This window comes from Chimaeribacter arupi (assembly GCF_002858805.1).
GTDB lineage: Bacteria > Pseudomonadota > Gammaproteobacteria > Enterobacterales > Enterobacteriaceae > Chimaeribacter > Chimaeribacter arupi.
In genome coordinates this window covers 288,358-345,886 of the sequence record NZ_PJZI01000001.1, presented here as the reverse complement: position 1 = coordinate 345,886, position 57,529 = coordinate 288,358, and the positions used below count along the sequence as shown (strand labels likewise).

The window sequence follows — 57,529 nt, the reverse complement described above, 5'->3', positions numbered from 1 at the left end:
AAGTTTTCATCTTCTTTTGCGCAGCAAACAATTTAGCAGATTGATTTTTATAAGGTTTAAAAATCAATCTGCTGTCAGAGCAACGCGCAGCATGGATTTGTCCGGGTCTGCAAAACTATTTTGTGTGATCTTGTGCACACTTATATGAATGGTAGTGGAATAATCAGACAGTTATTATCTTGTCATTTTGGGGATAGTTTCCTTAGGAAAATAGCCCTACAGAATTAAATTTAAATAATTGTTCACCTTTTCGCTACTTATCGATTGAATTCGCTTGAGTGAACCGTATAATTTGCTCGGTTTTTGCTGCTTGACTCGGTCGTACAAAGGCAGTTTTATACGACACTCAGCATACCTCCACTGAGTTACGGAGAGAACAAACGTCATGTCTGCATCCCTTTACAGCGGGAAGGTTGCCGGAAAACTGCTGTCAGTGCAGTTATTGACCTTTGTTCTGCTCAGTGCCGTCTTTGGGCTAAAAGGCCTGGAATGGAGTGTTTCTGCTTTAGCCGGCGGGTTTGCCGCCTGGTTACCGAATGCACTGTTTATGCTGTTTGCGTGGCGTCACCAGGCAAATACGCCGCTCTCTGGCCGAGTCGCCTGGTCGTTCGCCATCGGAGAAGCGTTGAAGGTTGTCATCACCATTGCGTTGGTGATAATCGCCCTGGGCGTGCTCAAGGCGGTGTTTATCCCGCTCGGCATAACCTATCTATCGGTGTTGCTCACGCAGATACTGGCACCAGCCGTGATTAACAGTTACCGCGCATAGCGGTTTTTGTATCTAACTACAAAAGGGTAAGAGGCATCATGTCTGCATCTGGAGAAATCTCTACTCCTCAAGAGTATATCGGTCACCACCTGACTCAGCTGCAGGTGGGGACGGGATTCTGGTCGATAAACATCGATTCGATGTTTTTCTCCGTGGTCCTCGGTCTGCTCTTTCTGGTTATTTTCCGTAAAGTAGCAAAAAACGCCACCAGTGGCGTTCCTGGCAAACTGCAAACAGCCGTTGAGCTGGTTGTCGGGTTTGTCGACAGCAGTGTGCGTGATATGTATCACGGCAAGAGCAAGGTGATTGCACCGCTCGCGCTCACCGTTTTCGTCTGGGTTTTCCTGATGAACATGATGGACCTGCTGCCTATCGACCTGCTGCCTTATCTCGGTGAACATGTCCTCGGGCTTCCTGCCCTGCGTGTGGTGCCTACCGCCGATGTGAACATCACATTGTCGATGGCATTGGGCGTATTCATTCTGATTCTGTTCTACAGCATCAAAATGAAAGGGGTTGGCGGCTTCGTTAAAGAATTGACGATGCAGCCGTTCAACCATCCGGTATTCATTCCAATCAACCTGATCTTGGAAGGTGTCAGCCTGCTGTCCAAACCTGTTTCTCTGGGTCTGCGACTGTTCGGCAACATGTATGCGGGTGAGTTGATCTTCATCCTGATTGCCGGTTTGCTGCCGTGGTGGTCACAGTGGGTTCTGAGTGTGCCGTGGGCCATTTTCCACATCCTGATCATTACGCTGCAAGCCTTTATTTTCATGGTTCTGACGATTGTTTATCTGTCGATGGCATCTGAAGAACACTGATTTTCTTTCAACACTACTGCGTTTAACTGAAACAAACTGGAGACTGTCATGGAAAACCTGAGTATGGATCTGCTGTACATGGCTGCCGCTGTGATGATGGGCCTGGCGGCAATCGGTGCTGCGATCGGTATCGGCATCCTGGGTGGTAAATTCTTGGAAGGCGCTGCACGTCAGCCTGACCTGATTCCTCTGCTGCGTACACAATTCTTCATCGTTATGGGCCTGGTTGACGCCATCCCGATGATCGCTGTTGGTCTGGGTCTGTACGTGATGTTTGCGGTCGCCTAGTAGAGATTTTTCTCTACCGTAGACCACATCAAACTATTAACTTTGAAAGAGGCATTGTGCTGTGAATCTTAACGCAACAATCCTCGGCCAGGCCATCGCGTTCGTCCTGTTTGTCTGGTTCTGCATGAAGTATGTATGGCCGCCAATTATGGCAGCCATCGAGAAGCGTCAGAAAGAAATTGCTGACGGTCTCGCTTCAGCAGAACGTGCCAAAAAAGATCTGGACCTCGCGCAAGCCGATGCGACCGACCAGCTGAAAAAAGCCAAGGCCGAAGCCCAGGTAATCATTGAGCAAGCTAACAAGCGTGGCTCTCAGATTGTCGAGGACGCAAAAGCCGAAGCAGAGCAGGAACGTAACAAAATCGTGGCGCAAGCACAGGCTGAGATCGAAGCCGAACGTAAACGCGCTCGTGAAGAGTTGCGTAAGCAAGTCGCTGTACTGGCAATTGCTGGCGCCGAGAAGATCATTGAACGTTCCGTGGATGAAGCTGCTAACAGCGACATCGTTGATAAACTGGTCGCTGAACTGTAAGGAGGGAGGGGCTGATGTCTGAATTTGTCACGGTAGCTCGCCCCTACGCCAAAGCAGCATTTGACTTTGCCGTTGAGCACCAATGCATCGACCGCTGGCAGCAAATGCTGGCGTTTACCGCTGAAGTGACGCGCAACGAACAGATTAAAGCCTTGCTTTCCGGTGCTGTGGCACCGGAAACCATGTCTGCAACGTTCATTGCCGTATGTGGTGATCAACTCGACCAAGCCGGCCAGAACCTGATTAAGGTGATGGCTGAGAACAACCGTTTATCCGTCCTTCCTGAAGTGTTAGAGCAGTTCATTGCACTGCGCGCCTCCCTCGAGGCCACGGTCGAAGTCGAAGTGATTTCCGCCACCACACTGAATGATGCCCAGCTGGTAAAAATTACCGCTGCGATGGAAAAACGTCTGTCACGCAAAGTTAAGCTGAATTGCAAAATTGATAAGTCTGTCATGGCCGGCGTCGTAATCCGCGCGGGCGATATGGTGATTGACGGCAGCGTACGCGGTCGTTTGGATCGCCTGGCAGACGTCTTGCAGTCTTAAGGGGACTGGAGCATGCAACTGAATTCCACCGAAATCAGCGAACTGATCAAGCAGCGCATTGCTCAGTTCAATGTAGTGAGCGAAGCTCACAATGAAGGTACTATCGTTTCCGTCAGTGACGGGATCATTCGCGTACACGGCCTGGCCGATGTAATGCAGGGTGAGATGATCGCCCTGCCCGGCAACCGTTACGCTATCGCACTTAACCTGGAACGCGACTCTGTCGGTGCTGTAGTGATGGGTCCGTATGCGGACCTGGCTGAAGGCATGAAGGTGAAATGCACCGGCCGTATCCTGGAAGTGCCGGTCGGCCGTGGCCTGCTGGGCCGCGTGGTGAACACCCTGGGTGCACCTATCGATGGCAAAGGGCCGGTCGACAACGACGGCTTCTCCCCGGTTGAAGCTATCGCACCGGGCGTTATCGCCCGTCAATCCGTTGATCAGCCGGTTCAGACCGGTTACAAATCTGTGGATGCGATGATTCCAATCGGCCGTGGCCAGCGTGAGCTGATCATCGGCGACCGTCAGACCGGTAAAACCGCGCTGGCGATCGATGCGATCATCAACCAACGCGACTCCGGCATCAAATGTATCTACGTGGCTATCGGCCAGAAAGCGTCCACCGTGTCTAACGTGGTACGTAAACTGGAAGAGCACGGCGCACTGGCCAACACCATCGTGGTTGTGGCAACGGCGTCTGAATCCGCTGCACTGCAATACCTGGCACCGTATGCCGGTTGCGCCATGGGCGAATACTTCCGTGACCGCGGTGAAGATGCGCTGATCGTATACGATGACCTGTCCAAACAGGCTGTTGCTTACCGTCAGATCTCCCTGCTGCTGCGTCGTCCGCCGGGCCGTGAAGCCTATCCGGGCGACGTGTTCTACCTCCACTCCCGTTTGCTGGAGCGTGCTGCGCGTGTTAACGCCGAGTACGTTGAAGCATTCACCAAGGGTGAAGTGAAAGGTAAAACCGGCTCCCTGACTGCGCTGCCGCTGATTGAAACGCAGGCGGGTGACGTTTCCGCGTTCGTTCCGACCAACGTAATCTCGATTACCGACGGTCAGATCTTCCTGGAATCCAACCTGTTCAACTCCGGTATCCGTCCTGCGGTTAACCCAGGGATCTCCGTATCCCGTGTGGGTGGTGCAGCACAGACCAAGATCATGAAAAAACTGTCCGGTGGTATCCGTACCGCACTGGCACAGTACCGTGAACTGGCAGCGTTCTCTCAGTTCGCTTCCGATCTGGATGACGCGACGCGTAAACAGCTGAGCCACGGTCAGAAAGTGACCGAGCTGCTGAAACAGAAACAATACGCGCCGATGTCCGTTGCTCAACAGGCCCTGGTGCTGTTTGCTGCGGAGCGTGGTTATCTGGAAGACGTCGAAGTGTCCAAAGTGGTGAGCTTCGAAGCTGCCCTGATGGCCTTCGCCGATCGCGAACACGGTGATCTGCTGAACCAAATCAACCAAACTGGCGGTTACAACGATGAGATTGAAGGCAAGCTGAAAGGCCTGCTGGATACCTTCAAAGCAACCCAGTCCTGGTAACGCTGAACGGTCCTGCTGTTTGAAAGAACAGCAGGCCGTCTGGCAATGAGGAGAAGCAGAGATGGCCGGCGCAAAAGAGATACGTGGTAAGATCGCAAGCGTGCAAAACACGCAGAAGATCACAAAAGCGATGGAGATGGTCGCCGCCTCCAAAATGCGTAAATCGCAGGAGCGCATGGCAGCCAGCCGTCCTTATGCAGAAACCATGCGCAATGTGATTGGTCACCTTGCGTTAGGTAATCTGGAATACAAACACCCCTACCTGGACGACCGCGATGTGAAGCGCGTTGGGTATCTGGTGGTGTCTACTGACCGTGGTCTGTGTGGCGGTTTGAACATTAACCTGTTCAAGAAACTGCTGGCAGACATGAAAGGCTGGTCCGATAAAGGCGTTCAGGCCGATCTGGCTGTGATTGGTTCGAAAGCAGCTTCTTTCTTTGGCGCCGTAGGCGGCAACGTGGTTGCCCAGGTCACCGGCATGGGAGATAAACCTTCCCTGTCTGATCTGATTGGCCCGGTGAAAGTAATGCTGCAAGCCTACGACGAAGGTCGTCTGGACAAGCTTTACATCGTCAGTAACAAGTTTATCAATACGATGTCCCAGGTTCCGCAGGTTCTTCAACTGCTGCCGCTTCCGCCTGCGGAAGATGGCGTTCTGGAGAAGAAATCCTGGGATTACCTGTATGAACCCGATCCGAAGTCGCTGCTGGATACCCTGCTGCGTCGCTATGTGGAATCACAGGTTTATCAGGGCGTCGTGGAAAACCTGGCCAGCGAGCAGGCCGCACGAATGGTCGCGATGAAAGCCGCAACCGATAACGGCGGTAGCCTGATCAAAGAGCTTCAGTTGGTATACAACAAAGCCCGTCAGGCCAGCATCACTCAAGAACTTACCGAGATCGTCTCGGGGGCCGCTGCGGTTTAAGCTAGGTTTACGAATTACGTAGAGGATTCAAGATGGCTACTGGAAAGATTATCCAGGTAATCGGCGCCGTAGTGGACGTCGAGTTCCCTCAGGATGCCGTACCAAACGTGTACGAAGCACTTGAGGTTGACAACGGCGCGTCCAAACTGGTGCTGGAAGTTCAGCAACAGCTGGGTGGCGGTGTTGTCCGTTGTATCGCAATGGGCACCTCCGACGGCCTGCGTCGTGGGTTGAATGTTATCAACCTGCAACACCCGATCGAAGTGCCGGTGGGTAAAGCAACTCTGGGCCGTATCATGAACGTATTGGGTGAACCAATCGACATGAAAGGCGACATTGGTGAAGAAGAGCGTTGGGCGATCCACCGCGCGGCACCAAGCTACGAAGAGCTGTCCAGCTCCCAGGAACTGCTGGAAACCGGCATCAAGGTTATCGACCTGATGTGTCCGTTCGCTAAGGGCGGTAAAGTCGGTCTGTTCGGTGGTGCGGGTGTAGGTAAAACCGTAAACATGATGGAGCTGATCCGTAACATCGCGATCGAGCACTCCGGTTACTCCGTGTTTGCAGGCGTGGGCGAGCGTACCCGTGAAGGTAACGACTTCTACCACGAAATGACCGACTCCAACGTTATCGACAAAGTATCCCTGGTGTATGGCCAGATGAACGAGCCGCCGGGTAACCGTCTGCGCGTTGCACTGACCGGCCTGACCATGGCTGAGAAATTCCGTGACGAAGGTCGTGACGTTCTGCTGTTCGTTGACAACATCTACCGTTACACCCTGGCCGGTACTGAAGTATCCGCACTGCTCGGCCGTATGCCGTCCGCAGTAGGTTACCAGCCGACCCTGGCGGAAGAGATGGGCGTTCTGCAGGAACGTATCACCTCAACCAAGACCGGTTCTATCACCTCCGTACAGGCCGTTTACGTCCCTGCGGATGACTTGACTGACCCGTCTCCGGCGACCACCTTCGCCCACCTGGATGCTACCGTGGTACTGAGCCGTCAAATCGCTTCTCTGGGTATCTACCCGGCGGTTGACCCGCTCGACTCCACCAGCCGTCAGCTGGACCCGCTGGTTGTTGGTCAGGAACACTATGATGTGGCACGTGGCGTGCAGTCTCTGCTGCAACGTTACCAGGAGCTGAAAGACATCATCGCGATTCTGGGTATGGACGAGCTGTCTGAAGAAGACAAGCTGGTGGTTGCCCGTTCCCGTAAGATTCAGCGCTTCCTGTCCCAGCCGTTCTTCGTGGCAGAAGTATTCACCGGTGCACCGGGCAAATACGTCTCCCTGAAAGACACCATCAGCGGCTTCAAAGGCATTATGGACGGTGATTACGACCACCTGCCGGAGCAGGCGTTCTACATGGTTGGCTCCATTGATGAAGCAGTGGAAAAAGCCAAGAAACTGTAACGCTTTGAGAGGAGGGTGACATGGCTGCAATGACTTACCATCTGGATGTCGTCAGTGCTGAAAAACAGATGTTTTCCGGTCTGGTGCAGAAAATCCAGGTGACGGGTAGCGAAGGTGAGCTGGGTATTTTCCCTGGCCATGCGCCGCTGCTCACTGCCATTAAGCCTGGCATGGTGCGTATTGTTAAACAGCACGGTGAAGAAGAGTATATCTACCTCTCCGGCGGCATCCTTGAGGTGCAGCCGAGTGCGGTAACCGTTCTGGCTGACACCGCCATTCGTGGGCAGGATCTTGACGAAGCTCGCGCGCTGGAAGCTAAGCGCAAGGCGGAAGAACATATCCATAGCTCTCACGGTGACGTCGACTATGCTCAGGCGTCGGCTGAACTGGCCAAAGCGATCGCGAAACTGCGCGTCATCGAGTTGACCAGAAAAGCGATGTAATCGCGTGTTCTCCGCGAGAGCGGAGAAACCGTTATTGCGTCAATAAGAAAGCGGCCTGCGGGTCGCTTTTTTTTTACCTTTAAAAAAGCCGGGCGTTCTTTTCTTCCCTGGCGAAAAATTCCCCAGATCCCCTAAAAAACCCCCTGCTTTTCCGGCGCGTGACGCCAAAATTCGCTATGGTGAGCAGTAAGCCGGTAAGCCTTGTCTGGTGCGGCTTACGCAGCATTTTCACTGAAAAATATGTAGTATTTGGTTCAGCGAACAGGTTTACTTTTCACTTCTTAATAAGGCTATCAGATTGCTTATGTCGAACAGCTCATTGAGCGTTGTGATCCTTGCTGCCGGCAAGGGAACGCGCATGTATTCCGATCTTCCGAAAGTCCTGCACCCTCTGGCCGGCAAGCCTATGGTTCAACATGTTATCGATGCCGCGACACAGCTGGGCGCCGCGCAGGTGCATCTGGTTTATGGTCATGGCGGTGACTTGCTGAAAGAGCGCCTGTCGCATACCCCGTTGAACTGGGTATTACAGGCAGAGCAGCTCGGCACCGGCCACGCCATGCAGCAGGCTGCCCCGCACTTTGCCGATGACGAAGATATCCTGATGCTGTACGGCGATGTGCCGCTGATCTCAGTGACCACGCTGCAACACCTGCTCCAGGCCAAACCGGCGGGCGGCATCGGCCTGCTTACGGTAAACCTTGATGATCCGACCGGCTATGGCCGCATCGTGCGTGAACATGGCCAGGTGGCCGGGATTGTTGAGCAGAAAGATGCCACACCGGAACAGCAGGCAATCACGGAAGTGAATACCGGCATTCTGGTGGCCAACGGGGGCGATCTCAAACGCTGGCTGGGCCGCCTGTCGAACAACAACGCCCAGGGCGAATACTACATCACTGACATCATCGCGATGGCGCACGCAGAAGGCCATACCATCGCCGCCGTTCACCCTGAGCGGTTAAGTGAAGTGGAAGGCGTAAACAACCGCCTGCAACTTTCCCGCCTGGAGCGTATTTATCAGGCCGAGCAGGCAGAAAAGCTGTTGCTGGCCGGGGTGATGCTGCTCGACCCGGCGCGTTTTGACCTGCGCGGCACGCTGGAGCACGGCCGTGATGTGGTGATCGACGCGAATGTGATTATTGAAGGCCGGGTCAAACTTGGTAACCGGGTGAAGATTGCAGCCGGTTGCGTGCTGAAGAACTGCGAAATCGGCGATGACAGTGACATCAGCCCCTACACGGTGATTGAAGATGCGACGTTGGCCACCGGCTGCACGGTGGGGCCTTTTGCCCGGTTGCGCCCAGGCAGCGAGCTGGCAGACAGCGTGCATGTCGGCAACTTTGTGGAAGTGAAAAAAGCCCGCCTGGGCAAAGGCACCAAAGCCGGCCACCTCTCCTATTTAGGCGACGCGGAGATTGGCAGCAACGTTAATATCGGCGCGGGCACCATCACCTGCAACTATGACGGCGCAAACAAGCATAAAACGGTGATTGGGAATGACGTGTTTGTCGGCTCTGACACCCAGCTGGTGGCGCCGGTCAGCGTCGGTAACCAGGTCACTATCGCTGCCGGTACCACCGTCACGCGTGATGTGCCGGACAACGGCCTGCTCATCAGCCGGGTGCCGCAACAGCACAAACCGGACTGGCAGCGCCCGGTGAAAAAACGTTGATGAAAAAGCGCGGATAAAAAGCGCGCAGCCGCCTGAGTTGGGGGCGTGGCCCCCGACTCTGTTTTGCCCTGTGTTCTGCCGGAGCGCAGGCCAAAACATAATAACCCCGCTCTCTACAAGGCTCGGGGACCCCGGAAACACCGGGCTATCAGGTCGAAGACATCGTAGGCCATCAAGTGGCCTTAATAGGAATTAACATCCATGTGTGGAATTGTTGGCGCAGTAGCGCAACGTGATATTGCTGAAATCCTGATTGAAGGGTTACGTCGTCTTGAGTACCGCGGTTATGACTCCGCGGGCCTGGCGGTGGTGGACAGCCAGGGCCACATGGCGCGTGTGCGCCGGGTCGGCAAAGTGCAGAAACTGGCGGAAGCGGTTGAAGCGGAGCCGCTGACCGGCGGCACCGGCATCGCCCATACCCGCTGGGCAACGCACGGCGAGCCGTCTGAAGCGAATGCGCACCCGCACGTTTCTGAGTACGTCAGCGTGGTGCACAACGGCATTATTGAAAACCATGAGCCACTGCGTGAAATCCTGATCGAACGCGGCTACCGCTTTGTGTCAGAAACCGATACTGAAGTGATTGCGCATCTGGTGCACTGGGAGCTGCAACAGGGCGGATCGCTGCTGGACGTCGTCCAGCGCGTGATCCCCCAGCTGCGCGGCGCGTACGGCACCGTTGTCATGGACAGCCGTAACCCCGGCGTGCTGGTGGCCGCCCGTTCCGGCAGTCCGCTGGTGATAGGCCGCGGCATGGGCGAAAACTTCATCGCCTCTGACCAGCTGGCCCTGCTGCCGGTGACCCGCCGCTTCCAGTTCCTGGAAGAGGGCGACGTGGTGGAAGTCACCCGCCGCAGCGTCACCATTTTCGACAAACAGGGTAACCCGGCGGTGCGCCCGGAGATTGAATCCCAGGTGCAGTACGACGCCGGTGACAAAGGCGCGTACCGCCACTACATGCAGAAAGAGATCTACGAGCAGCCGCAGGCGATCAAAAACACCCTGGCCGGGCGTTTCAGCCACGGCCAGATTGACCTGAGCGAGCTGGGCCCGCAGGCCGACGATATTCTGGCGCGCGTGCAGCATGTGCAGATCATCGCTTGCGGTACCTCTTACCACTCCGGCATGGTGGCGCGTTACTGGTTTGAGTCACTGGCGGGCGTGCCTTGTGATGTCGAGATCGCCTCCGAATTCCGTTACCGCAAATCTGCGGTGCGGCCGGGCAGCCTGATCATCACCCTCTCCCAGTCGGGCGAAACGGCCGACACGCTGGCCGCACTGCGCCTCTCCAAAGAGCTGGGGTATCTCGGTTCGCTGGCGGTGTGCAACGTGGCCGGCTCGTCGCTGGTGCGTGAGTCTGATCTGGCGTTGATGACCAAAGCGGGCACTGAAATCGGCGTGGCATCCACCAAAGCCTTTACCACGCAGCTGACCGTGCTGCTGATGCTGGTGGCGCGCCTGGGCCACCTGAAAGGGATGAGCGAAAGCGTTGAGCATGAGATCGTCCATGCGTTGCAGGCATTGCCGGCGCGTATTGAACAGATGCTCTCGCTGGACAAATCGATCGAACCGCTGGCCGAAGGTTTCTCAGACAAACATCACGCGCTGTTCCTCGGCCGTGGCGATCAGTACCCGATCGCGATGGAAGGGGCGCTGAAGCTGAAAGAGATCTCTTACATCCACGCGGAGGCGTACGCCGCCGGTGAGCTGAAACATGGCCCGCTGGCGCTGATCGATGCCGATATGCCGGTGATTGTGGTCGCCCCGAACAACGAACTGCTGGAGAAGCTGAAATCCAACATCGAGGAAGTGCGCGCCCGTGGCGGCCTGCTCTATGTGTTCGCCGACCAGGATGCCGGTTTCAGTGACAGTGAAGGCATGAAGATCATCCCGCTGCCGCACGTTGAAGAGATTGTTGCCCCAATCTTCTACACCGTGCCGTTGCAGCTGCTGGCATACCACGTGGCGCTGATCAAAGGCACCGACGTCGACCAGCCGCGCAACCTGGCCAAATCGGTGACCGTCGAATAACGGCCTGCGATAGCGGCGACAGAAAAAGATCAGCACCCTGACATCATCACCCCGGTTCCGGCTTTGCATAAGGCCGGAACCGGAAAGAGAGCAGGGTGTTTTCAATGGCCGCGAATACCCCAATCCTTTTTACCCCTTGCCCTTACTTCGCTGAACCGGCCGTCATGCCGGGCTACCCCGATCTGCTTCTCACTGCTCTGCATCCTGTCATTTTTCATTGTTACCCTGGAATGCCGCATTTTCATGCTTTGCGCCAGCGTGTTGGCCCTAACGCCGGTTAACCGGAAGCCCAGACCCTTCACGCCAGGGATACGTTGACGGAGAGTCCAAAATCGATGCGGGGTTAAAATTTGTGCAGATTCTGGTCACTACGCGTGGCACAGTAGCAGCGGGCTATGTGACTGCCTTGAGGTCAGCAGGATTCACTGACCAGCAAGTGGTTGAAACTATCGGTGCGGTAACGGCAATTCTGTTTACCAATATGTTCAACCGCGTCAATGATACTGACGTTGATTTTCCGGCTGTTACGCCCTTTAAGCTCTACACGTATTAACAACCCCTGTGGTTTTTCTATTACATGAGGAGTTTGTGCTATGGCATATGTAACGACGAAAGATGGCGTGAACATTTTCTTCAAAGACTGGGGCGCGCAGGACGCGCAACCTATTGTTTTTCATCATGGCTGGCCGTTAAGTGCCGATGACTGGGACAACCAGATGCTGTTCTTCCTGGCAGAAGGTTTCCGGGTGATCGCGATTGACCGGCGCGGGCATGGCCGCTCGGATCAGGTCAGTGATGGGCATGACATGGATCATTACGCGGCGGATGCCTCGGCGGTGGTTGAACATCTGGATCTCTATAACGCGATCCATGTGGGCCATTCCACCGGCGGTGGTCAGGTGGCCCGTTATGTCGCCAGATATGGGGAGCCGCAGGGCCGTGTGGCGAAAGCCGTGCTGATCAGCGCGGTGCCGCCCCTGATGGTGAAGACGGAAAACAACCCTGACGGCACGCCGCGCGACGTGTTTGATGGCTTTCGTGCCGCCCTGGCCGCCAACCGTGCCCAGTTCTATCTGGATGTCGCGTCCGGGCCGTTTTATGGCTTCAACCGGGAAGGATCGCAGGTTTCCCAGGGCACCATCCAAAACTGGTGGCGGCAAGGCATGATGGGCAGTGCCAAAGCGCATTACGAAGGGATCAAAGCCTTTTCTGAAACCGACCAGACGGAAGATTTACAGGCGATCACGGTGCCGACGCTGGTTATGCAGGGTGATGACGATCAGGTGGTGCCCTACAAAGTGGCGTCATTACTTCAGGATAAATTGCTGCCTGACAGCACGCTCAAGCTCTATCCCGGTTATCCGCACGGGATGCATACGACCCACGCTGAGGTGATCAACGCGGATCTGCTGGCATTCATCCGTGCTTAATTTCTCCTGCAAAGGGTGAACGAAAAATCCGCGATGCACATGACCGGTATCGCGGATTTTTTATGCCTTTTTCTATAAGCAGGAGTAAGCGATGGTACTTCGCCAGGCAGTGTTCCCCTCCCAAAAGCCTGACGCCCTGTAAGGATAACGGTGATCGGCCCTCTATACCGGCTCCAACCGGTTTTTCAGGGTGGCCACCGCGCTCTGCACGGTCAGCAGCGTCAGCTCTGCCAGCGCCGGATAAAAACCGGGGTGTTCAGCCTGACGGAGCTGGTGGACGAACAACGGCAACCAGCTCAACAGATGTTCTTCCAGCAACTCCAGTAACGCCGCCTCACGCCCTTCTGCCGCCAGCACCGCCGCCTGAAACAGAATTAACCCCAGATGATCGGGCGGCTCCGGCGACTCCGTATGCAGTTGCAGCCGTTCGCGTTGCAGAAAATGGCTCAGAGCCACGGTGGAGCAGCCGCGCACTACCCGTTCCGGATCGAGATACACCGAGCCCCACGGCGGCGCAGGCCGTGTGCCCGGCCCGGCAAACAAACGCTGCCAGGCGTGCGCAACAGACGGCAGATCCAGCGGCATAAAGGCCGCAGCCAGCCGGGTGAGGTGAGGTTTTTCAACGCCCGGCCAATGGCCTGCCCAGTCAGGTAAGGCAAACAGCGCCAGCACCCCGGCCATATCAGGGTGGGTGGGCGGCAAACGGAAGCCGCATCCCAGCAAATTCAATTGCCGGGAAAGTATTGGTAATTCAATCATCATCGCTTTTCTTATCAGTGTTATGTCATCAGGTTAACGTGCGCATCCCGTGGGTATGGCGTCGGCAGAGTGGGCAGAGCGTGTCATCCGCGGAAAAGCTGACAAAGGCGGTGCGGCAATTGCGGCACCGGCAAGCCGTTACCGGCAGCGTGCGTGGGTGGGCAGGCGCTGCCCAGGGTTTCACATGGATCGCCTGAGGGAAACAGACGCCCTCGCAGGCCAGGCAGCCGGTGCAGCGGGCGGGATCGATCTGAAGATCGGTGCCGGTCAGTGTGATCGCCTGTTCCGGGCAGAGGCGGCTACAGGCCCCACACAATGAACAGGCGGCCGTGTCGATTGACACCTGAAACCAGCTGATGGCCGGAAACGCCGCCCGTACCGCCCGTTGGCCTGCCGGCATACGATCGGCGGCGTGGGAGGGAATGAAAGGACGGCTGAGCCAACGGCGGCGCGCATGGTCGATCGGCTCGCCATCGGGGTAAAGGATCTGCCAGATTGGCTCATTAATACGGGCGAGCACGCAATTTAATGCCACAACGGCCGCCTGCCAGGCGTGGTTGCCGGGATCGATCGACACCTGCCGGATCCCACGCAACGCGTGCCACAACAGTAATTCATTCACCGACGGGACAAACCGGTTCCCCTTGCCGGACAAGGTGTTGCCGTGATAATTCCTCTCTATTGGGGATAGGGAGTCAATGGCCTCCGTGGGGCAAACGAACAAACAATCGCCACAGCTCAGGCATTTCCCCGCCTCCAGAACCGGTTGGCGCGCCTTTAGCGAAACCGCGCCGGTCGGGCAAATTGTCGCGCAGGCGGAGCAGCCGCCGTGCTGGGTTTTTGTGCGGATACAATGGCCGCTGATGCCGGGCGGCATCAGCGGAGAGGTAAAAGGCAGGATACGCATATCAGTGCAGCATAAAGAAGGCGTAACGGCTGCCCACGTGAGCCAGCAGCACCAGCAATGCCGCTGCCGCGATGCCGCCGCGGTACAGCACGGTCACGCGCTGGCGGGCCGGGTAGAGCAGCAGCACCAGCAACGCGATCGCTGCCATCAGCAGGGCGGTGCTGATCATCCGCAAAGGTGCACTGCGCAGAAACGCGGCCACGGCATCAAACGGCAGGGTGACCGGCTGAACTGCCTGCGCCATAAAATGCAGGTAACCGGGCGTCACCAGCCAGTGCGCCGCGGCGGTCGCAATACTGCTCAGCAGCGCCGTCAGCAACAGGCGCTGCATCAGCGGTAAACTGACCGGCCGGCGGCACAGCGCCACCACGCCCAGCATCACGCCCAGCGTAAACACCGTGCCGTAAAACGCCACGGCGGTATTTGGGTGCATCCAGGTCACTACCGCGCTGTTGATGTAAATGCCTGCCATACAGCCGACATCTGCCAGCCCCACCAGCCCGCCCAGCAGCAACAGGGTCGGGTAAGCCCGGCGGGTCAGCAGCGCCAGCAGCGCAGCCAGGCCCACAATACCGAGGTAGAGGCTCGCCAACAGAATTTCCCGGCTCAGCCAGGAGGTGGCGACATGGCGCAGCGCATGAAACGCATTCAGCGGATAACCCAGGTGTGCCACGGAGGTCAGCAGCCCGGTTGCCGCCAGCACAGGGGCGAGCAGCATCAGCGGGCGCAACGCCAGAAAGCGTTGTTCAGCCGTCACGGCCCGGCGCAGCCAGTAGCCGCCCAGCGCGCCGATCAGCACCATCCCTACCGACGCCTGCACCAGCAGGGTAAATACCAGTAACGGCCACTCATTCATCGTGATTTACCTCTTGTTGTGCGCCCTGATGCGCTTTTACCACCAGGTTGGGCCGGGTCAGCGTGGAATCAGGCAGGCCGTTGACGTCGCTCAGCGTGCCGTACTTAGCGCGCAGTTCCTCGATCGGGCCGAATTTAATGGCACCCAGCGGGCAAGTCGCCACACAGACCGGCTGCTCGCCGTTGGCTTGCAGGTCGATGCAGAAATCGCATTTGGACATCTGCCCGGTTTCGGTATTGAGCTGGGGCGCGCCGTACGGGCAGGACCAGGCGCAATAGCCGCAGCCCACGCACTTATCGGTATTGACCCGCACAATGCCGTCGCCGGGGCGTTTGTGCATCGCGGTGGTGGGGCAGTTTTTGGTACAGACCGGGTCGCTGCAATGGTTGCAGGAAACCGACAGCGTGTAGGCGAACACGTTGTTGCGCAGCCCGCCGTTGCCGGTCGGGATAAAGCTGCCGCCCTGCACTTCATACACCCGGCGGAAACGCCGCCCGACCTCAAGGTTATTTTTATCCTTGCAGGCGACCTGGCAGGCTTTGCAGCCGGAGCAGCGGGAGGAGTCGATAAAAAAGCCTAATTGCCGATCGCTGACCGGCGGGAATTCCTGAAATGTACTCATGCTTTGCTTACCTCAACCAACAACGTCTGGTGGGAGTTGCCTTTTGCCAGCGGTGTGATGCGGGCAGAGGTCAGGACGTTCGGGCAGCCGCCGCGATCCACCCCGTGCTCATCCGGTTGCCACCAGGCCCCGGCCTGAAGCGCCACCACGCCGGGCATAATGCGCGCGGTCAGGTGGGCCGGAATTGCCATCACCCCACGATCGTTAAAGATGCGGAGGGTGTCGCCCTGGCGGATGCCGCGTTGCCCGGCGTCCTGCGGGTTGATCCACAGCACTTGCTCCTGCACTTCCTGCATCCACGGGTTCGGGTATTGGGTGGAGTTGGCGCGGTTTTTCCCTTTCCAGGTGATCAGCTGCAACGGGTAGCGCCGGCGCAACGCATCTTCCGGCCCCTCATGGGCAGGCACGTAGTGGGAAAGCGCCGGGATTTCCGGGTGCTGCATCTCATACAGCCGCTGAGAGAACAGCTCAATTTTGCCGGACGGCGTCGGGAACGGGTTGTTGGCCGGGTCTTCGATGTTTTTCTCAAACGCGACATGCGGCGCGCCTTTGAACAGGTGTTGGCGCTTAACGCAAAGTTCTTCGAAGGTCGGGCAATGCTCGTCCGGCATTGCCTGCCGGGTGGTCTCGACGATGTGGGCGATCCACTCTTTTTCCGAGCGGCCTTCACTGAATTGCGGCTCAACGCCGAGTTTTGCCGCTACCTCACGCAGCCACTCATAATCAGAGCGGCGTTCGAAGTCCGGCTCGATCAGCTTCTCAGACAGGATGACATAGTTGCCGGTGCCCCAGGTTTCGCCGATGTTCCAGCGATCCATAAAGCTGGTTTCCGGCAGCAACAGGTCAGCATAGCGGGCGCTGGGGGTCAGGTAGAGATCGCTGGCGACGATAAATTCAATGCGTGATTCATCTTCCAGCACCTTCACCGCCTGCAACAGATCCGGGTTTTGGTTCGCCAGGTAGTTACTGCCGAGCGAGAACAGGATGCGGATGTTGCTCTCCAGCCGCTCTGCGCCTTTCAGCCCCATTTCCGGCGTGATTTTGGTAGCGTCATCCGCCGCCTGCACCCAGTTCATGATGGAGATTTTGGCCGCCACCGGGTTGTCCGGGCACTCCGGGCCGGTCATGAATTTACGGTTGCCGATGCCGCCGTAACCGGCTGCCCAGCCGCCGCGCACGCCGACATTGCCGGTGATGGAGGCCAGCAGGGTGGAGCCGCGCGCCGTGCGTTCGCCGCAGTTATGGCGCTGCGGCCCCCAGCCCTGGATCAGGGCAGCGGGTTTGGTGGTGGCGTAATCGCGCGCCAGTTGAAGAATTGTCTCCGCTGGGACGCGTGTAATTTTTTCCGCCCATTGCGGCGTTTTTTCGATGCCATCTTTCAGTCCAAACAGGTAAGCCACCAGTGACTCATTCGGCGGCACGCCCTCAGGCATGGAGGCCTCATCAAAGCCGAGGGTGTAGCGGTCAATAAAGGCGCGGTCGTGCAGGTTTTCGCTGATGATGACGTACATCATCGCGTCCATCAGGGCGTTGTCGGTGGTCGGCAGCAGCGGGATCCACTGGTCAGCCAGCGAGGCGGCGGTGTCGGAGTAGCGCGGGTCAACCACCACAAAGCGGGTGCCGTTGGCTTTCATCTGCTGGTAGTAGTGGTTGGTATGGCCGAACACGGTTTCATTGGGGTTATGGCCCCAGAGGATCACCAGCCTGGTATCGGCCAGTGTGTCCAGGGTGCTGCCGCTGGCGGCGGTGCCGTAGGTGTAGGGCGTGGCCGCGGCGGTGTTGCCCATGCTGACGGAGTGGTAGTGCTCCAGGTAACCGCCGGTCAGGTTGAACAGGCGGCGCAGCATTTTGTCCCCGGAGAAGGTGCCGCCGCTGACGGCGGTATTGGTGTGGGCGAAACGCGACGCCGGGCCATACTGGGCGGTAATGCGCTTCAGGTTATCGGCAATCAGGGTGGTGGCTTCGTCCCAGCTGATGCGTTCGAACTTACCTTCGCCGCGTTTGCCGACCCGTTTCATCGGGTATTGCAGCCGGTCAGGGTGGTAAATAAATTTCCGGTAGCCGCGGCCCCGCACGCAGGCGCGCATAACCGGCATTTCCGGGTCCAGCGCGCTGTCCGGGCGGGTAGAGATGCGCGTCACCATGCCTTGTTCAACATGGGCGCGGATGTCACATTTGCCGCCGCAGTCAAAGGTGCTGCAGGTCGGCACAACCTGTGCCGCCGGTGCGGCAGGGGAGGGGGAGGCGGTTTCAGGGGGCTGGGCACAAACGCTGCGCCCAGCAAGAAAAGGCACCGCCATCAGGGCGCTGCCGGCCTGAACAAACTGCCGCCGGCTTAGCGGCAAGCCACCCAGAGGGGCCGGATCGGAACCGGGATTTTTTTGCGTTGACATAGGCTCTATCCAAAAAAGGAAAGAGCCTATAAAGCTGCCAGGGCGCTCACTATGATGAACGTCAATATAATGACGGTAAGCGGGGGATAGCGGGAAATAAAGCGGGAGCGGGAGGGGGAAATATATTTTCCAGTGATATTATGGGGTTATATATTTAGATTATGAATGCTTTCTTCAGGGCCAGCCAGAGAAAGAATAGCTGGCCCGCAATGCGCTATTTTATTTTGCTCTCCAACGCACTTATTGTACTTTCTAACGAACTGATCTTACTTTCCAGCGAACTGGTCTGACGCTCTCTGGTACTGATCTCATTTTCCAACGAACTGATTTTACTTTCCAGACTGGAGATTTTATCGCTTTGTTGGCTGAGGGAACGGCTGTATTCGCTGTTTTGCTGGGCTGATTTATCAAGTTGCTCTTTTAATTCTTTTAATTCATCTATTTGACTACTACTGTCTTTAATCACTTTTTCAAGAGTTGATACGTCGATACCGCTGGAAAAAGCCTTACCTGATTGCATCATCATCATATACGATGTTTCGCCATTTGAGGTGTCACCCCATTCCACCGCCTCCGCCAGCGCCCCGGTTGATGAGAGTGCCGCAATGCCCAATACCATTCCAATAAGCGACTTTTTCATTTGTGCTTCCTTAGCAAAATAGAGAAATGAAGTAGCCCGGCTAGTCTATTCTCTACTGTGTAGGGTTATTCCTGTGCTCTCTATAGGGTTTGTAAAGAATGTGAAACGCCAGCTCCTTAGTCGTCGATTAAGCGGGCCGATGTGGGCCGTGCAGGGGGTGTCATAAAAATGTCACATTACATACATTTTACTGTCACCGAACTGTCCTATTTTGCCATCAGCAGCAATTCACATACTCATAAAACGGCTTAAGCCGGAGTGCCATTTCCCCCAGGAGAAATTATGAAACTGATGCGTACCACCGTCGCCGGTATTGTGGCAGCCACCTTCTCGTTAACCACGATGTCAGCGTTTGCCGCAGCCAGCCTGACCGGTGCCGGCGGCACCTTCCCGGCGCCGGTTTATGCCAAATGGGCGGACAGTTATCAGAAAGAGACCGGTAATCAGGTCAACTACCAGGGGATTGGCTCCTCCGGCGGCGTGAAACAGATCATCGCCAAAACCGTGGACTTCGGCGCCTCTGATGCCCCAATGGCCGAAGACAAACTCAACAGCAGCGGCCTGTTCCAGTTCCCGACCGTGATCGGCGGCGTGGTGCTGGCGGTTAACCTGCCGGGTGTGAAATCCGGTGAGCTGACGCTGGACGGCCAGACACTGGGTGACATCTACCTGGGGAACATCAAAAAGTGGAATGACCCGGCCATCGTTAAACTGAACCCAGGCGTGAAACTGCCGGATCAGAACATCGCCGTGGTACGCCGTGCTGACGGTTCCGGCACCTCCTTCGTCTTCACCAGCTACCTGGCGAAAGTCAACGCGGCCTGGAAAGAGAAAGTGGGCGCGGGCAACACCGTGAACTGGCCGGCCGGTCTGGGCGGTAAAGGCAACGACGGCGTCGCCGCGTTCGTACAGCGTCTGCCGGGGTCTATCGGCTACGTGGAATACGCTTACGCCAAACAAAATAACCTGGCGTACACCAAACTGGTGAACGCCGACGGCCAGGCCGTCAGCCCGACGGAAGAAGCCTTCAGTGCCGCCGCGAAAGGCGCAGACTGGACGAAATCCTTCGCGCAGGACCTGACCAACCAGAAGGGCGGCGACGCGTGGCCGATTACCTCCACGACCTTCATCCTGATCTACAAGAACCAGCCGAACGCCGAGAAAGGGGCTGAAGTGCTGAAATTCTTCGACTGGGCCTACAAAAACGGCAATCAGGTGGCCAACGATCTGGATTACGCCACCCTGCCTGACGCCGTGGTCACGCAAATCCGTGCGTCCTGGAAAGAAAATATCAAAGACAGCAGCGGAAAATCTCTGTTCTGATCCCGCTAGCGCGACCCGGCGTTGCCGGGTTATCAAGCCCGGCCCCGGCCGGGCAGTATCGTTAATGAGAAGAGTGTCGTATGGCTGAGTATAAGCCGGCTATGAAACCACCGGGCAAGCACGGTGACTATCTTTTCAGCGCACTGGTCAGACTGGCTGCGCTGATTACCCTATTTCTGCTGGGCGGGATTATCGTCTCCCTGATCGTGGCCTCCTGGCCGAGTATGCAGAAATTCGGGTTCTCCTTCCTGTGGACGAAAGAGTGGGATGCGCCCGCCGAACAGTTTGGCGCGCTGGTGCCGATCTACGGCACGATTGTGACTTCCCTGATCGCCCTGATTATTGCGGTCCCCGTCAGCTTCGGGATTGCCCTGTTCCTGACTGAACTGGCACCGAACTGGCTGAAACGCCCGTTAGGTGTGGCGATTGAGCTGCTGGCCGCGATCCCCAGTATCGTGTACGGCATGTGGGGGCTGTTTGTGTTCGCCCCGCTGTTTGCCACTTACTTCCAGCAACCGGTCGGCGACGTGCTCTCCGGTATTCCGATTGTCGGCGAGCTGTTCTCCGGCCCGGCATTCGGCATCGGTATCCTGGCGGCCGGGGTGATCCTCGCCATCATGATCATTCCTTATATCGCCGCGGTCATGCGTGATGTGTTTGAACAGACGCCGGTCATGATGAAAGAGTCCGCCTACGGCATCGGCTGCACCACCTGGGAAGTGATCTGGCGCATTGTGCTGCCTTTCACCAAAAACGGGGTGATTGGCGGCATCATGCTGGGGCTGGGGCGCGCGCTGGGCGAGACAATGGCCGTGACCTTCATTATCGGTAACACCTACCAGCTCGACAGCCCGTCGCTTTACATGCCGGGTAACAGTATCACCTCCGCACTGGCCAACGAATTTGCGGAAGCGGAATCCGGCGTGCATACCTCTGCACTGATGGAGCTGGGCCTGATTCTGTTTGTGATTACCTTTATCGTCCTGGCACTGTCAAAACTGATGGTGATGCGCCTGGCGAAAAACGAGGGCCGCTGAAATGACGACGATAGATATGCAACAAACTGCGGCGCTGCGTGAATCGCGCCGCAAAAAACAGGCCTGGCGGCGTCAGAAGAACCGCCTGGCGCTGTTCTTGTCGATGGCGACCATGGCATTCGGGCTGTTCTGGCTCTGCTGGATCCTGCTGACCACCGTGACCAAAGGGTTCGACGGTATGTCGCTGGCGCTGTTCACCGAAATGACCCCGCCGCCGAACACCGCCGGCGGCGGCCTGTTGAATGCCATTTTAGGCAGCGGGATGCTGATCCTCTGGGCGACACTGGTCGGGACGCCGCTCGGCATTCTGGCCGGTATTTACCTGGCGGAATATGGCCGTAAATCCTGGCTGGCTGAAACCATCCGCTTCATTAACGACATTCTGCTCTCTGCGCCTTCCATCGTGGTCGGGCTGTTTGTCTATACGCTGGTGGTGGCGCAAATGGGCCACTTCTCCGGCTGGGCAGGCGTGATGGCGCTGGCCCTGTTGCAGATCCCGATTGTTATCCGCACCACTGAAAACATGCTGAAACTGGTGCCGGACAGCCTGCGCGAAGCCGCGTATGCGCTGGGTACCCCGAAATGGAAAATGATCTCAGCGATCACCGTGAAGGCGTCCGTCTCCGGGATCATCACCGGGGTGCTGCTGGCGATTGCCCGTATCGCCGGGGAAACCGCCCCGCTGCTGTTCACGTCGCTCTCCAACCAGTTCTGGAGCACCGACCTGATGCAGCCGATCGCCAACCTGCCGGTGACCATTTTCAAATTTGCGATGAGCCCGTTTGCGGAGTGGCAAGAACTGGCCTGGGCCGGTGTCTTGTTGATTACCCTGTGCGTTCTGCTGCTGAACATCGTGGCGCGCATCATTTTTGCCAAAAAGAAACATTAATTGGCCACCGTATCGCCCGGCGGGGCCTCAGGCCACGCCGGCAAACCGAGAGACAGAGTGATGAGTATGGCAACTGACGTAGCTGCGAGCAAAATTCAGGTCCGCGACCTTAACTTTTATTACGGCAAATTCCACGCGCTGAAAAATATCTCGCTGGATATCGCCAAAAATAAAGTGACCGCCTTCATTGGCCCGTCGGGCTGCGGGAAATCAACCCTGCTGCGTACCTTCAACAAAATGTACCAGCTCTACCCGGAGCAGGTCGCGAAAGGGGATATTTTGCTGGATGGCGAAAATATCCTGACCGACAAACAAGACATCGCCCTGCTGCGGGCGAAGGTCGGCATGGTGTTCCAGAAGCCGACGCCGTTCCCGATGTCAATTTATGACAATATCGCCTTTGGCGTGAGGCTGTTTGAGAACCTTTCCCGTGCGGACATGGACGAGCGCGTACAGTGGGCGCTGACCAAGGCCGCGTTGTGGAATGAGTCCAAAGACAAGCTGCACCAGAGCGGCTACAGCCTCTCCGGCGGCCAGCAGCAGCGCCTTTGCATTGCGCGCGGCATCGCTATCCGCCCGGAAGTGCTGTTGCTGGATGAGCCCTGTTCAGCCCTTGACCCGATCTCTACCGGGAAAATTGAAGAACTGATTACTGAGCTGAAACAGGATTACACTGTGGTGATCGTGACGCACAACATGCAGCAGGCTGCACGCTGCTCAGATCACACGGCATTTATGTATCTGGGCGAACTCATTGAGTTCAGTGATACGGACACCCTGTTCACCTCTCCGGCCCAGAAACAGACCGAAGACTACATTACCGGCCGTTACGGTTGATCCCGTCGTGGGTACGGCATGCATCCGCCTGACAGCGCCAACAGGATAAGCACATGGACAATCTGAATTTAAATAAACACATCTCCGGTCAGTTCAATGCCGAGCTGGAGCATATCCGTACCCAGGTATTAACCATGGGCGGGCTGGTGGAACAGCAACTCACTGACGCCATCACCGCCATGCACAATCAGGATGGCGACCTCGCCACCCAGGTGATTGAAGGTGACCGCAAGGTCAACATGATGGAAGTGGCGATCGACGAGGCCTGTGTGCGCATCATCGCCAAACGCCAGCCCACCGCCAGCGATTTGCGGCTGGTGATGGCGATCATCAAAACCATTTCTGAGCTGGAACGCATCGGCGATGTGGCGGATAAAATCTGCCGCACGGCGCTGGAGAAATTCTCCCACCAGCACCAGCCGCTGCTGGTCAGCCTGGAGTCGCTGGGCCGCCACACAGTGCAGATGCTGCATGACGTGCTGGACGCCTTTGCCCGGATGGATCTGGATGAAGCGGTACGGATTTACCGCGAAGACAAAAAGGTCGACCAGGAGTATGAAGGCATTGTGCGCCAGCTGATGACCTACATGATGGAAGATTCCCGCACCATTCCCAGCGTGCTGACCGCGCTGTTCTGCGCCCGCTCGATTGAGCGGATCGGCGACCGCTGCCAGAACATCTGTGAATTTATCTTCTACTTCGTGAAAGGGCAGGATTTCCGCCACCTGGGCGGTGATGCGCTGGATGTGCTGCTGGCAGGCGACAAGGACAACTCGCCGTCCTGATCATAACGGCGATCGCGGCATCGGTAACTTACCGCATCACTAACGTCAGCATCAATAACGTCAGCATCAATAACTACAGCGTGACGAAGCGTAACGTCACCTGTACCGCGATCTGGCGGAAGTGGGCGATGTAACTCTCGTCCTGGGAATTCCCTTCAAACAGCGTGTCGAAGGTGTACTGGTTGGCGGCCTGATGGAAACTCATACTGCTGATCAACCGGTGCACATCGCGCGCGGCCACATCTGCCCGGAACAGCCCACCCTGTTTGCCGCGGCTTAAAATATCTTCCAGGACTGTGAGCGCGCTGCGGTTCAGTGTTTTGATCTGCGTGGACTGGCGGATATAGCGCCCGCGCATCATGTTCTCCATGCAGATCACCCGGATAAAATCAGCGTTCTGCACATGGAAGTTAAAACTGGCTTCCACCAGCTTCACCAGCGCCTCAGCGGGCGGCAGTGCCGCCAGGTTCAGGCTCACCTCATGGCGGCGGATCTGGCCGTAAACATGCTCCAGCACGCTGATATAGAGCGCTTCTTTATTCTTGAAGTGATACACCACCATTCTTTTAGTGGTGTCGGCATGTTCGGCAATCTTCTCCAGACGTGCGCCGTTCAGGCCCGATTCAGCAAACTCCGCCAGCGCGCTGGCAAAAATCCGCTTTTTCAGGCCGACCGGATCGTTCTTCCGCCCGGCGGATGGGGTTTCTTGGCTGCTCAGAACAGGCTCCTTACAATAAGCAGGGATTAACTCTCTGCGCAAAGAGTAGCGATTCTGCCGGAGCGTTACAATTGCGCCTCCGCGAGACAATTGAAACGGCCTGTTACGCCTCCCTGCCTTGACTAAATGAACCTCCTGGTTCAAAACTTAACAGATATGCTGCCGGTTTCCGCATGTTTTGCGGCCCTTTCCCCTGATGCCGGCAAGCCGGTTTTTGTTGTCCGATCTGCCTGACTGAAAAGGGGAAAAGTATGCAACGTTCTATCGCCACGGTCTCGGTTTCGGGATCGTTGCCGGAAAAATTACAGGCCATCGCCGATGCCGGGTTTGACGGCATCGAACTGTTTGAAAACGATCTGCTCTACTATCCGGGCTCACCGGCGGAAATCCGCCAACGCTGCGCCGATCTGGGGCTTGCGATCACGCTGTTCCAGCCGTTCCGCAACTTTGAGGGCAACCCGCGTGACCAGCTCGACACCCACCTCGAGCGCGCGCGCCTGAAGTTTGACCTGATGCACCAGCTCGGCTGCGATACGCTGCTGGTGTGCAGCAACGTGTCGCCACAAAGCAGCGCCGTGCGTGATGAGCAGATCGCCGATCTGGCGCGGCTGGCCACGCTGGCGGAGCAGCATGACATCCGCGTGGGGTATGAGGCGCTGGCCTGGGGCGCGCACGTCAACCGCTACCGGCAGGCGTGGGATCGCGTGCGCGAGGTCGACAGCCCGGCGATGGGCATCGTGCTCGACAGTTTCCACATTCTGGCGCTGGGCGACTCGCTGGATGAGCTGGATGACATCCCGCTGGAGAAAATCACCTTCCTGCAACTGGCCGACGCGCCGGTTTTGCAGATGAACACGCTGGAGTGGAGCCGCCACTTCCGCTGCTTCCCCGGCCAGGGCGAATTGCCGCTGGTCAAATTCGCCACGCAATTGACGCAAAAAGGCTACCGCGGGCCGTGGTCGCTGGAGATTTTCAACGACACCTTCCGCGCGGAACCGGCCACGCCGACTGCCCAGGACGGCTACCGCTCGCTGCTCTATATCGAAGAACAGACCCGGCTGGCGCTGGCGCAGGCCAATCAGCCCGCGCTGCCTGAGGCGCTGTTTGCCTCGGCACCATTACCGCGTTACCACGGGGTAGAGTTTATTGAATTCAGCGCCGGCGCGGACGACGCACCGCCACTGGCGGCCGGGTTACAGCAGCTTGGGCTGGTACACCGGGGTGATCACCGTTCCAAAGCGGTGTCCTTGTTTCAGAACGGCCCGGTTAATGTGATCGTCAACCGCCAGCCGGACAGTTTTGCGGCGGCCTATCACGAGCGCCACGGCCTCTCGATGTGCGCGCTGGCGCTGAAGGTGGAAGGTACGCAACGCCTGCTGCAACGGGCGCAGGATTACGGCTACGCCACCTTTGCGCCGCAGGCCGGCCCCAATGAGCGGCAGATCCCGGCGGTTTGCCTGCCGGACGGCAGCCTGATCTACCTGATTGAACAGGACGCCCAAACGAGCTGGACGCAGGATTTCCACCTGCACGACACCGCGCCGCCGTCCGCCGGCTGGCTGGGCATCGACCACCTGGCGATGGCGATCCCGGAAGCGATGCGCCAGAACTGGGTAATGTTCCTGCGCAGCGTGCTGGGCTTTGAACTGGAAAGCACCCAGGAGATGAACGATCCGTTCGGCATTGTGCGCAGCCAACTGGCCCACAGCCCGGAAAACCGCGTACGGCTGCCGCTGAACATTTCCCAGAGCCGCGAGACGCTGATCGCCCGCACGCTGCAACGTTATCAGGGCGCGGGGCTGCAACATGCCGCGTTCGCCACCGGCGATATTTTCAGTGCCGTGCGTGCCGCCCGTGAACTGGGGCAGGCGCTGCTGCCGGTGCCGGAAAACTACTATCAGGATCTGGCCGCCCGCTTCGGGCTGGATCAGGCATTCCTCCATCAACTGGAGACGCACCATGTGCTTTACGACCGCGATGAGCAGGGCGGCGAGCTGTTGCACGCTTACACCCGGCCGGTGGCGGACGGGCGTTTCTTCTTCGAGTTGCTGGAGCGGCGCGGCGGCTATGCGCAGTATGGCGAAGCCAACGCCGGGGTACGGCTGACGATGCAACAGCAGCCCTGACCGCGCGGCTCAGCGCGTCAGGCGATAGCCCTGCTCACGCCACAGGCCGGGCAGGGCGCGCATGTCATGGAAAGGCGTCACCAGCGGGTGGTCAATCACCGGGTTATGCGGATCGGCACAGTAATAGAACACCGGGATGCCTGCGGCGATCCCGGCCTGGGCACCGGCGACCGAATCCTCCACCAGTATGCAGCGCCCGGTCTCTACGCCCATCTGTGCGGCTGCATGGTGCAGCAGGGCCGGGTCCGGCTTCCAGCGCTGGATGTCATAGCCGCTGAACAGCCGGTGGCGATCGCCGTCGGTAAAGAAGGGCAACAGGCCGGTCAGGCCAAGGGAGTGCTGCATCTTACTGACCGGCCCGTTGGACACCACACACACCGGCACATGAATCTGCATCAGGAGCTCGCGTGCGCCGTCGATGGCCACTAATTCTTGCTCAAAAAGCTGCGCCACTTCCTGCCGGTAACGCGCCTCCATCTCCCCGACCGGTGCGGACAACCGGTGTTGCTGCCCGACCTGCGCAATAATGTCGTAGAGTTTTACCCCTTTGTATTTCTTAAAGACCTCTTCCAGCGTCAGGGTGATGCCGTAATGCGCGAACATCGCCACATAGCCGCGGCTGCACAACACTTCACTGTCTACCAGTGTCCCGTCACAATCAAAAAACACACATCCGGTATCGCGCATTTTGTGCTCCTGTTCTCCGGCCGGTTTGGCGTACGGCATGACACCATCATTCCGCCAGGGGCCGCAATGAAAATAAAAAAGGGTTCAGCCGCGCTTATCGTTTTTTTGCCCGGCGAAAACGTTATCCTGCGGGTAAAATCCGCGAAAAAAAGTGTGAAGGCCCCGTCAAAATTCCTATTTTTTGTTATAGGATAGCCCCGACCCTCCTTTTCCCTCTTCGGAAATCAGATAAATGAGCAAACCACAACCAAGCGCGGCTGATGATAACGGCCTGCTTGAGCGCGTATTCAAGCTGAAGCAGCACGGTACCACGGCACGTACTGAAGTGATTGCCGGGCTGACCACCTTCCTTACGATGGTGTATATCGTTTTTGTAAACCCGCAGATTCTCGGGGTGGCGGGCATGGATGTCCGGGCGGTCTTCGTGACCACCTGCCTGATTGCGGCGTTCGGCAGTATCTTTATGGGCTTGCTGGCTAACCTGCCGGTGGCGCTGGCACCGGCGATGGGCCTGAATGCGTTCTTCGCCTTTGTGGTGGTCGGCGCGATGGGCATTTCATGGCAGGTGGCGATGGGTGCTATTTTCTGGGGCGCAATCGGTTTCCTGCTGCTGACCCTGTTCCGCATCCGTTACTGGATGATTGCCAACATCCCGGTCAGCCTGCGTGTGGGCATCACCAGCGGCATCGGGCTGTTTATCGGCATGATGGGGCTGAAAAACGCCGGCATCATTGTGGCCAACCCAGACACCATTGTGACCATCGGCAACCTCTCCTCACATAACGTGCTGCTGGGTATTCTGGGCTTCTTCATTATTGCCATTCTGGCGTCCCGTAACATCCATGCGGCGGTGCTGGTGTCGATTGTGGTCACCACGCTGTGTGGCTGGGCGATTGGCGATGTGAAATACGGTGGGATTGTGGCGCTGCCGCCGAGCATCACCTCCGTGGTGGGCCAGGTCGATCTGGCCGGGGCGTTTAACCTCGGGCTGGCGGGCGTGATCTTCTCCTTTATGCTGGTTAACCTGTTTGACTCCTCCGGTACGCTGATTGGCGTGACGGACAAAGCCGGGCTGGCGGATGCCAAAGGCAAATTCCCGCGCATGAAGCAGGCGCTGTTTGTGGACAGCATCAGCTCGGTAGTGGGCGCCTATGTCGGTACCTCTTCCGTGACCGCCTACATTGAAAGCTCCTCCGGCGTCTCCGTGGGCGGACGTACCGGCCTGACGGCGGTGGTGGTCGGCATCCTGTTCCTGCTGGTGATGTTTATCTCGCCGCTGGCCGGGATGGTACCGGCGTATGCCGCTGCCGGTGCGTTGATCTACGTGGGGGTATTGATGACCTCCAGCCTGGCGCGCGTCACCTGGGATGACCTCACCGAAGCCGTACCGGCCTTTATCACCGCGGTGATGATGCCGTTCAGCTTCTCGATCACCGAAGGCATCGCGCTGGGCTTCATCTCTTACTGTGTGATGAAACTCGGCACCGGGCGCTGGAAAGAGATCAACCCATGCGTGATCGTGGTCGCGCTGCTGTTTGTGCTGAAAATCGCGTTTGTTGATGCGCACTAAGCGCTGAATTGCCTCAAACGCAAAAAGGCCGATCTGACGATCGGCCTTTTTTATGGGCAGCCAAGCGCACTCAGCCGCTGACTTTCTGGATGTACTGGCCGAACGCGGTGAGCTGGCCGCTGAGGAAATCGAGCGTGTTCTGGTCAATGACTTCACCAATCTGCTCATCCACTTTGTTCTGAATCACCCCGCCCATAAATTCCGGTTTGTTCATCACCAGCGCATCCAGGTAAACCAGGATCTGGCGCAGATGGTACTGGCAGCGCGCCCCGCCAATCGCCCCCATCGAACTGGTCTGGATCGCCACCGGTTTTTTCGCCAGCGGCTGTTGCGGCAGGCGCGAGAGCCAGTCAATCGCATTCTTCAGGCCGCCCGGCACGGAGTAGTTGTACTCCGGCGTCACGATAATGACGCCGTCGGCTTTCTGGATCTGCGCCGCAATCTCCTCAACCCGTTCCGGGAAGCCCTCTTCCTGCTGGAAATCGGCATCATACATTGGGATGCCGGCAATCGAGGGCAGCGCGCTGATGGTCATGCCTTCCGGGGCCAGTTTCGGCAGGGTGCGCGCCACCATCGCGTTATATGAACCTTTGCGCAGGCTGCCAAGCAGGGTAACGATATGCAGGGGTTGAGCAGACATCCGGGACTCCTTATCAATGAAAAGGGCAGGCCGGGCACGGCCCGCCGGGGAAATAGCCTGATTAAGCGTAGCAGAAAGCCGGTATGGCCCGGCGGCAGCGAGCCGGATTAGCGGGTGGGCGGCAGGCTGAGCATTTTCATAAAGTGCGAGGAGAGTGCCTGCTGGGCGGTCAGGCTCTCCTGAATCTGGCTGAAGCCGGTGTCAGGGTGGTAGCGCCACTGCACCATGCGGCCCAGCGTCGGGGATTGCGCGCACGCCCAGGCAAACAGGGAGTCGCTGTCACTGGCGACCTGCACATCCGGCAGCACACTGGAGCGCAGCCGTGCCGAAGCCGGATGCAGCCGCACCGTGTTCAGCCCGCTGTTGCCAAGCCCCGAGAGCTTCAGAACGCTCTGGCGAATGCACCAGAGCTGGGTAGAGGCTTCCATCGGCTCGTTTTGTTCAGCCACCCAGGCCTGCTCCGCCGAGCTGAGGTGCGCATTATGCAGTTGCAGAATGCGGCTGCTGCGCGCCCGGATCACTTCCATATCCAGCCCGACTTTGCCCTCGCTGCTCAGCATTACCCCAAGGGTATTCCCGGCATAAGCCAGGCTGAAATCGGGCAGGTTGGTGTCGGCAAAGCAGGGGCGCCCACTGGGCGGGGTGATGATTTTCGGCAGAAGGGGGATACCGTAAAAATAGGCCATCATTTCGGCCAGCAAGACCCGGCCATGCAGGTAACGCTGCCGCCGTTTCACTGAAAATGCCGCGGCGGCGGTCGCCAGTTCCGGGTTCAGGCGCCGCAAATCCGGCTGGGTATCGGACAGAGTCCATTTCGCATAATGGCACGCCATTGTTCACTCCCTGATAATGGTTAGCACATACATTTTTTATTTGACCAAGAATATCACCAACCGTTTCACGGCAACACCAGGGCTGCTTTAGCGGAAGGGGAAATAACGGCATTGCGCAGGCCCCACCTTGCCGGATGTATCACGGCAAAGGTGACGGGGTTCGCATAATTATAATTAAATCTCACCAGACTGCTGACTCTTTCTTCTCATCCCCTTGATTACAGTAGCTTACATGGAAAGTAAGTGTTCACTATCATAAATAAAGTTGTTTATATCAGCGCCGATACCCGTTGAACAGCTATTTGGCTCTTTTATCGGTGAGTATCGCGAACATGTTAAAAACAACGCAGGCCCGGTTTACTCTGTTAATCAGCGTGCTTTTTGCCGCATTGCTGATCATTACACTAATCGTTATCCAGATTTTTATTGCCCCCAAACTCAAACACAGCGAAAGCGTGCTGGTTTCCGGCAATGTCGAGCGTATTGCCACCGTGGTCAATGACCGGATGAACCGGGTCGAAACCCAGGCGCGCAGCATTACCCAGACCGCCACGCTGATGGACAGCGTCTCTATTGATTCCCTGCTGCCGGGGCTGATTGACCAGTATGGCGATACCAATGTGTTTGGCGGCGGGGTCTGGCCGTTGCCGTATATGCGCGATGCGGTGCGTGACAAGTTCAGCACCTTTTATGCCAGGGGAACTGACGGCAAACTGGTGTTCAACGAAACCTGGAACGCCGGGAAATCCCCTAATTATTACGATCAGCCCTGGTTCCGTGACGGCATGAAAGCCTCGCGCGGCGTTTGCGCCTGGGCGAAAGCCTATCAGGACAGCGCCAGCCCACAGCCGCGCACCAACTGTGCGATGGCGATCTACAAAGGCGATAAAGCGTGGGGCGTCTCGACCATTGATGTCACGCTTGGCTTCTTTAACAGCCTGGTAAAAGAGCAGGAGCAGGTCATTAACGGCCGCATCCTGATTGTGGAACAGGACGGCAAAATTGTCGGCAGCAGCGACCCGGCGCAGGCCGGCAGCCTGAAAAATCTGGCCGAACTCAACACCCCGATGGCCCGCCAGGTGACAGAGATGCTGGCCGCGATCGGCGATCGCCGCCAGGCAGAGACGGAGTTTGAGGCGGACGGCGAATCACATACGCTGTTCCTGCACAATATCGAGCACAGCCCGTGGTTTATCGCCACCGATCTGCCGACCCGCCTGCTGGTGAAACAGAGCAACAGCGTGCTGCTGAGCCTGGCCGCCGTGCAGGTGCCGGTGATGCTGATCCTGCTGGCGTTCCTGATTGTCACCCTGCGGCTGTTTATGCGCCGCCTGGCAGCGTTGCGCGACAACATCACCGCGCTTTCGGCGGGGGGTGCAGACCTGACCCAGCGGCTGCCGGAGAGCACCAGCCCGGAATTTAACGCCATCAACCAGAGCTTTAATGGCTTCCTGGCGCACCTGCAACAGATCCTGCGGCAGGTTGGCGAGAGCAGCCTGACCATCGCCTCCGCCGCGCGTGAGATTGCCGGCGGCAACATGGATTTGTCTGCGCGTACGGAAGATCAGGCCAGTTCGATTGAAGAAACCGCCGCCTCGATGGAGCAGCTCACCAGCACCGTGAAGCAGAACGCCGGTAATGCCGAGCACGCCAACCAGCTGGCGCGTAACGCCTCCGGCGTGGCGGAGAAAGGCAGCGATGTGGTCAGCCAGGTGGTGGATACCATGGGCTCGATCAACCGCTCGTCGAAAAAGATTGTGGATATCATCAGCGTGATCGACAGCATCGCGTTCCAGACCAACATCCTGGCGCTGAATGCGGCAGTCGAAGCGGCGCGCGCCGGTGAACAGGGGCGCGGCTTCGCCGTGGTGGCGGCGGAAGTACGCAGCCTGGCCCAACGGTCGGCCACCTCAGCCCGGGAGATTAAGAAACTGATTGAAGATTCAGTGGCGGACATCACCCTCGGCACTGAACTGGTGGCGACCGCCGGGCACACCATGCAGGATTTGCGGCAGGGCGTGAACAACGTGGCGACGCTGATGAACGAGATCCTCTCCTCCAGCCAGGAGCAGAGCCTCGGCATTGAACAGGTGAACCTGGCGATTAACCAGCTCGACGGCACCACCCAGCAGAACGCCGCGCTGGTAGAGCAGGTGTCTGCCGCTGCCCAGGCGATGCAGGAGCAGACCCAGCAACTGGAGAGCGTGGTGAACAGCTTTAAACTGTAAGCCTGCTTTCTTATGACGCAGCCTGTCGCAACCTGAACGACACAAATAACCCGCCTGACGCCGGACTGCCCCGGCGCCAGGCTTTTTTATGGCTGACAGACCCCGCCCCTGGCGCACCTTCCATGCCGCCGCGTTTATCAGAAAGCCTTCACCGGTTTTCCCCGCGTCCCCTTCTTAAAACAGCAAATTGTGACCTCTCTCACGCCCACCTTTACTTCTTTGCCAGTGGCAGAAAAGGGCTGTCATTGGCGTGAAGGTCGTGGGCGCCGTTACTTTCTAGAGTGGAGATAACTATTTTCAGAAGGGTTCTGTAATCACCCGCCGTCAACGTGTTACGGTTTTATCGTCCCCGGTAAACGTTCGGCGTGAATCCTCTTGCCACAGCGGTAGATCGTTAACCACCTATAAAAATTCCTAAAAAAATCCCCTGCAATCCGAGACCCTACATGTGGAGTACCAGCAATGAAAATGAAAACAAGAGCAGGTTGTACGCTCACCCTTATCGCCCTGGCGCTGTCCGGTTCCGCCCTGGCTGAGGTGAAAATTGCCCTGGTGGCGAAATCCCTGGGCAATGGTTTTTTTGAAGCGGCCAACGTCGGCGCCCAGCAGGCCGCCAAAGAGATCGGGGATGTGAAAGTCATTTACACCGGCCCCACCACCACCACCGCGGAAGCCCAGATTGAAGTGCTCAATGGGCTGATCGCCCAGGGTGTGGACGCCATCGCCATCTCCGCCAATGACCCGGACGCCGTGGTGCCGGTGCTGAAAAAAGCGATGCAGCGCGGCATTAAAGTGGTCTCCTGGGATTCCGGTGTGGCGAAAGCGGGCCGCCAGATCCACCTTAACCCTTCCAACAACGCCCTGATTGGCGAAACCAACGTGAAGCTGGCCGCTGACGCGCTGAAAGCGCTGAAGGTGGAAAAAGGGGATGTGGCAGTGCTGAGCGCCACGCCGACCTCCACCAACCAGAATATCTGGATTGAGGAGATGAAAAAGGTGCTGCCGAAGTACCCGTCGGTAAACCTGGTGACGGTGGCCTATGGCGATGATCTGTCAGATAAAAGTTACCGTGAAACCGTCGGGTTGCTGAAATCTTACCCTGACCTGAAAGTGATCGTTTCGCCCTCGTCAGTGGGGATCGTGGCGGCCGCGCAGGCAGTGAAAGATCAGGGAAAAATTGGCCAGGTGTACGTCACCGGGCTGGGGTTGCCGTCTGAAATGGCGGGCGCGGTGAAATCCGGGGCATCGAAAAGTTTCGCCATCTGGAACCCGATCGACCTCGGCTACGCCGCCACCTATCTGGCTGACGATCTGGTCAAAGGCACCGCCACCAAAACGGAAGCCAGCATGGGCAAACTCGGCAAAGTGAAGCTGGATGCCGAAGGCAGCGGCGCGATGGCGGAACCGTTCGTCTACGACGCCGCCAATATCGATAAATTCTCCAAAATTTTCTGATGACGAAACCGGCGGTGGCGCGCCACCGCCCTTTTTGCTTCCTGGCTGGGGAATATCACCATGACCATCGCCACTCCGCTGCTGTCGCTCAAGGGAATCACCAAAACTTTCCCTGGCGTGCGCGCACTTGAAAACGTACAACTGGATCTCTGGCCCGGCAAAGTCACGGCATTAATCGGTGAAAACGGTGCCGGAAAATCCACGCTGGTCAAAGTGATGACCGGCATCTATCAGCCCGATGAGGGTGAACTGCTCTACAAGGCAATTCCGATTACCCTGCCCACGCCCGAGGCGGCGCACAAAGTCGGCATCACCGCCATCCATCAGGAAACCGTGCTGTTTGATGAGCTGACGGTGACGGAAAACATTTTTGTCGGCCACTACCGCTATCGCGGTTTTTTCAAAAAACTCGACTGGCCCGCCATGCACCAGCAGGCACGCGACATCCTTACCCGCCTGGAAGTACAGATTGACCCACGCGTGACGCTGAAAACCCTGAGCATTGCCCAGCGGCATATGGTGGCGATTGCGCGCGCACTGTCATTTGATGCCCAGGTGGTGATTCTGGATGAGCCGACGGCGGCGTTGTCACAGCATGAGATCACCGAGTTTTACCAGATTGTTGAACGGCTGAAACGCGAAGGGAAAGCCATTCTGTTTATCTCACACAAGTTCGACGAAATCTTCGCGATTGCCGACCACTACACCATTCTGCGCGACGGCGTGTACATCAGTTCCGGGCAGATCAGCGACATCACTGAAAAGCACATGGTGACGATGATGGTCGGGCGCGAAATCACTCACGCCTATCCGAAAATCCATACCGAACCCGGCGACACGGTGCTGGAAGTCAACGACCTCTGCCACCCCACCGAGTTTGCGCATATCAATTTCTCCCTGCGCAAAGGGGAGATCCTCGGCTTCTACGGGCTGGTGGGCGCGGGGCGGACTGAACTGATGCAGGCACTCTCCGGGGTGACGCAGCCTTCCCACGGTGAGATCCGGCTGAACGGCCAGGCGCTGCATTTCCGCCAGCCCGCAGACGCCATCAACGCCGGGATTGTCTGTGTGCCGGAGGAGCGTCAGAAACAGGGGGCAATTATCCAGCTGCCCATCAGCCAGAACATCAGCCTGCCGCAACTGAGCCGCCTCAACCCCAACGGCATCCTGAATGAGGCGCGTGAAGCCCAACTGGCGGATGAGTACGCCAGGCGCTTGCAGGTCAAGGCGTTCAGCTGGAAACAGCCGGTGGAAACGCTCTCCGGCGGCAACCAGCAAAAAGTGGTGATCGGCAAATGGCTGGCGACCCAGCCCACGGTAATCATCCTGGATGAGCCGACCAAAGGCATCGATATCGGTTCCAAAGCCGCCGTGCACCAGTTTATGTCTGAACTGGTGGGGCAGGGGCTGGCAGTGATTATGGTGTCGTCGGAATTGCCGGAAGTGATGGGCATGGCTGACCGGATTATCGTGATGCATGAAGGGCTGATGGTGGCGGAATTCCGGGCCGGTGAGGCCAGCGCCGAAATGATTGTCAGCGCCGCCAGCGGTGCCGGCGAGGAGGCTGCATAAATGTGGCAAACACTGCTTAAACACCGTGAGGCCCTGCTGGCCGGGGTGATTCTGCTGATGGTCCTGGCGATCGGCAGCCGCGCGCCCTCGTTCCTGCGGCCGGGCAATCTGGTGGAAATCTTTAACGATACGTCGATCCTGATCATTCTGGCGCTGGGCCAGATGATGGTGCTGCTGACCAAAGGCATTGATTTGTCGATGGCGGCCAACCTGGCGCTGACCGGCATGATTGTGGCGCTGCTTAACTTCCACCATCCGGCGATCCCGGTTGGGGTGCTGCTGGTGGTTGCCACATTGCTTGGGCTGGTGATGGGGATGATCAACGGGTTGCTGGTGTGGAAACTCGGCATCCCGGCGATTGTGGTCACGCTCGGCACCATGAGTATCTACCGCGGCATTATTTTCCTGCTGTCGGACGGTGGCTGGATTAACGCGCACCAGATGAGCAGCGATTTCCTCGGCCTGCCGCGCACTGAGGTGCTGGGTATGCCGGTGCTGAGCTGGTGTGCCGTCGCCGCGCTGCTGCTGGTGGGGTATTTCCTGCTCTACAGCCGCACCGGGCGGGCGATGTACACCGCCGGCGGCAACGCCACGGCCGCGTATTACACCGGCATCAACGCCGGGAAAATGCAGTTCATCAGTTTCAGCCTCTCCGGTGCGCTGGCCGGTTTCTGCGGCTATCTGTGGATTTCCCGCTTTGCCGTGGCCTACGTCGATGTGGCAAACGGGTTTGAACTGCAAATCGTCGCGGCTTGTGTGATTGGCGGCATCAGCACCATGGGCGGCATCGGCCGCGTGTGGGGTTGCCTGATGGGCGCGCTGTTCCTGGGCGTAATCAATAACGCGCTGCCGGTGATCGGCATTTCGCCCTTCTGGCAGATGGCGATTTCCGGGGGCGTCATTGTGATTGCGGTGCTGCTGAATGAGCGCGGCAACAAGCGCAAAGGGCGGCTTATCCTGCGTGACGTGGCGCTGTCGAGACAAAAAGAAGGGGTGAAACCATGAGTAAGACGCTGATTTCTGACCGCGCCGCGCCGCTTTCACCGCCGCCGTCACGGGCCCGGCGGCTGCTGTGCTGGGAAACGTTTCTGCTGGCCGTGACGCTGGCCGTCTTTGTGGCGAACGCGCTGGCTTCCCCCTACTTTCTGAACATCTGGAACCTGTCGGATGCCACCTTTAACTTCACGGAGAAAGCGATCATTGTGTTGCCGATGGCGATGCTGATTATCGCCCGTGAAATTGATCTGTCGGTGGCCTCCACCATTGCGCTGAGCTCCACGGTGATGGGCTTCTGCGCACAGGCCGGGGTAGGGACGGCGGGGCTGGTGGGCATCGGGCTGGGCGTCGGGCTGCTGTGCGGGCTGGTGAACGGCCTGCTGGTGACGCGCTTTAACCTCTCGTCTATCGTGATCACCATCGGCACCATGAGCCTTTACCGCGGTATCGCCTATATCCTGCTGGGCGATCAGGCGCTGAATGCCTATCCGCCGGAGTTTGCCTGGTTCGGCCAGGGCTACGTCTGGGAAGCGCTCTCTTTTGAGTTTGCACTGTTTATCGTGCTGGCTGTCGCGTTCGCGTTCCTGCTGCACAAAACCAACTTTGGCCGCCGGACGTACGCCATCGGCAATAACCCCACCGGTGCGTGGTATTCCGGCATTAACGTCAAACGCCATAACCTGATCCTGTTTGTGCTGGTAGGCGTGATGGCCGGGCTGGCGGCGGTGCTGCTGACTTCCCGCCTGGGGAGCACGCGGCCGACCATCGCCGTGGGCTGGGAGCTGAGCGTGGTGACGATGGCAGTACTGGGCGGCGTGAATATCCTGGGCGGTTCCGGCAGTATGCCGGGCGTGATCATCGCTGCGTTCCTGATGGGGCTGGTGACATTCGGATTGAGCCTGCTTAACGTGCCGGGCATTGTGATGTCGATCATTGTCGGGCTGATGCTGATCGTCGTTATCACCCTGCCGATTCTTACCCGCCGGGTTATGCAACGGCGGCGACGCAGCGCCGCCTGACCGCCGGACAATCAACAATAAAAAAGCCCGCGTTAACGCGGGCTTTTTACCTCAGGCAGCGGCGTGTTATTTGCCGATGCAGAAGCTGGAGAAGATGCGGCCGAGCAGGTCATCCGAGGTAAATTCCCCGGTTATCTCACTCAGCGCCTGCTGCGCCAGCCGCAGCTCTTCCGCCAGCAGTTCACCTGCCCAGGCACCCAGCAGCTGATCCTTGCCCTGCACCAGATGCTGTGCCGCCTGTTCCAGCGCCTGCAAGTGGCGGCGGCGAGCCAGGAAGCCCCCTTCCATATTGGTATTGAAGCCCATGCTGGCCTTCAGGTGCTCACGCAGCACGTCCACGCCGTCGCCGGTGCGGGCGGAAAGGCGGATCAGCGTGTGGTCGTGGATGCGACTGATGCCCAGCGTTTCCCCGGTGACATCGGCTTTGTTGCGTACCACGGTGATCGGCAGGCTGGCAGGCAGGCGTGCCATAAACTCCGGCCAGATCTCAGCAGGCTCTACCGCGTCGGTGGTGGTGCCGTCCACCATAAACAGCACGCTGTCTGCCTGCTCAATCTCTTTCCAGGCGCGCTCAATGCCGATGCGCTCGACTTCATCGCTGGCGTCACGCAGCCCGGCGGTGTCGATGATGTGCAGCGGCATACCGTCGATGTGAATATGCTCGCGCAGCACGTCGCGGGTGGTGCCGGCGATGTCAGTGACAATCGCGGCATCACGGCCCGCCAGCGCATTCAGCAGGCTCGATTTGCCGGCATTCGGCCGCCCGGCGATCACCACTTTCATCCCTTCACGCAACAGGCTGCCCTGGCGCGCTTCGGCGCGGACGGCGTCCAGATCGTCCATCACCGCATTGAGCTGCTTTTCAATTTTGCCGTCAGAGAGGAAGTCGATCTCCTCATCCGGGAAGTCGATCGCCGCTTCCACATAGATGCGCAGGTGGGTGAGGGCTTCTACCAGTTGGTGAATACGGGTGGAGAAGGCGCCCTGCAACGAGTTCATCGCTGAACGTGCCGCCTGCTCGGAGCTGGCGTCGATCAGGTCAGCGATGGCTTCCGCCTGCGCCAGGTCGAGTTTGTCATTCAGGAAGGCCCGCTCTGAGAACTCGCCCGGCCGGGCGATACGCACGCCCGGCAGCGCCAGGATGCGTTTCAGCAGCAAATCCAGAATCACCGGCCCGCCGTGGCCCTGAAGTTCCAGCACATCTTCCCCGGTAAAGGAGTTCGGGCCGGGGAACCACAGCGCGATACCCTGATCCAGCGTGCTGTTGTCAGCGTCGCGGAACGGCAGGTAGTCGGCGTAGCGCGGTTTAGGCAGTTTACCGAGCACGACCTCGGCCACCTCGCGGGCAGCCCGGCCGGAAATACGCAAAATGCCGACGCCGCCGCGGCCCGGTGGCGTTGCCTGCGCAACGATCGTATCGGTGGTACTCATAGCGTTCTCTTTGGTAGTGGGCGTTAACGAATCAAATAAAAAAGAAGGCGGTCATCTGACCGCCTTCTTTATGCTTTCCGTCGCTTACCGGTGCGGATTAACTCTTTTTCACACGGCTGTGCAGGCCACGTTTTTCCAGGCCACGGTAAATCATCTGCTGCTGGAGGATGGTCACCAGGTTACTGACGATATAGTACAGCACCAGGCCAGACGGGAACCACAGGAAGAACACCGTGAAGATGACCGGCATAAAGGTCATGATCTTCTGCTGCATCGGGTCGGTTACCGTGGTCGGCGACATCTTCTGGATGAAGAACATCGTCACGCCCATCAGAATCGGCAGGATGTAGTACGGGTCTTGTGCGGACAAGTCATGGATCCACAGGGCGAACGGCGCATGGCGCAGCTCGATGGAGCCCATCAGCATGTAGTACAGCGCCAGGAAGATTGGCATCTGGATAATCAGCGGCAGGCAGCCACCCAGCGGGTTCACTTTCTCTGCCTTGTACATGGCCATCATTTCCTGGCTCATGCGCTGCTTGTCGTCACCCAGGCGCTCACGCATAGCCTGGATTTTCGGTTGCAGCATACGCATCTTCGCCATCGAGGTGTACTGCGCCTTGGTCAGCGGGTACATGATACCGCGCACGATAAAGGTGATGACGATGATCGAGAAGCCCCAGTTACCGATGAAGCTGTGCAGGAACTTCAGCAGCTTGAACAGCGGTTGGGAGATGAACCACAGCCAGCCGTAATCTACGGTCAGGTCAAGGTGCGGTGCCACTGCGGCCATTCTGTCCTGGATTTCCGGGCCGACCCACAAGATCGCGGACACATTCTGCTGCGCACCCGGCTGCACCACAAACGGCACGCCTTTAAAGCCGATGGCGGCGAGGTCGCTGCCCATGCTGGTGGAGTAGAAGGTGTTGCTGTCTTTGGCCGACGGCACCCACGCGGTGGCGAAGTACTGTTGCAGCATCGCTACCCAGCCGCCTTGCGTGGTGATGTTCAGGTTCTCATCTTTGATGTCATCGAAGCTGTACTTCTTGTACTTGTCATCAGAAGAGGAGAAGGCCGCGCCACGGTAAGTGTGCAGGGCAAAGTTGTTGCTGCCGGTGTCGCGGTGCTTCGGCAGGTCAACCGTCTGCTTGAGCTGGCCGAACAGGGTCATCTCTTGCGGCGTGGTGCTGGCGTTGTTGATATTGTAGTCAACGTTAACCGCATACTGGCCGCGCTTCAGCACGAAGGTTTTGGTGTACACCACGCCGTGGGCGTCGGTGTAGGTCATCGGGATACGCAACTCGTCCTGGCCTTCAGCCAGGGTGAAGGTGTCCTGAGGCGTCTGGAACAGCGGACGCGGGCCGTTGTTCGGGTTGTCCGGGCCATTTTTGCCGGTCAGGCCGCTTTGCGCCTGATAAACAAAGGACGGGGAAGTCTCCAGCAACTGGAACGGCTGTTCTGAACCCAGGGTGTGCGGGTAGGCTAACAGCAGCGCTTGTTCGATGTCGCCGCCGCGGGTGTTGATTGTCAGTGACAAAACATCCGTTTTAACGGTGATCAGTTTACCCTGGCCACTGGCGGGAACCGCCTGGCTGGAAGCATCACCGGAGGCTGTGTTGGCAGTCTGTTGCGTGGTCTGGTTGGCCGGTTGCGGAGCATGGTCCGTTTGCCAGGCCTGCCAGATCATGAAAGACACAAACAGCAGAGCGATGAGAAAGAGATTGCGTTGCGAATCCATCGTTAGTGTTCTCTGTTATTGTCGGTTTTCGGCGGCACCGGATCATCGCCACCTGGGTTCAGGGGATGGCATTTTAATACGCGTTTGATTGTCAACCAACTGCCTTTTACCATGCCGAAACGGCCTAATGCCTCAATTCCATAGTGAGAGCAGGTGGGCCTGAAGCGGCAATGTGGCCCCAGTAACGGACTGATAAATAGCTGATAGCCGCGTATCAGCCCGATCAGGAGGCGGGAGCCTGGCGACAGTGGCGGCGCCATAATTTTTCCAACGCTTCCGTCAGCGCCCGGTTATCAAGGTCTTGAATTCCTTTTTTCGCGACCACCACAAAGTCCATCGGCGGCAGCTCATGCTGATGCAAACGGAAGCTCTCACGCGTAAGGCGTTTGATCCGGTTGCGTTCATGGGCGCGTTTGACGTTCTTTTTGGCGACGGTAAGACCGATGCGGGGATGCCCCAGCGTGTTCAGGCGGCCGAGTATAGTCAGTTGCGGCGTGCCAGCCCGTTGTGGCTGCTGGAAGACGAAAGTGAAATGAGTGGGAGTTAACAAACGTAACTCCCTGGGAAATGCGAGCTTGCCCACTAAGAGGGTTAGCTTTTATTACTTAGAAACAGACAGACGAGCACGGCCTTTCGCACGACGGCGGGCCAGAACTTGACGACCATTTTTGGTGGCCATACGAGCACGGAAACCGTGGCTACGGTTGCGCTTCAGTACGGACGGTTGGAAAGTGCGTTTCATAGCGATTTCTACCTAAACTTAAATAATTACTGATCAGTAAACGCGTTTGGCTATTCGGCGTGACAACGACCGACGCCTCAATCGCAACATATAAAGAAGCGGGATTGTAATAATTGTACAGTCCTGAGTCAATTCACATTGCACGCCTACCCGGTTGTTTACCAAGTGGCCCGTGGTCACCACCTATCCCGTCTGGTTGGACCATCAGGAACACAGGCATCACACGTAGGGCGAAGATTATACGGACTCGTCAACAAAGCGCAAGGATCGCAGGCCGATCCTATGAGGGGTTTCACGATCCTGTTGCTCACTCTTCGGACAATTCTCTTTTATTCACAGGCTGGGCCGAAGGTGCGGCATTTTTAGCCCGATAGCGTACACTTAGTTTCGCCTCCGGATCGCCTTTTCCCAGGGTATGTCACCAGGAAAGTCACAGGGAAACGAAAACCTGTGGATAAAAAGGATCTAATCTGTGAGGAAGGGGAGGATCTCTTTTGCGGATTGCGTTATGATCCGCCATTCCGATCGCGATCCCACCGCTGGATCACGGCGGACACAAACCGTCAAAATCGGTTCGCATGCCGCTGCCTCTGCAAAAACTGGCATGTGTCAAAAATCATGAATTTAAAACGTATCCTGATCCTTTTCTTTTGTTGATCTTGTTCGAGTGGAGTCCGCCGTGTCACTTTCGCTTTGGCAGCAGTGTCTTGCCCGATTGCAGGATGAATTACCTGCCACAGAATTTAGTATGTGGATACGCCCCCTACAGGCGGAACTGAGTGACAATACCCTGGCACTGTATGCCCCAAACCGTTTCGTCCTGGATTGGGTTCGCGATAAATACTTAAACAACATCAACGGGTTGCTGAATGACTTCTGTGGCCCGGACGCGCCGTTGCTGCGTTTTGAAGTGGGCAGCAAGCCCGCGATGCCGGCGATGGCGGATGTCGCGGCGGCGAGCATCAGCGCCCCGGCGGCACCGGTGGTCCGTGCGGCCCCTGCCCGGCCAAGCTGGGACCGCGCCGCATTGCAGCCGGAGCTTTCTTACCGCTCCAACGTCAACCCCAAGCACACCTTTGATAACTTCGTTGAGGGTAAGTCGAACCAGCTGGCGCGCGCGGCGGCCCGCCAGGTGGCGGACAACCCCGGCGGCGCGTACAACCCGCTGTTCCTTTATGGCGGCACCGGCCTGGGTAAAACCCACCTGTTGCACGCGGTGGGCAACGGCATTATGGCGCGCAAGGCCAATGCGAAAGTGGTCTATATGCACTCTGAGCGCTTTGTGCAGGACATGGTCAAGGCGCTGCAAAACAACGCCATTGAAGAGTTCAAACGCTATTATCGCTCGGTTGACGCACTGCTTATCGATGACATCCAGTTCTTTGCCAATAAGGAGCGCTCGCAGGAGGAGTTTTTCCACACCTTCAATGCGCTGCTGGAAGGCAACCAACAGATTATCCTGACCTCTGACCGCTACCCGAAAGAGATTAACGGCGTGGAAGACCGGCTGAAGTCCCGCTTTGGCTGGGGGCTGACGGTGGCCATTGAGCCGCCGGAGCTGGAAACCCGTGTGGCGATCCTGATGAAAAAAGCGGATGAGAATGACATCCGCCTGCCGGGTGAAGTGGCCTTCTTTATTGCCAAGCGCCTGCGCTCTAACGTGCGTGAGCTGGAAGGCGCACTGAACCGCGTGATCGCCAACGCGAACTTCACCGGCCGGGCCATCACGATTGACTTCGTGCGTGAAGCCCTGCGTGACCTGCTGGCCCTGCAGGAGAAGCTGGTCACCATCGATAATATTCAGAAAACAGTGGCTGAATATTATAAAATTAAGGTCGCTGACCTGCTGTCGAAACGACGCTCACGTTCCGTGGCCCGCCCGCGCCAGATGGCGATGGCGCTGGCCAAAGAGCTGACCAACCACAGTTTGCCGGAAATCGGCGACGCGTTTGGTGGCCGCGACCACACCACGGTGTTGCACGCCTGCCGCAAGATCGAGCAGCTGCGTGAAGAAAGCCACGACATCAAAGAAGATTTTTCCAATTTAATCAGAACATTATCCTCGTAGCGCTATGAAATTTATTGTTGAACGTGAGCATCTGTTAAAACCGTTGCAACAGGTCAGCAGCCCGCTGGGCGGCCGGCCAACGTTGCCGATTCTGGGTAACCTGCTGTTGCAGGTCACGGACGGCGTGTTGCTGCTGACCGGTACCGACCTGGAAATGGAAATGGTGGCGCGCGTGGCGCTGTCCGGCGCACATGAGCCGGGCGCAACCACCGTACCGGCACGTAAATTCTTCGACATCTGCCGGGGCCTGCCGGAAGGCGCGGAGATCAACGTGATGCTGGACGGCGAGCGGATGCTGGTGCGCTCCGGCCGCAGCCGTTTCTCGCTCTCTACGCTGCCCGCGACCGATTTCCCCAACCTGGATGACTGGCAAAGCGAGGTGGAATTCACCCTGCCGCAGGCCACGCTGAAGCGCCTGATTGAAGCCACGCAGTTCTCGATGGCGCATCAGGATGTGCGTTACTACCTCAACGGTATGTTGTTCGAAACCGAAGACGAAGAGTTGCGTACCGTCGCCACTGACGGCCACCGCCTGGCGGTGTGTTCAATGCCGGTGGGTCAATCTTTGCCGTCGCACTCGGTGATTGTGCCGCGCAAAGGGGTCATGGAGTTGGTGCGTCTGCTGGACGGCGGTGACACGCCGCTGCAATTGCAGATTGGCAGCAACAATATCCGTGCGCATGTGGGTGATTTCATCTTTACCTCCAAGCTGGTGGATGGCCGTTTCCCGGACTATCGCCGCGTATTGCCGAAAAACCCGGACAAAACCCTGCAGGCAGGCTGCGATCTGCTGAAACAGGCGTTTGCCCGTGCCGCTATTCTTTCCAACGAAAAGTTCCGCGGCGTGCGGCTGTATGTCAGCCATAACCAGCTGAAGATCACCGCCAATAACCCCGAGCAGGAAGAGGCGGAAGAGATTCTGGATGTCATCTATGACGGCACCGAGATGGAGATCGGCTTCAACGTCAGCTACGTGCTGGATGTGCTCAACGCACTGAAGTGCGAGAACGTGCGCCTGCTGCTCACGGACTCCGTATCCAGCGTACAGATTGAGGATGACGCCAGCCAGGCAGCGGCCTACGTTGTCATGCCAATGCGCTTGTAATTGGTCATTTTGCCCCCATATCTATTCCTGAAACCGGCAGAGGTCACGGCGTGACCTCTGCCACCACAGTGGTTGCCCGATGACATGGCTTTGACGCGCCTCCTGATTAAAGACTTCCGCAATATCGAATCGGCAGACCTGCCGCTGGATGCCGGCTTCAACTTTCTGGTTGGGGCCAACGGCAGCGGTAAAACCAGCGTGCTGGAAGCGGTCTATACGCTGGGGCACGGGCGCGCGTTCCGCAGCTTGCAAGCCGGACGGGTGATCCGCCACGACCAGCCGGAGTTTGTGCTGCACGGGCGGATCGACACCGGCGGTGAGCGCGAAGTGGCGGTGGGGCTGGCGAAAAGCCGCCAGGGCGACACCAAAGTCCGTATCGACGGCGGTGACGGCCATAAAGTGGCGGAGCTGGCGCACCTGTTGCCGATGCAGCTGATCACGCCTGAAGGGTTTACCCTGCTGAACGGCGGGCCAAAGTACCGGCGCGCTTTCCTCGACTGGGGCTGTTTCCATAACGATCCCGGTTTTTTCCAGGCCTGGAGCAACCTGAAACGGCTGCTCAAGCAGCGCAACGCCGCGCTGCGCCAGGTCAGCCGTTATTCACAGCTGCGCGCCTGGGATCAAGAGCTGGTGCCGCTGGCGGAGCGCATCAGCGAATGGCGCGCGGCCTACAGTGACGCCATCGCCGCCGACATTACCGCCACATGCGCGCAGTTCCTGCCGGAGTTTGCCCTGAGTTTCTCTTTCCAGCGCGGCTGGGATAAAGAGAGCGACTATGCAGAGCTGCTGGCGCGGCAGTTCGAGCGTGACCGGGCGCTCACCTATACCGCCGTTGGCCCGCACAAGGCCGACTTCCGCATCCGCGCGGAGGGCACCCCGGTAGAAGACCTGCTTTCCCGCGGCCAGCTTAAGCTGTTGATGTGCGCGCTGCGGCTGGCGCAGGGTGAGTTCCTCACCCGACAGAACGGGCGGCGTTGCCTGTATCTGATTGACGATTTTGCCTCTGAACTCGACACCGACCGTCGCCGCCTTCTGGCACAACGCCTGAAAGCGACCCAGGCCCAGGTCTTTGTCAGCGCCGTCAGCGCTGAGCAAGTAACCGATATGGCAGGTGAAAAGGGCAAGATGTTCCGCGTAGAACAGGGTAAAATAACCGTTCAACCACAGGACTAAAAATGAGTGAGAAACGTTGATGTCGAATTCTTATGACTCCTCAAGTATCAAGGTATTAAAAGGGCTGGACGCGGTGCGCAAGCGCCCGGGCATGTATATCGGCGATACCGATGACGGCACCGGTCTGCACCACATGGTATTCGAGGTTGTGGACAACGCTATCGACGAAGCACTCGCGGGCCACTGTAAAGAGATTCAGGTCACTATCCACGCTGATAATTCTGTTTCCGTACAGGATGATGGGCGCGGTATCCCGACCGGTATTCACGAAGAGGAAGGCGTTTCCGCGGCGCAGGTCATCATGACCGTACTGCACGCCGGCGGTAAATTCGACGACAACTCCTATAAGGTGTCCGGCGGCCTGCATGGCGTGGGTGTGTCAGTGGTTAACGCCCTGTCCGAGAAGCTGGAGCTGGTTATCCGCCGTGAAGGGAAAGTGCATGAGCAGACCTACGCGATGGGTGAACCGCAGGGGCCGTTGAAAGTCGTCGGGGAAACCGAGCAGACCGGTACGATGGTGCGCTTCTGGCCGAGCTACGCGACCTTTACCAACCACACCGAATTCCAGTATGACATTCTGGCAAAACGCCTGCGTGAGCTCTCCTTCCTGAACTCCGGCGTGGCGATCCGCCTGAGTGACAAGCGCACGGACAAGGAAGACCACTTCCATTACGAAGGCGGTATCAAGGCGTTTGTTGAGTACCTGAACAAAAACAAAACCCCGATCCATCCGAACGTCTTCTACTTCTCCACCGTAAAAGATGACATCGGCGTGGAAGTGGCGTTGCAGTGGAACGACGGGTTCCAGGAAAACATTTACTGCTTCACCAACAACATCCCGCAGCGTGACGGCGGTACGCACCTGGCCGGCTTCCGTGCCGCGATGACCCGTACCCTGAACAGCTACATGGACAAAGAGGGTTACAGCAAGAAGTCCAAGATCAGCGCCACCGGTGACGATGCGCGTGAAGGGCTGATTGCCGTGGTCTCCGTGAAAGTGCCGGACCCGAAATTCTCTTCCCAGACCAAAGACAAGCTGGTGTCGTCAGAAGTGAAATCCGCGGTTGAGTCGCTGATGAACGAGAAGCTGGTGGACTATCTGATGGAAAACCCGAACGATGCGAAAATCGTCGTCGGCAAAATCATCGATGCAGCCCGTGCGCGTGAAGCGGCGCGTAAAGCCCGTGAAATGACCCGCCGCAAGGGTGCGCTGGATCTGGCCGGCCTGCCGGGCAAACTGGCGGACTGCCAGGAGCGTGACCCGGCGCATTCTGAACTCTACCTGGTGGAGGGTGACTCCGCGGGCGGCTCCGCCAAACAGGGCCGTAACCGTAAAAACCAGGCGATCCTGCCGCTGAAAGGGAAAATCCTGAACGTGGAGAAGGCGCGCTTTGACAAGATGCTCTCTTCCCAGGAAGTCGCCACCCTGATCACCGCCTTAGGCTGCGGCATCGGGCGTGACGAATACAACCCGGACAAGCTGCGCTACCACAGCATCATCATCATGACCGATGCTGACGTCGACGGTTCGCACATCCGTACCCTGCTGCTGACGTTCTTCTACCGTCAGATGCCGGAAATCATCGAGCGTGGCCATGTGTTTATCGCCCAGCCGCCGCTTTACAAGGTGAAAAAAGGCAAGCAGGAACAGTACATCAAAGATGATGAAGCGATGGATCAATACCAGATTTCCATCGCGCTGGACGGTGCTACGCTGCACAGCAACGCCCACGCCCCGGCCCTGGCCGGTGAGGCGCTGGAGAAGCTGGTGGCAGAGCATTACAGCGTCCAGAAACTGATCAACCGCATGGAGCGCCGTTACCCGCGTGCATTACTGAATAACCTGATCTACCAGCCGACGCTGGCAGAAGGTGACCTCAGCGATCAGGCGAAAGTGCAGGCGTGGATGGAGCAACTGGTCAGCGCGCTGAATGAGAAAGAGCAGCACGGCAGCACCTACAATGCCGTGGTACGCGAAAACCGTGAGCGTCAGCTGTTCGAACCGGTGCTGCGCATCCGTACACATGGCGTGGACACCGATTACGAGCTGGACTTCGACTTCATTCATGGCGGCGAATACCGCAAGCTGTGTACGCTGGGCGAGAAATTGCGTGGGCTGATCGAAGAAGATGCCTTCATCGAACGTGGCGAACGCCGTCAGCCGGTGGCCAGTTTTGAACAGGCGCTGGAGTGGCTGGTGAAAGAGTCACGCCGTGGCCTGGCGATCCAACGTTATAAAGGGTTGGGTGAGATGAACCCGGAACAGCTGTGGGAAACCACGATGGACCCGGAAAGCCGCCGTATGCTGCGCGTTACCGTCAAGGATGCGATTGCCGCTGACCAGCTGTTTACCACCCTGATGGGGGATGCCGTGGAACCGCGTCGTGCCTTCATCGAAGAGAACGCCCTGAAAGCCGCCAATATCGATATCTGATTTCTGGCAGCAGTAAGCGATTGTTTTCTGATTGCTTTCCCCATGCGCGAAAAACTAATCCGGCCCAGGTCACTGCGGCCGGATTTTTTTTTCAGAAAAACGCGTGCAGCGCTGTTCTATTAATGTGCGCTTAATCACGTTAGCATGACGCACTACCTTTCCCTGACACTGAGGATGCTATGGCTATTGAATTAATCGCAATCGATATGGACGGCACGCTGCTCAACCCGCAGCATGAAGTGACCCCGGCCGTGAAGCAGGCCATAGCTGCCGCCCGTAAACAGGGCGTCCGGGTTGTTCTGGCCACCGGCCGCCCCTACATCGGTGTTGAGCGTTACCTGATGCAACTGAATTTGCAGGAAGAGGGGGAATACTGCATCACCAATAACGGGGCCCTGGTGCAGCGCGCGATTAATGGGGAGTGTGTGGCAGAAGTCACCCTCTCTTTCGATGACTATCTGTTCTTCGAAAACCTGTCGCGTGAGCTGGGCGTGCATTACCACGCGCTGACCCACTCCACGCTCTATACCGCCAACAAAGACATCAGCCGCTATACGGTGTTTGAGGCTAACCTGACCGGTATGCCGTTTAAATACCGCAGTGTCGAGGAGATGGACCGCTCACTCACCTTCCCGAAAGTGATGATGATTGATGAGCCGGAGATTCTGGATGATGCGATCCGCCGTATCCCGGACGAGGTCAAAGCACGCTATACCATCATGAAAAGCGCGGAATACTACCTCGAAATCCTGAATAAGCGCGTCAATAAAGGCGAGGGCGTGAAGGCGCTGGCGCAGACACTCAATATTCCACGTGAAAACATTATGACGCTGGGCGATCAGGAAAATGATATTGCGATGCTGCAATATGCCGGGCTGGGGGTCGCGATGGGCAACGCGATCGATAAAGTGAAAGAATCCGCGCAATATATCACCAAAAACAACACGGAAGACGGTGTCGCGTATGCGATTGAAAAATTCGTGCTGAACGCCTGAAAAAAGCCCGCCGAAGCGGGCTTGTTGAAAGGGTGCATGGCAGCGATGCGTCGCAACGAAGGGGCGGACACATGCCCGCCCCGGTTGCCTTACCCTCAGGATTCGTAGTCCAGGATGACTGCAACGTTGATATCGTTATTGTTGATCCGCACTTCGCAGAGCGAACTGCGCGTTATCCATATAAATATCAATAGGGTGATACAGATAACGATCACACAAATAACCCCACTTTTTTGCAGCATATTGGCCTCCGATTCCTTGCCTCGCGGCGGGTAAAAGGCTAACCTGATGTTGTTCAAGCATACAGATAGGCCTCACTTAGATTAACGTCGAGTGGGGCCTTTTCTTTGTCTGCACCGGATGGCCCGGAACAGACATGTCCAGGCACCCGCCGGTAGCATACGCCTTTCTTTTTTCTGCACAACATTTTGATTATTTAGGATTTTATTTATATATCGTTGCCGGTATATTGCATGTGAAACCTATATTTCCTGACAATGCCTCTATCCGGAATCTCCCCTTATCTTGCAGCGCCCGCAGGATCGGTTAACCTGACGCTATACGCGCAACAGGAACACTATCGTGGCAAATGAAACGCAATTGACCTTTGATGACCGCGGCCATCAACTGACCAATATCAATGTCTGGACACCCGACAGCCAGTGGCTGGTGTATGACGTCCGCCCCCATGGCGGGGAGTTTACTGGGCTGACGATTGAACGGGTTAACGTGACGAACGGTAACACGGAGGTTATCTATACCGCGCGTGACGGTGCGCATGTCGGCGTCGTCACAGTCAGCCCGGACGCACCGGCCCGGTACGCCTTTATCCACGGCCCGGAACGACCGGACAGCGAATGGCGTTACGATTTCCACCACCGGCGCGGTGTGATTGTCAGTGAGCCGGATCGCAGCGAAGCCGTCACGCTGGATGCCCTGAGCATCACTGCGCCCTATACGCCCGGCGCATTACGCGGCGGCAGCCATGTGCATGTTTTCAGCCCGGACGGCAGCCGCCTCAGTTTTACCTATAACGATCATGTGCTGCATATGCGCGATCCGGCGCTGGATTTACGCAACGTCGGCATTGCCGTGCCGCTGCATGCGGTTGCCCCGGCAAAACACCACCCGCGCGAGTATGACGGCAGCCACTTTTGTGTGCTGGTGAGCCGCACCACGCCGCAACCCCAGCCCGGCAGCGATGAGATTAGCCGCGCTTACGAGGAGGGGTGGATCGGCCGGGAGGGCTATGTGAAACAGGATGGCCGCCGCCAGCGTTGGGCATTGGCGTTTATCGGCGATACCCGCGCGCCGTCAGGTGAGAAAGTGCCGGAAGTGTTTGTGGTGGATTTGCCGGAGAACGATGCCGACCTGGCCCACGCCGGTGACATTCCGTTGCAGGGCACGGAAACCGCGATGCCGGCCCCGCCGCGTGGGGTCATGCAACGGCGGCTGACCTTTACCACCGGGCGTGCCTTTCCCGGCGTGGTCAGCCAGCCGCGCCATTGGCTGCGGGCATCGCCGGACGGCAGTGAGATTGCGTTTCTGATGAAAGATGCGCAGGGTGTGGTGCAGGTATGGGGTATCTCCCCGAATGGCGGCGAACCGCGCCAGATTACCCACGGCCCGCACCCGATCCAATCGGCGTTCAGCTGGCGGGCAGACGGCAAAAAGCTGGCCCTGATCTGTGATAACAGCGTAATGCTGTGCGATGCCGTCACCGGTGCAATGTCACGGCTGACCGCACGCACTGAGGCGCCGCCGTTGGGTGACGCAGTGGTGATCTCGCCGGACGGCAACCGGGTGGCATTTATGCGTAACCTTGACGGCCGTGCGCAGTTGTTTGTTACCGACGTTCACTGAACAGCAAAAGGCCGGGGAGTCGTGCCGATCCCCGGCCTTTTAACGCGCTGGCCCCGTCCCTCAGGGTGCCACGGCAACCTGGGTGGCACCGCTGGTCGCCAGGGTTCGGGCTTCGCTCTGGCGAATGCGTTCACGCGGCGAATCGGGGGCTTTGTCCCGCCCGGCGCGGTAGTAGTCATACGGCAGCATCAGCGTGTCGGCGACGGCGCTGAACGGCAGGTCAACGGCCAGCAGCGGCGTCAGCGCCCAACTGGTCTCGTCACTTTTCATCATTTCCACGTTGGCGCGGGTGCCGGGGTAATACCCCTGATCGGCGCCGGTATGGCTCATTACGCTGGAGCAGCCGGCAGTGGCCATCAATGCCCAGCCGGTTGCTATCGGCAATAATGCTGTTCTTATCATAGTAAACCCATCCCATGCTGCGTGCTGGTATGTCTGCTGTGTTGACAGACTTATAGCATTAGTCCGCTCTTGTTGAAGTGCTCACACATAGGCACTGTGGCGGTCGTCTCATTTCAGTGTAAATCATCAGGCAGATTTCGCCGGGTTGTTTTGCGCAGGACAAAAAAAGCGGCAAAAAAAAGTAAAAAAATGATCTTGAAAAGCGTGGCGCTGACACCATTTTATTATTGCGGTAGGAAAAGAGTACGCCGTCAGGGTATTCACACCGCAGCCTGTCCAACCGGAAGGCTTTTTATTCACTCGCTGCCTGTCAGGAGAAGAAAATGCGTAATTATGATCTTGCCCCGTTATACCGTTCCGCCATCGGCTTTGACCGCCTGTTTAATTTGATTGAGTCCGGCCAGAATCAGGGCGGCGGCTACCCACCTTACAACGTTGAGCTGGTGGATGAAAACCATTATCGCATCGCTATTGCGGTCGCCGGTTTTGCTGACAACGAGCTGGATATCACCGCCCATGACAACCTGCTGGTGGTGAAAGGCGCGCGCGCCAACCCGCCGGCGGATCGTACCTATTTATATCAGGGCATTGCCGAACGCAATTTCGAGCGCAAATTCCAGCTGGCAGAACATATTCAGGTAAAAGGCGCCAATCTGGAAAACGGGTTACTGTTTATCGATCTGGAACGTATTGTACCGGAAACCCTGAAACCACGCCGGATCGAAATTAAATAAGCCCCAAAAGGTTTACTTAATATATATGACATAGTGATGACATTGCGGTGAGTTAATTTCATCGTGAATTAATTCACCCTGAAAACCGGGTATCACTGCCCCCTTTTTCCCTTACAGCCTGCCGTCAGGAGGCTGCCCGGTTCGCCGGGAATATTATCTCGCTTCATAGAAGGAGTTTTAGTATGCGTAATTACGATCTGTCCCCTTTACTGCGTCAGTGGATTGGCTTCGACAAACTGGCCAGCTCCATGCAGGGCGGCCCGGATGCCCAGGGCTTCCCGCCCTATAACATCGAAAAAAGCGATGACAACCACTACCGCATTTCGCTGGCGCTGGCCGGCTTCAAACAGGATGAGCTGGATATTGAAGTCGAAGGCCCACGGCTGACCGTGCGCGGCACGCCGACGCCCCCGAAAAAAGAGGTGCAGTACCTGCATCAGGGGCTGATTTGCAAAGAGTTCAGCCTGAGCTTTACGCTGGCTGAGCATATGCAGGTCACGCAGGCGGAGTTCACCAACGGCTTGCTGCATATCGACCTGGTGCGCGAAGTCCCGGCTGAACTTCAGCCGCAGCGCATTGCCATCGGTAACAGCACCAGCCGCCCGGCGCTGGAAAACCAGCAGAGCTGATGCCGCACCGTTGCCGTTAACACGCGCGTAAAAAAAGGGAGAGCCTCTGGCTCTCCCTTTTTTATGGCTATCAGCCTTCTGCGTGGGCGCGCGCCACTTCTTCGGCCAGGATCGCGACACCGCGCTCGATGACCGCCGGGTCCGGCACATAGTTCATGCGCATACACTGGTGGGTATGCGGCCATTCATGCGCCAGGCCGGGGAAGAAGTAGTTGCCCGGCACCATCAGCACCCCGCGCTGCTTCAGGCGCTGGTAGAGGGTTTCGGTGGTGATCGGCAGGTCTTTGAACCAGAGCCAGAGGAAAATCGCCCCTTCCGGTTTATGGATCAGGCAGCGCTCTTCCGGCAGGTAACGGCGCAAAATCTCAATCGTGTGGTGGACACGTTCGAAGTAGAACGGGCGGATCACCTCCTCTGACAGGCGCAGCAGATCGCCGCGCTCAATCATCTCCGTGGCAATCGCCGGGCCGATGCCGCCCGGTGCCAGGCTGATGATGCCGTTCATATTGCTGATGGCGGTGATCACTTTCTCATCGGCGATCACGATGCCGCAGCGCGCGCCGGGCAGGCCGAGTTTCGACAGGCTCATGCAGAGAATGGTATTCGGGTTCCACAACGGCGTGGCCTCACTGAAGATAATGCCGGGGAACGGCACGCCGTAGGCGTTATCAATCAGCAGCGGCACATCGTGCTGTTGCGCCAGCGCATCCAGGCGGATCAGCTCCTCATCGGTCAGCACATTGCCGGTGGGGTTGGTGGGGCGGGAAACGCAAATCACGCCGATGTCATCGGTGATGTTCAGATGATCAAAATCGACGTGGTATTTAAACATGCCGCCCGGCAGCAGTTCGATGGTGGGTTTGGTCGAGACGAACAGGTCTTCATCCAGCCCGGCATCGGCATAACCGAGGTATTCCGGCGCGAGCGGGAACAGCACGCGGCCCATGCTGCCGTCAGCACGGCGACCGGCAAACAGATTAAACAGGTAGAAGAAGGCGCTCTGGCTGCCGTTGGTCAGGGCGATATTTTTCGGAGAGATCTCCCAGCCCAGCTCCTCACGCAACATGCCGGACAGGGCGCGCAGCAGCGCATCCTTGCCCTGGGGGCCGTCATAGTTACACAGCGCCTCATTCAGCTTGCCCTGCGCCAGCATCTCGTCAAACAACTGCTGGAAATAGGTTTGCATCTCCGGGATCTGCGCGGGGTTGCCGCCGCCCAGCATCACCGCGCCCGGCGTACGCAGGCCGTCATTCATATCGCCCATCAGGCGGGTGATGCCGGAGAACCGGGTAAATTTTTCGCCAAAACGTGAAAACTTCATAAAATGCTAATCAGTTGTTATCGGTGTGTGGTGATTCACCTTAACGCTACTGAGAGGCAGGTGCAATCAGTGTCCGGTTTCCACGGTAACAGGCTTTTTCAGGCACCGGTTCAGGGCGCAGGGTTCCCGGCCCAGACCACCAATACCCGGTCGCGGTTCAGGGAGCGGCTGAACGCGAAATAGCGCTGATCGGGCTGCATATGCTGCTGACCGGCACCCACTGCCGGATGCCGCGCCCGGAACTGCGAGATTTTTTGCCAGTGCGCCAGCAATGCCGCATGTGCAGGCGCCTGTAATTGCGCCCAGTTCATCTCTGAACGGGTGCCCTGAATCGGGTCAGAACCGGTTGCGCCAAACGGGCGGCCGCTCTCATCGCCGTAATAGATCTGTACTGCGCCGGGGGCCAGTAACAGCAATTCAGCGGCACGTTGCTGCGCGTGCAGGTCGCCTTTTGCATCCTCATTAAAGAACAGCCGGGTATCGTGGGAAGAGAGGTAACTCAGTACATTGAACTCCTGCAATTTTTCCGCCATCTGCTGATAAACAGGGCCGATCTGTGCATAACAGCCGAGCGCGCCCGCGGCCTGATCCTGGAAATCGAAATTAATCATTGCGTCAAAACCGTGCTGATAATAGTCACTTTTCAGCACGCCGTGCCCCCAGGCTTCGCCGGTCATCCAGAATGGTGCGTTATCCAGCGCCTGTTGGGGGTGCGCCGCTTTCCACGCTGCCAGCGCAGTGGCAGCCTGCTGCTTAAGCTGCGCCAGTGTGGCTTTGTCCACATGTTTGGCGGTATCGACGCGGAAACCGTCAATGCCGTAGTCACGCACCCATTGGTTCAGCCAGTGGGTCAGGTAGTCACGCGTTGTCGCACCAGGGATCTCACGGGCAGCGGTATCCGGTTTATGCCGGTAGAACACCGGCAGCCCGGCGGCAGTGGCGGACCCGGTTTTAATGTCCGGCAGGAACGCCAGTGACATGGTCTGGTCGTCGTAGCCTGGTGCGTCATAATCACCGATGTCCGTGCGGATCCAGTTTTTACCCCACCAGCTTGCCCAGCCCGCTTTGTCGCCGAAATTGATGTAATCATTGAAACTGTGCCAGGTCTGGCCGGTGCCGGGCGTCCAGTCCGTCCAGTTTTTGCCCAGCAGCCTTTCCCGCTCTGCATCCTTCAGGTAGAGCGTGCCGAAGCCGAACTGTTGCATATCAGCCAGCGTGGCGTAACCGGTGTGGTTCACCACCACATCAAACAGAATGCGGATGCCGCGCCGGTGCGCCTCATCCACCAGCCGTTTCAGGTCATTTTCGTTGCCCATGTTGGCATCGAGCCGCGTCCAGTCGAGCATGTAGTAACCGTGGTAGGCATAGTGCGGGAAATCCCCTTTGGTGCCGCCGCCGACCCAGCCGTGGATCTGCTCCAGCGGCGAGCTGATCCAGAGCGCGTTGATGCCGAGCTGTTGCAGATAGTCGAGTTTTTGCGTCAGCCCGGCCAGATCGCCGCCGTGGAAGGTGCCGATCTCCTGCTTCCCGTCCGGGAGGCGGCCATAGCTGTGATCGTTATCCGGGTTGCCGTTGGCGAAACGATCGGTCAGCACAAAATAGACCGTGGCGTTATGCCAGTTAAACGGCGCAGCGGCCGGGCTGTCGGCCGCCTCCAGCAACAGCAGGCCGCCGCTGCCGGGAGCCGGTTGCAGGGTAATCTGCCCGTCTTTGACCTGTGTCATCTGGCCGGAATAGGCGTCGCGCACTGTTTCGCCTTCCCGGAACAGCGGGCCGGCCGCGACCGTCAGCGGTTTGCCGTCCCAGCGCGGGCAAACGGCAACCGGCGCCGCAGCCGGGCTTTCGCTCTCTTTTATTGTCAGCCGCAGGGTCGGCGTGCCGCTGCGTGTATCCACCTGCACCTGATACTGCCCGTCACGAAAGCGCCGCCAGGCGGGCGCTGGGGTAGTGCCGCAGGGTTGCAGAGAGAGCGTCTGGTTAAGGCGCACGGCACCGGCGGGCTGCCAGCACTGCTCGTCATGGGTGAACTGTAACGGCTGTTGCCCTTTCTTCAGCGCGGCGCTGCCGGTAAACAGGCCGGGCGGCTGCTCAGTGAGCGGGGGAAAGGCGGGCAGGCTCCACTGGGCGAGCGCAGAGAGCGGAAACAGGGCAGCAAAGGCGAGAAATTTCATGGCGATCCATCTTCCTGGTTAACGGGGTCGGAGAGAGCCATGACAGTGTGCGGGTTGTATAGAAATCCGCCTCCTCCCCGGCATGGGGGCGCGGTGGAGGAGGCGGGAGGAGGAGTGACTTTTTCAGCCGCTTACTTCTTCAGCACTTCCGGGTTCACGCAGAACTCTTTGACTTCACCGGTCAGCGCGGCGATCAGGTTATCCACTGCGCAGGCCGCCATGCCGTAGCGGGTTTCATGGGTGGCAGAGCCGATGTGCGGCAACGCCACCACGTTCGGCATTTTCAGCAGCGGCGAGTCTTTCGGCAGCGGCTCCTGCTCGAACACGTCCAGCCCGGCCGCGTGGATCACGCCCTGTTGCAACGCCTCAATCAGCGCCTCTTCATCCACCACCGGGCCACGGCCGGCGTTGACCAGAATAGCGCTGGATTTCATCTTCGCCAGCTGTTCACGGCTGATCATATGGAAGGTTTCATTCGTGTGCGGCAGGCTGATGCAAAGGAAATCGGACTCAGACAGCAGCGTATCGAGATCACAGCGGCGCGCATTGAAGCTGTTTTCCGCCTCGGCGTGCTGGCGGCGGGCGGTGTAGAGGATGGGCATATCAAAGCCGAGGTGGGCGCGTTTTGCCAGCGCCAGGCCGATGCGGCCCATGCCCAGAATACCCATGGTTTTATGGTGCACGTCCACGCCGAACCAGTCCGCGCCGATGCTGCCGTTCCACTCACCGGCTTTGACGCGCTCCGCCGACTCTACCGCCCGGCGGGCTGTCGCCAGCACCAGGGTCATCATGGTGTCGGCCACGGTATCGGTCAGCACGGTAGGGGTGTGCATCAGCGGAATACCACGGCGGGTCAGTTCTTCCACATCGAAATTATCGAAGCCCACCGAGATGGTGGAGACGCCGCGCAGGCGCGGGGCATGATCCAGCAGCTCTTTGTCTACTTTACCGTTTGAGCCAATCAGCCCCTCCGCCTGTTGCAGGGCATCCAGGATCTGGGGGCGGGTGGTGCTGTTCATTCCGTTGAATTCAATGACGTTGAAATGCTGGTCAAGGCGCTGGCGCAGATCGGCAGGAAGTTTTTTATACAGGACGATGGATGGCTTCATTGCACACTCCGGGAAATGGGTTGTTGTAGAAGGGATTATTCAAAATAGCACAACCTCCGCGCGGCACGATTGGGCGTTTGCCACAATGTTGCGCGGAGGTTAACAAATTGCGTCAATCAGGCTGCCTGGGCGTGGGGTTGCCTGGGGGCCGGTTTGACCACCAGCGTCAGCAGCACTGACGCCAGCAACGCGATAGCCATAAACATGTAAGACGCCGCCGGGGTGCCCGTGGCCCCGTTCAGGTAGCCGACGAACCAGGAGCCGAAGAAGGAGCCGAGCGCGCCCATACTG

General features: G+C 57.9%; 53 protein-coding genes and 3 pseudogenes (1 of these 56 cut by a window edge). 33 read left to right on the top strand and 23 right to left on the bottom strand.

All coding sequences use genetic code 11. The annotated features are described in order from the left end of the window. Positions 1-385: 385 nt before the first annotated feature. The 13 genes and pseudogenes from atpI to CYR52_RS01435 all read left to right on the top strand — a co-directional run bounded on the left by atpI (position 386) and on the right by CYR52_RS01435 (position 12,431). Positions 386-769: a F0F1 ATP synthase subunit I gene (gene atpI, locus CYR52_RS01495; RefSeq protein ID WP_072927857.1), complete on the top strand. Its 384-nt coding sequence runs from the start codon at positions 386-388 to the stop codon at positions 767-769. 38 nt (positions 770-807) lie between these two features. After that, positions 808-1,590 carry a F0F1 ATP synthase subunit A gene (gene atpB / locus CYR52_RS01490; protein ID WP_072927856.1) on the top strand — a complete coding sequence of 261 codons (783 nt, stop codon included), beginning with the start codon at positions 808-810 and terminating at the stop codon, positions 1,588-1,590. Positions 1,591-1,638: 48 nt separating this feature from the next. Continuing rightward, positions 1,639-1,878, top strand: a complete 240-nt coding sequence (gene atpE / locus CYR52_RS01485) for a F0F1 ATP synthase subunit C (protein WP_004093904.1) — start codon at positions 1,639-1,641, stop codon at positions 1,876-1,878. A 61-nt stretch (positions 1,879-1,939) separates the two neighbouring features. Next, positions 1,940-2,410 carry a F0F1 ATP synthase subunit B gene (gene atpF / locus CYR52_RS01480; protein WP_072927854.1) on the top strand — a complete coding sequence of 157 codons (471 nt, stop codon included), beginning with the start codon at positions 1,940-1,942 and terminating at the stop codon, positions 2,408-2,410. 14 nt (positions 2,411-2,424) lie between these two features. After that, positions 2,425-2,958 (top strand): F0F1 ATP synthase subunit delta, encoded by a 534-nt coding sequence (gene atpH, locus CYR52_RS01475; protein WP_072927853.1) that lies wholly within the window; start codon positions 2,425-2,427, stop codon positions 2,956-2,958. A gap of 12 nt (positions 2,959-2,970) precedes the next feature. Then, positions 2,971-4,512: a F0F1 ATP synthase subunit alpha gene (gene atpA / locus CYR52_RS01470; RefSeq protein WP_072927851.1), complete on the top strand. Its 1,542-nt coding sequence runs from the start codon at positions 2,971-2,973 to the stop codon at positions 4,510-4,512. Between the two features lie 61 nt (positions 4,513-4,573). Continuing rightward, complete coding sequence (atpG, locus tag CYR52_RS01465; RefSeq protein ID WP_072927850.1) at positions 4,574-5,437, top strand: F0F1 ATP synthase subunit gamma; 864 nt, start codon at positions 4,574-4,576, stop codon at positions 5,435-5,437. Positions 5,438-5,469: 32 nt separating this feature from the next. Next, positions 5,470-6,852, top strand: coding sequence for a F0F1 ATP synthase subunit beta (gene atpD, locus CYR52_RS01460; protein ID WP_072927848.1), 1,383 nt, complete (start codon positions 5,470-5,472; stop codon positions 6,850-6,852). 29 nt (positions 6,853-6,881) lie between these two features. Further along, positions 6,882-7,295: a F0F1 ATP synthase subunit epsilon gene (locus CYR52_RS01455; protein WP_165698480.1), complete on the top strand. Its 414-nt coding sequence runs from the start codon at positions 6,882-6,884 to the stop codon at positions 7,293-7,295. Between the two features lie 304 nt (positions 7,296-7,599). Continuing rightward, positions 7,600-8,970, top strand: coding sequence for a bifunctional UDP-N-acetylglucosamine diphosphorylase/glucosamine-1-phosphate N-acetyltransferase GlmU (gene glmU / locus CYR52_RS01450; RefSeq protein ID WP_072927845.1), 1,371 nt, complete (start codon positions 7,600-7,602; stop codon positions 8,968-8,970). Positions 8,971-9,171: 201 nt separating this feature from the next. Beyond that, positions 9,172-11,001 carry a glutamine--fructose-6-phosphate transaminase (isomerizing) gene (glmS, locus tag CYR52_RS01445; protein WP_101827823.1) on the top strand — a complete coding sequence of 610 codons (1,830 nt, stop codon included), beginning with the start codon at positions 9,172-9,174 and terminating at the stop codon, positions 10,999-11,001. A gap of 322 nt (positions 11,002-11,323) precedes the next feature. Next, positions 11,324-11,554, top strand: a pseudogene (locus CYR52_RS01440) (carboxymuconolactone decarboxylase family protein); the annotation flags it as partial. Positions 11,555-11,594: 40 nt separating this feature from the next. Further along, positions 11,595-12,431, top strand: a complete 837-nt coding sequence (locus CYR52_RS01435; RefSeq protein ID WP_101827822.1) for an alpha/beta fold hydrolase — start codon at positions 11,595-11,597, stop codon at positions 12,429-12,431. Positions 12,432-12,593: 162 nt separating this feature from the next. Here CYR52_RS01435 and CYR52_RS01430 read toward each other — a convergent pair whose 3' ends face one another. The 7 genes and pseudogenes from CYR52_RS01430 to CYR52_RS01405 all read right to left on the bottom strand — a co-directional run bounded on the left by CYR52_RS01430 (position 12,594) and on the right by CYR52_RS01405 (position 18,608). Beyond that, positions 12,594-13,193 (bottom strand): molecular chaperone TorD family protein, encoded by a 600-nt coding sequence (locus tag CYR52_RS01430; protein ID WP_101827821.1) that lies wholly within the window; start codon positions 13,191-13,193, stop codon positions 12,594-12,596. A 25-nt stretch (positions 13,194-13,218) separates the two neighbouring features. Continuing rightward, positions 13,219-13,812, bottom strand: a complete 594-nt coding sequence (locus CYR52_RS01425; protein ID WP_241522373.1) for an ATP-binding protein — start codon at positions 13,810-13,812, stop codon at positions 13,219-13,221. A gap of 87 nt (positions 13,813-13,899) precedes the next feature. Beyond that, positions 13,900-14,067, bottom strand: a pseudogene (locus CYR52_RS23050) (4Fe-4S dicluster domain-containing protein); the annotation flags it as partial. A gap of 31 nt (positions 14,068-14,098) precedes the next feature. Then, positions 14,099-14,953, bottom strand: a complete 855-nt coding sequence (locus tag CYR52_RS01420; RefSeq protein ID WP_101827819.1) for a dimethyl sulfoxide reductase anchor subunit family protein — start codon at positions 14,951-14,953, stop codon at positions 14,099-14,101. Next, the gene (locus CYR52_RS01415) at positions 14,946-15,575 is read right to left on the bottom strand and encodes a DMSO/selenate family reductase complex B subunit (RefSeq protein WP_072927836.1); all 630 of its coding nucleotides are present in this window, start codon (positions 15,573-15,575) and stop codon (positions 14,946-14,948) included. The genes CYR52_RS01420 and CYR52_RS01415 overlap by 8 nt, the downstream gene beginning before the upstream one ends. Next, positions 15,572-17,968 (bottom strand): DMSO/selenate family reductase complex A subunit, encoded by a 2,397-nt coding sequence (locus CYR52_RS01410; RefSeq protein WP_101827818.1) that lies wholly within the window; start codon positions 17,966-17,968, stop codon positions 15,572-15,574. The genes CYR52_RS01415 and CYR52_RS01410 overlap by 4 nt, the downstream gene beginning before the upstream one ends. A gap of 214 nt (positions 17,969-18,182) precedes the next feature. Next, positions 18,183-18,608 (bottom strand): hypothetical protein, encoded by a 426-nt coding sequence (locus tag CYR52_RS01405; RefSeq protein WP_101827817.1) that lies wholly within the window; start codon positions 18,606-18,608, stop codon positions 18,183-18,185. A 282-nt stretch (positions 18,609-18,890) separates the two neighbouring features. Here CYR52_RS01405 and pstS point away from each other — a divergent pair, with 282 nt between their 5' ends. From pstS to phoU, 5 genes are all read left to right on the top strand, one after another. Next, positions 18,891-19,931 carry a phosphate ABC transporter substrate-binding protein PstS gene (gene pstS / locus CYR52_RS01400; RefSeq protein ID WP_072927831.1) on the top strand — a complete coding sequence of 347 codons (1,041 nt, stop codon included), beginning with the start codon at positions 18,891-18,893 and terminating at the stop codon, positions 19,929-19,931. An 80-nt stretch (positions 19,932-20,011) separates the two neighbouring features. After that, complete coding sequence (gene pstC / locus CYR52_RS01395) at positions 20,012-20,968, top strand: phosphate ABC transporter permease PstC (RefSeq protein WP_072927829.1); 957 nt, start codon at positions 20,012-20,014, stop codon at positions 20,966-20,968. A gap of 1 nt (position 20,969) precedes the next feature. Next, positions 20,970-21,857, top strand: a complete 888-nt coding sequence (pstA, locus tag CYR52_RS01390) for a phosphate ABC transporter permease PstA (RefSeq protein WP_072927828.1) — start codon at positions 20,970-20,972, stop codon at positions 21,855-21,857. A 60-nt stretch (positions 21,858-21,917) separates the two neighbouring features. Further along, positions 21,918-22,694 (top strand): phosphate ABC transporter ATP-binding protein PstB, encoded by a 777-nt coding sequence (gene pstB, locus CYR52_RS01385; protein WP_072927826.1) that lies wholly within the window; start codon positions 21,918-21,920, stop codon positions 22,692-22,694. 53 nt (positions 22,695-22,747) lie between these two features. Then, positions 22,748-23,479, top strand: coding sequence for a phosphate signaling complex protein PhoU (gene phoU, locus CYR52_RS01380; protein WP_072927825.1), 732 nt, complete (start codon positions 22,748-22,750; stop codon positions 23,477-23,479). Positions 23,480-23,552: 73 nt separating this feature from the next. On the opposite strand, the gene CYR52_RS01375 is transcribed toward phoU, so the two are convergent. After that, a complete protein-coding gene (locus tag CYR52_RS01375; protein ID WP_072927921.1) occupies positions 23,553-24,197 on the bottom strand; it encodes a TetR/AcrR family transcriptional regulator in 645 nt (214 codons plus the stop codon). A gap of 251 nt (positions 24,198-24,448) precedes the next feature. On the opposite strand from CYR52_RS01375, the gene CYR52_RS01370 reads away from it, so the two are divergent. Further along, positions 24,449-26,323 (top strand): bifunctional sugar phosphate isomerase/epimerase/4-hydroxyphenylpyruvate dioxygenase family protein, encoded by a 1,875-nt coding sequence (locus CYR52_RS01370; protein WP_101827816.1) that lies wholly within the window; start codon positions 24,449-24,451, stop codon positions 26,321-26,323. A 9-nt stretch (positions 26,324-26,332) separates the two neighbouring features. Here CYR52_RS01370 and yieH read toward each other — a convergent pair whose 3' ends face one another. After that, entirely contained in the window at positions 26,333-27,010 is a 678-nt protein-coding gene (yieH, locus tag CYR52_RS01365) for a 6-phosphogluconate phosphatase (protein WP_101827840.1), read from the bottom strand. 232 nt (positions 27,011-27,242) lie between these two features. Here yieH and CYR52_RS01360 point away from each other — a divergent pair, with 232 nt between their 5' ends. Continuing rightward, positions 27,243-28,580, top strand: coding sequence for an NCS2 family permease (locus tag CYR52_RS01360; protein WP_072927821.1), 1,338 nt, complete (start codon positions 27,243-27,245; stop codon positions 28,578-28,580). A 70-nt stretch (positions 28,581-28,650) separates the two neighbouring features. Here the strand turns inward: CYR52_RS01360 and CYR52_RS01355 are convergent, their stop codons facing one another. After that, the gene (locus CYR52_RS01355) at positions 28,651-29,238 is read right to left on the bottom strand and encodes an NADPH-dependent FMN reductase (RefSeq protein ID WP_101827815.1); all 588 of its coding nucleotides are present in this window, start codon (positions 29,236-29,238) and stop codon (positions 28,651-28,653) included. Between the two features lie 89 nt (positions 29,239-29,327). Next, on the bottom strand, positions 29,328-30,053 hold the full coding sequence (locus CYR52_RS01350) for a 4'-phosphopantetheinyl transferase family protein (protein ID WP_072927818.1): 726 nt from the start codon (positions 30,051-30,053) through the stop codon (positions 29,328-29,330). Positions 30,054-30,385: 332 nt separating this feature from the next. Between CYR52_RS01350 and CYR52_RS01345 the strand changes: the two genes are divergently transcribed. The 5 genes from CYR52_RS01345 to CYR52_RS01325 all read left to right on the top strand — a co-directional run bounded on the left by CYR52_RS01345 (position 30,386) and on the right by CYR52_RS01325 (position 37,323). Next, positions 30,386-32,281: a methyl-accepting chemotaxis protein gene (locus tag CYR52_RS01345; protein WP_072927918.1), complete on the top strand. Its 1,896-nt coding sequence runs from the start codon at positions 30,386-30,388 to the stop codon at positions 32,279-32,281. Positions 32,282-32,749: 468 nt separating this feature from the next. Further along, the gene (gene rhaS, locus CYR52_RS01340) at positions 32,750-33,736 is read left to right on the top strand and encodes a rhamnose ABC transporter substrate-binding protein (protein WP_079205195.1); all 987 of its coding nucleotides are present in this window, start codon (positions 32,750-32,752) and stop codon (positions 33,734-33,736) included. A 60-nt stretch (positions 33,737-33,796) separates the two neighbouring features. Continuing rightward, complete coding sequence (locus CYR52_RS01335; protein ID WP_072927815.1) at positions 33,797-35,308, top strand: sugar ABC transporter ATP-binding protein; 1,512 nt, start codon at positions 33,797-33,799, stop codon at positions 35,306-35,308. After that, positions 35,309-36,313: an ABC transporter permease gene (locus CYR52_RS01330; RefSeq protein ID WP_072927813.1), complete on the top strand. Its 1,005-nt coding sequence runs from the start codon at positions 35,309-35,311 to the stop codon at positions 36,311-36,313. After that, positions 36,310-37,323: an ABC transporter permease gene (locus CYR52_RS01325; protein WP_072927811.1), complete on the top strand. Its 1,014-nt coding sequence runs from the start codon at positions 36,310-36,312 to the stop codon at positions 37,321-37,323. The genes CYR52_RS01330 and CYR52_RS01325 overlap by 4 nt, the downstream gene beginning before the upstream one ends. 66 nt (positions 37,324-37,389) lie before the next feature. Here the strand turns inward: CYR52_RS01325 and mnmE are convergent, their stop codons facing one another. The 5 genes from mnmE to rpmH all read right to left on the bottom strand — a co-directional run bounded on the left by mnmE (position 37,390) and on the right by rpmH (position 41,234). After that, positions 37,390-38,754, bottom strand: coding sequence for a tRNA uridine-5-carboxymethylaminomethyl(34) synthesis GTPase MnmE (gene mnmE / locus CYR52_RS01320; RefSeq protein WP_101827814.1), 1,365 nt, complete (start codon positions 38,752-38,754; stop codon positions 37,390-37,392). Between the two features lie 97 nt (positions 38,755-38,851). Then, positions 38,852-40,492: a membrane protein insertase YidC gene (gene yidC / locus CYR52_RS01315; RefSeq protein ID WP_072927808.1), complete on the bottom strand. Its 1,641-nt coding sequence runs from the start codon at positions 40,490-40,492 to the stop codon at positions 38,852-38,854. A 2-nt stretch (positions 40,493-40,494) separates the two neighbouring features. Next, positions 40,495-40,752: a membrane protein insertion efficiency factor YidD gene (yidD, locus tag CYR52_RS01310; RefSeq protein WP_072927806.1), complete on the bottom strand. Its 258-nt coding sequence runs from the start codon at positions 40,750-40,752 to the stop codon at positions 40,495-40,497. After that, on the bottom strand, positions 40,716-41,075 hold the full coding sequence (rnpA, locus tag CYR52_RS01305) for a ribonuclease P protein component (RefSeq protein WP_072927804.1): 360 nt from the start codon (positions 41,073-41,075) through the stop codon (positions 40,716-40,718). The genes yidD and rnpA overlap by 37 nt, the downstream gene beginning before the upstream one ends. An 18-nt stretch (positions 41,076-41,093) precedes the next feature. Further along, a complete protein-coding gene (gene rpmH / locus CYR52_RS01300) occupies positions 41,094-41,234 on the bottom strand; it encodes a 50S ribosomal protein L34 (protein ID WP_015842368.1) in 141 nt (46 codons plus the stop codon). Between the two features lie 679 nt (positions 41,235-41,913). On the opposite strand from rpmH, the gene dnaA reads away from it, so the two are divergent. From dnaA to yidA, 5 genes are all read left to right on the top strand, one after another. Next, complete coding sequence (dnaA, locus tag CYR52_RS01290) at positions 41,914-43,302, top strand: chromosomal replication initiator protein DnaA (protein ID WP_101827813.1); 1,389 nt, start codon at positions 41,914-41,916, stop codon at positions 43,300-43,302. A gap of 4 nt (positions 43,303-43,306) precedes the next feature. Then, the gene (gene dnaN, locus CYR52_RS01285) at positions 43,307-44,407 is read left to right on the top strand and encodes a DNA polymerase III subunit beta (protein ID WP_072927801.1); all 1,101 of its coding nucleotides are present in this window, start codon (positions 43,307-43,309) and stop codon (positions 44,405-44,407) included. 84 nt (positions 44,408-44,491) lie between these two features. Next, the gene (recF, locus tag CYR52_RS01280; RefSeq protein WP_072927800.1) at positions 44,492-45,580 is read left to right on the top strand and encodes a DNA replication/repair protein RecF; all 1,089 of its coding nucleotides are present in this window, start codon (positions 44,492-44,494) and stop codon (positions 45,578-45,580) included. 19 nt (positions 45,581-45,599) lie between these two features. Then, positions 45,600-48,014: a DNA topoisomerase (ATP-hydrolyzing) subunit B gene (gyrB, locus tag CYR52_RS01275; protein WP_072927798.1), complete on the top strand. Its 2,415-nt coding sequence runs from the start codon at positions 45,600-45,602 to the stop codon at positions 48,012-48,014. 179 nt (positions 48,015-48,193) lie between these two features. Further along, entirely contained in the window at positions 48,194-49,009 is an 816-nt protein-coding gene (gene yidA / locus CYR52_RS01270; RefSeq protein WP_072927797.1) for a sugar-phosphatase, read from the top strand. Between the two features lie 95 nt (positions 49,010-49,104). Here the strand turns inward: yidA and CYR52_RS01265 are convergent, their stop codons facing one another. Together CYR52_RS01265 and CYR52_RS23045 are read right to left on the bottom strand one after the other, a co-directional pair. Next, positions 49,105-49,221 (bottom strand): Hok/Gef family protein, encoded by a 117-nt coding sequence (locus tag CYR52_RS01265; protein ID WP_420912790.1) that lies wholly within the window; start codon positions 49,219-49,221, stop codon positions 49,105-49,107. Further along, positions 49,166-49,312: pseudogene (locus tag CYR52_RS23045) on the bottom strand (FlmC family protein); the annotation flags it as partial. The gene CYR52_RS01265 and the pseudogene CYR52_RS23045, both read right to left, overlap by 56 nt. Before the next feature lie 276 nt (positions 49,313-49,588). On the opposite strand from CYR52_RS23045, the gene CYR52_RS01260 reads away from it, so the two are divergent. Beyond that, positions 49,589-50,872 carry a YidR family protein gene (locus tag CYR52_RS01260; RefSeq protein ID WP_101827811.1) on the top strand — a complete coding sequence of 428 codons (1,284 nt, stop codon included), beginning with the start codon at positions 49,589-49,591 and terminating at the stop codon, positions 50,870-50,872. Between the two features lie 60 nt (positions 50,873-50,932). Here the strand turns inward: CYR52_RS01260 and CYR52_RS01255 are convergent, their stop codons facing one another. Continuing rightward, positions 50,933-51,271 carry a YceK/YidQ family lipoprotein gene (locus tag CYR52_RS01255; protein WP_175558136.1) on the bottom strand — a complete coding sequence of 113 codons (339 nt, stop codon included), beginning with the start codon at positions 51,269-51,271 and terminating at the stop codon, positions 50,933-50,935. A 326-nt stretch (positions 51,272-51,597) separates the two neighbouring features. Here CYR52_RS01255 and ibpA point away from each other — a divergent pair, with 326 nt between their 5' ends. Further along, positions 51,598-52,008 carry a small heat shock chaperone IbpA gene (gene ibpA, locus CYR52_RS01250; protein ID WP_072927791.1) on the top strand — a complete coding sequence of 137 codons (411 nt, stop codon included), beginning with the start codon at positions 51,598-51,600 and terminating at the stop codon, positions 52,006-52,008. 182 nt (positions 52,009-52,190) lie between these two features. Continuing rightward, positions 52,191-52,637 (top strand): small heat shock chaperone IbpB, encoded by a 447-nt coding sequence (ibpB, locus tag CYR52_RS01245; protein ID WP_072927789.1) that lies wholly within the window; start codon positions 52,191-52,193, stop codon positions 52,635-52,637. A gap of 70 nt (positions 52,638-52,707) precedes the next feature. Here the strand turns inward: ibpB and CYR52_RS01240 are convergent, their stop codons facing one another. From CYR52_RS01240 to CYR52_RS01225, 4 genes are all read right to left on the bottom strand, one after another. After that, complete coding sequence (locus CYR52_RS01240) at positions 52,708-53,958, bottom strand: valine--pyruvate transaminase (protein ID WP_101827810.1); 1,251 nt, start codon at positions 53,956-53,958, stop codon at positions 52,708-52,710. 110 nt (positions 53,959-54,068) lie between these two features. Next, positions 54,069-56,129 carry an alpha-amylase gene (locus CYR52_RS01235; protein WP_101827809.1) on the bottom strand — a complete coding sequence of 687 codons (2,061 nt, stop codon included), beginning with the start codon at positions 56,127-56,129 and terminating at the stop codon, positions 54,069-54,071. Between the two features lie 131 nt (positions 56,130-56,260). Next, the gene (gene ghrB / locus CYR52_RS01230) at positions 56,261-57,238 is read right to left on the bottom strand and encodes a glyoxylate/hydroxypyruvate reductase GhrB (protein WP_101827808.1); all 978 of its coding nucleotides are present in this window, start codon (positions 57,236-57,238) and stop codon (positions 56,261-56,263) included. A 116-nt stretch (positions 57,239-57,354) separates the two neighbouring features. Beyond that, a protein-coding gene (locus CYR52_RS01225; RefSeq protein ID WP_072927783.1) for an MFS transporter crosses the window boundary here: on the bottom strand, positions 57,355-57,529 show its end. 1,094 nt of this gene lie beyond the right edge of the window; 175 of the gene's 1,269 nt are visible here — the last part of the coding sequence; its start codon lies off the right edge, out of view; the stop codon is at positions 57,355-57,357.

Coding starts and splice junctions, on each gene's coding strand:
- CYR52_RS01360 (WP_072927821.1), top strand. CDS start 27,243: ATGAGCAAACCACAACCAAGCGCGGCTGATGATAACGGCCTGCTTGAG.
- pstB (WP_072927826.1), top strand. CDS start 21,918: ATGAGTATGGCAACTGACGTAGCTGCGAGCAAAATTCAGGTCCGCGAC.
- CYR52_RS01455 (WP_165698480.1), top strand. CDS start 6,882: ATGACTTACCATCTGGATGTCGTCAGTGCTGAAAAACAGATGTTTTCC.
- atpI (WP_072927857.1), top strand. CDS start 386: ATGTCTGCATCCCTTTACAGCGGGAAGGTTGCCGGAAAACTGCTGTCA.
- pstA (WP_072927828.1), top strand. CDS start 20,970: ATGACGACGATAGATATGCAACAAACTGCGGCGCTGCGTGAATCGCGC.
- CYR52_RS01415 (WP_072927836.1), bottom strand. CDS start 15,575: ATGAGTACATTTCAGGAATTCCCGCCGGTCAGCGATCGGCAATTAGGC.
- CYR52_RS01420 (WP_101827819.1), bottom strand. CDS start 14,953: ATGAATGAGTGGCCGTTACTGGTATTTACCCTGCTGGTGCAGGCGTCG.
- ibpA (WP_072927791.1), top strand. CDS start 51,598: ATGCGTAATTATGATCTTGCCCCGTTATACCGTTCCGCCATCGGCTTT.
- atpD (WP_072927848.1), top strand. CDS start 5,470: ATGGCTACTGGAAAGATTATCCAGGTAATCGGCGCCGTAGTGGACGTC.
- dnaN (WP_072927801.1), top strand. CDS start 43,307: ATGAAATTTATTGTTGAACGTGAGCATCTGTTAAAACCGTTGCAACAG.
- yieH (WP_101827840.1), bottom strand. CDS start 27,010: ATGCGCGATACCGGATGTGTGTTTTTTGATTGTGACGGGACACTGGTA.
- CYR52_RS01235 (WP_101827809.1), bottom strand. CDS start 56,129: ATGAAATTTCTCGCCTTTGCTGCCCTGTTTCCGCTCTCTGCGCTCGCC.
- CYR52_RS01430 (WP_101827821.1), bottom strand. CDS start 13,193: ATGATGATTGAATTACCAATACTTTCCCGGCAATTGAATTTGCTGGGA.
- CYR52_RS01345 (WP_072927918.1), top strand. CDS start 30,386: ATGTTAAAAACAACGCAGGCCCGGTTTACTCTGTTAATCAGCGTGCTT.
- CYR52_RS01435 (WP_101827822.1), top strand. CDS start 11,595: ATGGCATATGTAACGACGAAAGATGGCGTGAACATTTTCTTCAAAGAC.
- atpH (WP_072927853.1), top strand. CDS start 2,425: ATGTCTGAATTTGTCACGGTAGCTCGCCCCTACGCCAAAGCAGCATTT.
- recF (WP_072927800.1), top strand. CDS start 44,492: ATGGCTTTGACGCGCCTCCTGATTAAAGACTTCCGCAATATCGAATCG.
- pstC (WP_072927829.1), top strand. CDS start 20,012: ATGGCTGAGTATAAGCCGGCTATGAAACCACCGGGCAAGCACGGTGAC.
- CYR52_RS01335 (WP_072927815.1), top strand. CDS start 33,797: ATGACCATCGCCACTCCGCTGCTGTCGCTCAAGGGAATCACCAAAACT.
- ghrB (WP_101827808.1), bottom strand. CDS start 57,238: ATGAAGCCATCCATCGTCCTGTATAAAAAACTTCCTGCCGATCTGCGC.
- glmU (WP_072927845.1), top strand. CDS start 7,600: ATGTCGAACAGCTCATTGAGCGTTGTGATCCTTGCTGCCGGCAAGGGA.
- CYR52_RS01410 (WP_101827818.1), bottom strand. CDS start 17,968: ATGTCAACGCAAAAAAATCCCGGTTCCGATCCGGCCCCTCTGGGTGGC.
- ibpB (WP_072927789.1), top strand. CDS start 52,191: ATGCGTAATTACGATCTGTCCCCTTTACTGCGTCAGTGGATTGGCTTC.
- atpE (WP_004093904.1), top strand. CDS start 1,639: ATGGAAAACCTGAGTATGGATCTGCTGTACATGGCTGCCGCTGTGATG.
- yidC (WP_072927808.1), bottom strand. CDS start 40,492: ATGGATTCGCAACGCAATCTCTTTCTCATCGCTCTGCTGTTTGTGTCT.
- CYR52_RS01240 (WP_101827810.1), bottom strand. CDS start 53,958: ATGAAGTTTTCACGTTTTGGCGAAAAATTTACCCGGTTCTCCGGCATC.
- CYR52_RS01330 (WP_072927813.1), top strand. CDS start 35,309: ATGTGGCAAACACTGCTTAAACACCGTGAGGCCCTGCTGGCCGGGGTG.
- CYR52_RS01405 (WP_101827817.1), bottom strand. CDS start 18,608: ATGAAAAAGTCGCTTATTGGAATGGTATTGGGCATTGCGGCACTCTCA.
- CYR52_RS01325 (WP_072927811.1), top strand. CDS start 36,310: ATGAGTAAGACGCTGATTTCTGACCGCGCCGCGCCGCTTTCACCGCCG.
- glmS (WP_101827823.1), top strand. CDS start 9,172: ATGTGTGGAATTGTTGGCGCAGTAGCGCAACGTGATATTGCTGAAATC.
- atpG (WP_072927850.1), top strand. CDS start 4,574: ATGGCCGGCGCAAAAGAGATACGTGGTAAGATCGCAAGCGTGCAAAAC.
- phoU (WP_072927825.1), top strand. CDS start 22,748: ATGGACAATCTGAATTTAAATAAACACATCTCCGGTCAGTTCAATGCC.
- gyrB (WP_072927798.1), top strand. CDS start 45,600: ATGTCGAATTCTTATGACTCCTCAAGTATCAAGGTATTAAAAGGGCTG.
- atpA (WP_072927851.1), top strand. CDS start 2,971: ATGCAACTGAATTCCACCGAAATCAGCGAACTGATCAAGCAGCGCATT.
- yidA (WP_072927797.1), top strand. CDS start 48,194: ATGGCTATTGAATTAATCGCAATCGATATGGACGGCACGCTGCTCAAC.
- rpmH (WP_015842368.1), bottom strand. CDS start 41,234: ATGAAACGCACTTTCCAACCGTCCGTACTGAAGCGCAACCGTAGCCAC.
- yidD (WP_072927806.1), bottom strand. CDS start 40,752: ATGGCGCCGCCACTGTCGCCAGGCTCCCGCCTCCTGATCGGGCTGATA.
- mnmE (WP_101827814.1), bottom strand. CDS start 38,754: ATGAGTACCACCGATACGATCGTTGCGCAGGCAACGCCACCGGGCCGC.
- CYR52_RS01370 (WP_101827816.1), top strand. CDS start 24,449: ATGCAACGTTCTATCGCCACGGTCTCGGTTTCGGGATCGTTGCCGGAA.
- rhaS (WP_079205195.1), top strand. CDS start 32,750: ATGAAAACAAGAGCAGGTTGTACGCTCACCCTTATCGCCCTGGCGCTG.
- pstS (WP_072927831.1), top strand. CDS start 18,891: ATGAAACTGATGCGTACCACCGTCGCCGGTATTGTGGCAGCCACCTTC.
- CYR52_RS01350 (WP_072927818.1), bottom strand. CDS start 30,053: ATGGCGTGCCATTATGCGAAATGGACTCTGTCCGATACCCAGCCGGAT.
- atpB (WP_072927856.1), top strand. CDS start 808: ATGTCTGCATCTGGAGAAATCTCTACTCCTCAAGAGTATATCGGTCAC.